At 70.7% G+C, this 57,671-nt stretch carries 48 protein-coding genes (2 of these 48 cut by a window edge); 25 read left to right on the top strand and 23 right to left on the bottom strand.

Annotation, left to right across the window (positions count from 1 at the left end; genetic code table 11):
- Positions 1-490, top strand: the 3' portion of a protein-coding gene (locus LV75_RS24175; protein ID WP_253889278.1) for a MerR family transcriptional regulator. The gene continues 182 nt to the left of window position 1, outside the view; the window shows 490 of its 672 coding nt (coding positions 183-672); its start codon lies beyond the left edge, outside the window; it ends in the stop codon at positions 488-490.
- Positions 491-586: 96 nt separating this feature from the next.
- Here LV75_RS24175 and LV75_RS24170 read toward each other — a convergent pair whose 3' ends face one another.
- Positions 587-2,260, bottom strand: coding sequence for a serine/threonine-protein kinase (locus tag LV75_RS24170; RefSeq protein ID WP_372504223.1), 1,674 nt, complete (start codon positions 2,258-2,260; stop codon positions 587-589).
- 129 nt (positions 2,261-2,389) lie between these two features.
- Between LV75_RS24170 and LV75_RS24165 the strand changes: the two genes are divergently transcribed.
- The 5 genes from LV75_RS24165 (at position 2,390) to LV75_RS24145 (ending at position 9,351) form a co-directional block, all read left to right on the top strand.
- Positions 2,390-4,237: a methylmalonyl-CoA mutase family protein gene (locus tag LV75_RS24165; protein WP_253889277.1), complete on the top strand. Its 1,848-nt coding sequence runs from the start codon at positions 2,390-2,392 to the stop codon at positions 4,235-4,237.
- Positions 4,234-6,426: a methylmalonyl-CoA mutase gene (gene scpA, locus LV75_RS24160; protein ID WP_253889276.1), complete on the top strand. Its 2,193-nt coding sequence runs from the start codon at positions 4,234-4,236 to the stop codon at positions 6,424-6,426. Before LV75_RS24165 ends, scpA begins: the two co-directional genes overlap by 4 nt.
- Entirely contained in the window at positions 6,419-7,417 is a 999-nt protein-coding gene (gene meaB, locus LV75_RS24155; RefSeq protein WP_253889275.1) for a methylmalonyl Co-A mutase-associated GTPase MeaB, read from the top strand. The genes scpA and meaB overlap by 8 nt, the downstream gene beginning before the upstream one ends.
- A 52-nt stretch (positions 7,418-7,469) precedes the next feature.
- The gene (locus LV75_RS24150) at positions 7,470-7,841 is read left to right on the top strand and encodes a hypothetical protein (RefSeq protein ID WP_253889274.1); all 372 of its coding nucleotides are present in this window, start codon (positions 7,470-7,472) and stop codon (positions 7,839-7,841) included.
- A 205-nt stretch (positions 7,842-8,046) separates the two neighbouring features.
- Positions 8,047-9,351 carry an amidohydrolase gene (locus LV75_RS24145; RefSeq protein ID WP_253889273.1) on the top strand — a complete coding sequence of 435 codons (1,305 nt, stop codon included), beginning with the start codon at positions 8,047-8,049 and terminating at the stop codon, positions 9,349-9,351.
- 955 nt (positions 9,352-10,306) lie between these two features.
- Here LV75_RS24145 and LV75_RS24140 read toward each other — a convergent pair.
- The 3 genes from LV75_RS24140 to LV75_RS24130 all read right to left on the bottom strand — a co-directional run bounded on the left by LV75_RS24140 (position 10,307) and on the right by LV75_RS24130 (position 14,466).
- On the bottom strand, positions 10,307-13,048 hold the full coding sequence (locus LV75_RS24140) for an AfsR/SARP family transcriptional regulator (RefSeq protein WP_253889272.1): 2,742 nt from the start codon (positions 13,046-13,048) through the stop codon (positions 10,307-10,309).
- A gap of 204 nt (positions 13,049-13,252) precedes the next feature.
- The gene (locus LV75_RS24135; RefSeq protein ID WP_253889271.1) at positions 13,253-13,801 is read right to left on the bottom strand and encodes an AMIN-like domain-containing (lipo)protein; all 549 of its coding nucleotides are present in this window, start codon (positions 13,799-13,801) and stop codon (positions 13,253-13,255) included.
- Between the two features lie 203 nt (positions 13,802-14,004).
- Positions 14,005-14,466, bottom strand: a complete 462-nt coding sequence (locus LV75_RS24130; RefSeq protein WP_253889438.1) for a gamma-glutamylcyclotransferase family protein — start codon at positions 14,464-14,466, stop codon at positions 14,005-14,007.
- Between the two features lie 139 nt (positions 14,467-14,605).
- Here LV75_RS24130 and LV75_RS24125 point away from each other — a divergent pair, with 139 nt between their 5' ends.
- Positions 14,606-16,006: an NAD(P)H-quinone dehydrogenase gene (locus tag LV75_RS24125; RefSeq protein WP_253889270.1), complete on the top strand. Its 1,401-nt coding sequence runs from the start codon at positions 14,606-14,608 to the stop codon at positions 16,004-16,006.
- A 523-nt stretch (positions 16,007-16,529) separates the two neighbouring features.
- A complete protein-coding gene (locus LV75_RS24120) occupies positions 16,530-16,958 on the top strand; it encodes a DUF4190 domain-containing protein (RefSeq protein ID WP_253889269.1) in 429 nt (142 codons plus the stop codon).
- A 56-nt stretch (positions 16,959-17,014) separates the two neighbouring features.
- Here the strand turns inward: LV75_RS24120 and glpK are convergent, their stop codons facing one another.
- Both glpK and LV75_RS24110 read right to left on the bottom strand, forming a co-directional pair.
- On the bottom strand, positions 17,015-18,538 hold the full coding sequence (gene glpK, locus LV75_RS24115; protein WP_253889268.1) for a glycerol kinase GlpK: 1,524 nt from the start codon (positions 18,536-18,538) through the stop codon (positions 17,015-17,017).
- A 27-nt stretch (positions 18,539-18,565) separates the two neighbouring features.
- A complete protein-coding gene (locus LV75_RS24110; protein WP_253889267.1) occupies positions 18,566-19,306 on the bottom strand; it encodes an MIP/aquaporin family protein in 741 nt (246 codons plus the stop codon).
- Positions 19,307-19,516: 210 nt separating this feature from the next.
- On the opposite strand from LV75_RS24110, the gene LV75_RS24105 reads away from it, so the two are divergent.
- Positions 19,517-21,283 carry a glycerol-3-phosphate dehydrogenase/oxidase gene (locus LV75_RS24105; protein WP_253889437.1) on the top strand — a complete coding sequence of 589 codons (1,767 nt, stop codon included), beginning with the start codon at positions 19,517-19,519 and terminating at the stop codon, positions 21,281-21,283.
- 1 nt (position 21,284) lies between these two features.
- Here the strand turns inward: LV75_RS24105 and LV75_RS24100 are convergent, their stop codons facing one another.
- The 6 genes from LV75_RS24100 to LV75_RS24075 all read right to left on the bottom strand — a co-directional run bounded on the left by LV75_RS24100 (position 21,285) and on the right by LV75_RS24075 (position 27,828).
- A complete protein-coding gene (locus LV75_RS24100) occupies positions 21,285-22,028 on the bottom strand; it encodes an ESX secretion-associated protein EspG (protein WP_253889266.1) in 744 nt (247 codons plus the stop codon).
- A gap of 3 nt (positions 22,029-22,031) precedes the next feature.
- On the bottom strand, positions 22,032-23,384 hold the full coding sequence (locus LV75_RS24095; RefSeq protein WP_253889265.1) for a hypothetical protein: 1,353 nt from the start codon (positions 23,382-23,384) through the stop codon (positions 22,032-22,034).
- A 14-nt stretch (positions 23,385-23,398) separates the two neighbouring features.
- Positions 23,399-23,800 (bottom strand): transcriptional regulator, encoded by a 402-nt coding sequence (locus LV75_RS24090; RefSeq protein ID WP_253889264.1) that lies wholly within the window; start codon positions 23,798-23,800, stop codon positions 23,399-23,401.
- A 149-nt stretch (positions 23,801-23,949) separates the two neighbouring features.
- Positions 23,950-24,549, bottom strand: coding sequence for a GNAT family N-acetyltransferase (locus LV75_RS24085; RefSeq protein ID WP_253889263.1), 600 nt, complete (start codon positions 24,547-24,549; stop codon positions 23,950-23,952).
- A gap of 947 nt (positions 24,550-25,496) precedes the next feature.
- Entirely contained in the window at positions 25,497-25,979 is a 483-nt protein-coding gene (locus LV75_RS24080; protein WP_253889262.1) for a DUF1707 SHOCT-like domain-containing protein, read from the bottom strand.
- Between the two features lie 64 nt (positions 25,980-26,043).
- Positions 26,044-27,828 carry an acetyl/propionyl/methylcrotonyl-CoA carboxylase subunit alpha gene (locus tag LV75_RS24075; protein WP_253889261.1) on the bottom strand — a complete coding sequence of 595 codons (1,785 nt, stop codon included), beginning with the start codon at positions 27,826-27,828 and terminating at the stop codon, positions 26,044-26,046.
- Positions 27,829-27,959: 131 nt separating this feature from the next.
- On the opposite strand from LV75_RS24075, the gene LV75_RS24070 reads away from it, so the two are divergent.
- Complete coding sequence (locus tag LV75_RS24070; protein WP_253889260.1) at positions 27,960-28,661, top strand: hypothetical protein; 702 nt, start codon at positions 27,960-27,962, stop codon at positions 28,659-28,661.
- 89 nt (positions 28,662-28,750) lie between these two features.
- Here the strand turns inward: LV75_RS24070 and LV75_RS24065 are convergent, their stop codons facing one another.
- The 8 genes from LV75_RS24065 to LV75_RS24035 form a co-directional block, all read right to left on the bottom strand.
- Positions 28,751-30,130: a dicarboxylate/amino acid:cation symporter gene (locus tag LV75_RS24065; RefSeq protein WP_253889259.1), complete on the bottom strand. Its 1,380-nt coding sequence runs from the start codon at positions 30,128-30,130 to the stop codon at positions 28,751-28,753.
- Positions 30,131-30,173: 43 nt separating this feature from the next.
- Positions 30,174-30,251: a putative leader peptide gene (locus LV75_RS35910; protein WP_372495334.1), complete on the bottom strand. Its 78-nt coding sequence runs from the start codon at positions 30,249-30,251 to the stop codon at positions 30,174-30,176.
- Between the two features lie 64 nt (positions 30,252-30,315).
- A complete protein-coding gene (locus LV75_RS24060) occupies positions 30,316-30,933 on the bottom strand; it encodes a Maf family protein (RefSeq protein ID WP_253889258.1) in 618 nt (205 codons plus the stop codon).
- A 1,748-nt stretch (positions 30,934-32,681) separates the two neighbouring features.
- On the bottom strand, positions 32,682-34,499 hold the full coding sequence (locus LV75_RS24055; protein ID WP_253889257.1) for a Xaa-Pro dipeptidyl-peptidase: 1,818 nt from the start codon (positions 34,497-34,499) through the stop codon (positions 32,682-32,684).
- 11 nt (positions 34,500-34,510) lie between these two features.
- Entirely contained in the window at positions 34,511-36,115 is a 1,605-nt protein-coding gene (locus tag LV75_RS24050; RefSeq protein ID WP_253889256.1) for an MFS transporter, read from the bottom strand.
- A 43-nt stretch (positions 36,116-36,158) separates the two neighbouring features.
- Complete coding sequence (locus LV75_RS24045; RefSeq protein WP_253889255.1) at positions 36,159-37,067, bottom strand: NsdA family TPR-like regulatory protein; 909 nt, start codon at positions 37,065-37,067, stop codon at positions 36,159-36,161.
- A 104-nt stretch (positions 37,068-37,171) separates the two neighbouring features.
- Complete coding sequence (locus LV75_RS24040; RefSeq protein WP_253889254.1) at positions 37,172-37,408, bottom strand: acyl-CoA carboxylase subunit epsilon; 237 nt, start codon at positions 37,406-37,408, stop codon at positions 37,172-37,174.
- On the bottom strand, positions 37,405-39,042 hold the full coding sequence (locus LV75_RS24035; protein ID WP_253889253.1) for an acyl-CoA carboxylase subunit beta: 1,638 nt from the start codon (positions 39,040-39,042) through the stop codon (positions 37,405-37,407). Before LV75_RS24035 ends, LV75_RS24040 begins: the two co-directional genes overlap by 4 nt.
- Positions 39,043-39,211: 169 nt before the next feature.
- Between LV75_RS24035 and LV75_RS24030 the strand changes: the two genes are divergently transcribed.
- The 7 genes from LV75_RS24030 (at position 39,212) to LV75_RS24000 (ending at position 45,406) form a co-directional block, all read left to right on the top strand.
- Positions 39,212-40,003 (top strand): biotin--[acetyl-CoA-carboxylase] ligase, encoded by a 792-nt coding sequence (locus LV75_RS24030; RefSeq protein ID WP_253889252.1) that lies wholly within the window; start codon positions 39,212-39,214, stop codon positions 40,001-40,003.
- Between the two features lie 85 nt (positions 40,004-40,088).
- On the top strand, positions 40,089-40,631 hold the full coding sequence (locus LV75_RS24025) for a PH domain-containing protein (RefSeq protein ID WP_253889251.1): 543 nt from the start codon (positions 40,089-40,091) through the stop codon (positions 40,629-40,631).
- Position 40,632: 1 nt separating this feature from the next.
- The gene (locus LV75_RS24020) at positions 40,633-41,574 is read left to right on the top strand and encodes a hydroxymethylglutaryl-CoA lyase (protein WP_253889250.1); all 942 of its coding nucleotides are present in this window, start codon (positions 40,633-40,635) and stop codon (positions 41,572-41,574) included.
- 358 nt (positions 41,575-41,932) lie between these two features.
- A complete protein-coding gene (locus LV75_RS24015) occupies positions 41,933-42,358 on the top strand; it encodes a YbaB/EbfC family nucleoid-associated protein (protein WP_253889249.1) in 426 nt (141 codons plus the stop codon).
- Positions 42,358-42,663 (top strand): WXG100 family type VII secretion target, encoded by a 306-nt coding sequence (locus LV75_RS24010; protein WP_253889248.1) that lies wholly within the window; start codon positions 42,358-42,360, stop codon positions 42,661-42,663. The genes LV75_RS24015 and LV75_RS24010 overlap by 1 nt, the downstream gene beginning before the upstream one ends.
- A gap of 11 nt (positions 42,664-42,674) precedes the next feature.
- Entirely contained in the window at positions 42,675-45,137 is a 2,463-nt protein-coding gene (locus LV75_RS24005) for a glycohydrolase toxin TNT-related protein (RefSeq protein ID WP_253889247.1), read from the top strand.
- Positions 45,134-45,406: a hypothetical protein gene (locus LV75_RS24000; protein ID WP_253889246.1), complete on the top strand. Its 273-nt coding sequence runs from the start codon at positions 45,134-45,136 to the stop codon at positions 45,404-45,406. The genes LV75_RS24005 and LV75_RS24000 overlap by 4 nt, the downstream gene beginning before the upstream one ends.
- On the opposite strand, the gene hisN is transcribed toward LV75_RS24000, so the two are convergent.
- Entirely contained in the window at positions 45,383-46,162 is a 780-nt protein-coding gene (gene hisN / locus LV75_RS23995; protein WP_308211032.1) for a histidinol-phosphatase, read from the bottom strand. The genes LV75_RS24000 and hisN overlap by 24 nt on opposite strands.
- A gap of 39 nt (positions 46,163-46,201) precedes the next feature.
- Between hisN and LV75_RS23990 the strand changes: the two genes are divergently transcribed.
- Both LV75_RS23990 and LV75_RS23985 read left to right on the top strand, forming a co-directional pair.
- Positions 46,202-46,870, top strand: coding sequence for a response regulator transcription factor (locus LV75_RS23990; RefSeq protein ID WP_092778371.1), 669 nt, complete (start codon positions 46,202-46,204; stop codon positions 46,868-46,870).
- A 2-nt stretch (positions 46,871-46,872) separates the two neighbouring features.
- Positions 46,873-48,162, top strand: a complete 1,290-nt coding sequence (locus LV75_RS23985; RefSeq protein WP_253889245.1) for a sensor histidine kinase — start codon at positions 46,873-46,875, stop codon at positions 48,160-48,162.
- Here the strand turns inward: LV75_RS23985 and LV75_RS23980 are convergent.
- Together LV75_RS23980 and LV75_RS23975 are read right to left on the bottom strand one after the other, a co-directional pair.
- Positions 48,159-48,698 carry a GtrA family protein gene (locus tag LV75_RS23980; RefSeq protein WP_253889244.1) on the bottom strand — a complete coding sequence of 180 codons (540 nt, stop codon included), beginning with the start codon at positions 48,696-48,698 and terminating at the stop codon, positions 48,159-48,161. The two genes, LV75_RS23985 and LV75_RS23980, sit on opposite strands and share 4 nt — an antisense overlap.
- 71 nt (positions 48,699-48,769) lie before the next feature.
- Complete coding sequence (locus LV75_RS23975; protein WP_253889243.1) at positions 48,770-51,052, bottom strand: sigma-70 family RNA polymerase sigma factor; 2,283 nt, start codon at positions 51,050-51,052, stop codon at positions 48,770-48,772.
- Between the two features lie 183 nt (positions 51,053-51,235).
- Between LV75_RS23975 and LV75_RS23970 the strand changes: the two genes are divergently transcribed.
- From LV75_RS23970 to LV75_RS23945, 6 genes are all read left to right on the top strand, one after another.
- A complete protein-coding gene (locus LV75_RS23970; protein ID WP_253889242.1) occupies positions 51,236-52,063 on the top strand; it encodes a GGDEF domain-containing protein in 828 nt (275 codons plus the stop codon).
- A 1,196-nt stretch (positions 52,064-53,259) separates the two neighbouring features.
- Complete coding sequence (locus LV75_RS23965) at positions 53,260-54,390, top strand: glycosyltransferase 87 family protein (RefSeq protein WP_253889241.1); 1,131 nt, start codon at positions 53,260-53,262, stop codon at positions 54,388-54,390.
- 12 nt (positions 54,391-54,402) lie between these two features.
- Positions 54,403-55,587, top strand: a complete 1,185-nt coding sequence (locus LV75_RS23960; protein ID WP_253889240.1) for a 5-(carboxyamino)imidazole ribonucleotide synthase — start codon at positions 54,403-54,405, stop codon at positions 55,585-55,587.
- A 164-nt stretch (positions 55,588-55,751) separates the two neighbouring features.
- Entirely contained in the window at positions 55,752-56,222 is a 471-nt protein-coding gene (gene purE, locus LV75_RS23955) for a 5-(carboxyamino)imidazole ribonucleotide mutase (protein WP_253889433.1), read from the top strand.
- Positions 56,223-56,298: 76 nt separating this feature from the next.
- Positions 56,299-57,108, top strand: coding sequence for a hypothetical protein (locus LV75_RS23950; RefSeq protein ID WP_253889239.1), 810 nt, complete (start codon positions 56,299-56,301; stop codon positions 57,106-57,108).
- A gap of 40 nt (positions 57,109-57,148) precedes the next feature.
- Positions 57,149-57,671, top strand: partial view of a hypothetical protein gene (locus LV75_RS23945; protein ID WP_253889238.1) — the 5' portion only. The gene runs 287 nt beyond the window's last position; the window shows 523 of its 810 coding nt (coding positions 1-523); the start codon lies at positions 57,149-57,151; the stop codon falls past the right edge of the window.

Below are 57,671 nucleotides of genomic sequence, written 5' to 3'. Positions count from 1 at the left end.
CGACGTCGGCGGCCTGCCGGTCGCCACCGTCAAGGAGGTCCTGACCAGCGTCGACTCGCCCTCCGACGACATCGAGAAGCTGCTCGGCACGGTCCAGCACGCGCTGTTCCCCGGGCCGCCGCCCAGTTCGGCCGCGACGCAGGCCGCGGCCGAGGACGAGGTCCGCGCGCTGATCGGCGAACTCGGGTGGTACTGCCGCGACAACCACCCGGCGGTCAGCGCGTTGGCCACCGTGCTGGTGTCCGCGCGGGCCCTGGGCCACAGCGAGTTCCTGGACACCGTCCGCCGCTACGTGACCGTCGCCGAGCAGATCGGGGTGGTCGACCTGGACTACATCGTCGACCGGCTCGGGGTCGACGGCATGGTGGAGAGCGTCGTGGTCGGCACCGTCCTCGGTGACACCGCGCTGATCGCGCTGCGCCGGTTGGCCCAGGTGAGCGAGTCGGCCAAGCGCTTCCCGGACCGCCGCAGGCCCGCCGCCCCCGCGTAGGCGCTGTCCGGCAAGTCAGGCACGCGCTATCCGCGCCCGCGCACCCAGCGACCACGCGGATCACCGAACCCACGCACCAGACCTACCGGACAGCGCCTAGCCGCGGCCCAGGACGCGGAACTCCGGGGCGACCCGGGCGAACAGGCCGCGGCGACCGGTGTCCTCCTGGTCGATCGGGACCGTCACGCTGACCACCCAGAGGTCCTTGTCGATCGGCAGCACGTTGGCGATCGAGGCCCGGTTGACGTCGCTGCCGGTCGCACCGGCGGCCACCGCGTCGACGCTGCGGTAGGTCAGCTGGCTCGACGGTTCCGGGGTGCCGTTGTCCAGTTGGGTGTTGCCGACGACCCGGAAGCCGGGGGTGCGGCTGGACAGGACCCGCAGGTACTGCTCCACCGCGTACTTCGGGTAGAAGTTCGGGAACCGCTCCACCACGATCTCCGAGGTCCCGTCCGGCGACACCCAGTGCACCCGGGTGCTGTTGGGCAGCGTCCGCGCGCTGCGCTGCTCGACGAACTTCACCCAGTCGCCGGGGACCGGGACGCTGAAGCTGCCGCCCTGCTCACCGGCGAGGGTCGCCGCGTCGGCGGTGCGCACGGCGAGTTCGCGCAGCGGCGCGGCGGCCTGCTGGGAGGCGACCGGGGCGCTCACCGGCAGGACCGGCTGCCCGGCGACCGCCCTGGTCAGCGCGAACCCGCCGACCGCCGCGGTCGCGAACAGCGCCACCGACACCACCCCCAGCAGCACGGCCACCCCGCGACCGCGGCGGCCGCCGGTGCGCTCGAACGGCAGCGGCCCGGGGGTGGACGCCAGCGGGATGCCGGTCTCGGTCGGCCCGTCGAGCGGCACGGCGGGCCTGGTCACCACTGTCGGCGCTTCCTCTGGCGGGGTCGGGTCCAGCCGCAGGCTCTCGTAGACCGGGCTGCCCGGCGCGGGCATCAGCGGGTACAGCCGCTCGCGGACCTCGCGCAGCGACATCCGCGCCGCCGGGTCCTTGACCATCAGCCCCATGATCACCTCGCGCAGCGGCCCGTCGTGCTCCGGGCGCGGCACCTCGCCGTTGACCACCTGGCCGACGATCTCCATCGCCGGGGCGTCGGCGTCGTAGGGCGCGTGCCCCTCGACGGTGGCGAACAGCGTCGCGCCCAGGCCCCACAGGTCGGCGTTCGGGGTGACCGCGCCACCGGAGGCGATCTCCGGGGCGATGTAGCAGGGCGAGCCGAGCATGATCCCGGTGCTGGTCAGCGTCCGCTCGGACAGGTTGCGGGCGATGCCGAAGTCGGTGAGCTTCACCTGCCCGTCCGGGCTGACCAGCACGTTGCCCGGCTTCACGTCCCGGTGCACCACCCCGGCGCTGTGCGCCGCGGAGAGCGCGGCGGCCACCGCGTGCCCCACGATCGCCGCCTGCTCCACCTCGAGCGGCCCGTTCGCGGTGACCAGTTCCGCCAGGCTCGCCGCGACCAGGAACTCCATCACCACGAACGGCTCGTCGTCCTCGAGCGCCACGTCGTGCAGGGTGATCACGTTCGGGTGCGAGACCACCGCGATCGCCCGCGCCTCGCGCAGGGTCCGCTCGCGCAGCTCCTCGATCTCCTCGACCGGGGTGTCGTCGGCGGGCAGCCGCACCTGCTTCACCGCGACCGGGCGGCGCAGCAGTTCGTCGTGGGCCTCCCAGACGGTTCCCATCGACCCCTGGCCGAGCAGCTTGCGCAGTCGGTAACGCCCTGCGACCAGGCGTTGGGACGGTTCGGGGGCGGACACGGGCGACATTGTCACCCACCCGGCCGTGGGCCACGGGTGAAAGTCGAACGTAGCTCGTTCTTACCTGCGGGTAACCGCGATCAGGCTCACACACCGCCCACCTGGTGCGCACTGCGGGTTTCCGTAGCATCACTGGGCATGACGGCCCCCGAGTTGGTCTTGGCAGGTGAGTTCCCCGCCGCCGACCACGCGCGCTGGCAGAGCCTGGTCGAACGGGTCCTGCGCCGCGCCGACGCCGTGCCCGAGGGGCACGACCGGCCGGTGGAGGACCTGCTCGCGTCGAGGACCTACGACGGCATCGAGGTCAAGCCGCTCTACACCGCCGCGGACACCGCCCCCGCCACCGGCTACCCCGGTCTGCGCCCGTTCACCAGGGGCTCCCTGGCGGGCGGCCACATCGCCACCGGGTGGGACGTGCGGCAGCGCCACGCCGACCCGGCGACCACCGCGCGCGACGTCCTCGCCGACCTCGAGAACGGCGTCACCTCGCTCTGGCTGGTGGTCGGCGCCGCGGGCACCCCGATCGCCGACCTGGGCACCGTCCTGGCCGACGTCTACCTCGACCTGGCCCCCGTCACCCTCGACGCCGGGCCGGACTACCGCGCCGCGGGCACCGAACTGCTGTCCCTGTTCGCCGACCGCGGCGTCCCGCACGGCGACGTCGTGGGCAACCTCGGCGCCGACCCGCTCGGCTGGCAGGCCCGCACCGGCGACCCGGCGGACCTGGCCGAGTTGGCCGACTTCGCCGTCCAGGCCCAGCGCTACCCGCGGTTGCGCGCGATCACGGTCGACGGCCTGCCCTACCACCAGGCGGGCGGTTCGGATGCCCAGGAACTCGGCGCCGCCCTGGCCACCGCGCTGGCCTACCTGCGCGCGCTGACCACCGCGGGCGTCGACGTCGACACCGCCATCGGCCTGATCGAGTTCCGCTTCGCCGCGACCGCCGACCAGTTCCTCACCATCGCCAAGTTCCGCGCGGCGCGCAGGCTCTGGACCAGGGTCGTCGAGGTCGTCGGCGCCCGCCCGGTCGGCCAGCGCCAGCACGCGGTCACCTCCCCGGCGATGCTCACCGCGCGCGACCCGTGGGTGAACATGCTGCGCACCACCCTGGCCGCCTTCGGCGCGGGTGTCGGCGGCGCGGACGCGGTCACCGTGCTGCCGTTCGACTCGGCCATCGGCCTGCCGGACGCCTTCGCCCGCCGCATCGCCCGCAACACGCAGTCGGTGCTGCTGGAGGAGTCCCGGCTCGCGGGCGTGATCGACCCGGCGGGCGGCTCCTGGTACGTCGAGGCCCTCACCGAGGAACTGGCCAAAGCCGCGTGGGCCTGGTTCACCGAGGTCGAGCGCGCGGGCGGCCTGCCGAGCGCGCTGGCCAGCGGCCTGGTCGCCGACCGGCTCGCCGCCACCTGGGCCGAGCGCGAGCGCAACCTCGCCACCAGGGCCGACGCGATCACCGGGGTCAGCGAGTTCCCCAACCTCGCCGAACGCGCCCCGGTCCGCACCCCCGCGCCGCCCGCCCCGACCGGCGGCCTGCCGGTGCACCGCTACGCCGAGGCGTACGAGGACCTGCGCGACCGTTCCGATAGGACACTGGCCGAGACCGGCGCGCGGCCGCGGGTCTTCCTCGCCACCCTCGGCCCGGTCGCCGCGCACACCGCCCGCGCCACCTTCGCCGCCAACCTGTTCCAGGCGGGCGGTATCGAGACCCCCGACGGCGGCGTGATCACCGACGCGGAGACCGCTGCCGCGCGCTTCACCGGCAGCGGCGCCGCCGTGGCGGTCATCTGCGGGTCCGAGAAGTCCTACGCCGAACTGGCCGCACCGGTCGCCCAAGCGCTCAAGGCGGCCGGGGCCGTCCGGGTCTTGCTGGCGGGCAAGGAATCCGAGCAACACCGGCAGTCCGGAGTGGACGGATTCGTGTTCACCGGCTGCGACGCGCTCGCCGTACTGCGCGACACCCTGCGCACCCTGGGAGACCCGGCATGACCATCCCCGACTTCGGCGCCGTCGAGCTCGGCGAGCCGACCCCCACGACCACCGCCGAGGACTGGCGCGCCGCGCTGCGCGCCCAGGCCGACACCGACGTCGACGGGCTGACCTGGGAGACCCCGGAGGGCATCGCCGTCAAACCGGTCTACACCGCCGAGGACACCGCGGGCCTGGACTTCCTGCGCACCTACCCGGGGATCGCGCCCTACCTGCGCGGCCCCTACCCGACGATGTACGTCAACCAGCCGTGGACCATCCGCCAGTACGCCGGGTTCTCCACCGCCGAGGAGTCCAACGCCTTCTACCGCCGCAACCTCGCCGCCGGGCAGAAGGGCCTCTCGGTCGCCTTCGACCTGGCCACCCACCGCGGCTACGACTCCGACCACCCGCGCGTGGCGGGCGACGTCGGCATGGCGGGCGTGGCCATCGACTCCATCTACGACATGCGCCAACTCTTCGACGGCATCCCGCTGGACAAGATGAGCGTGTCGATGACCATGAACGGTGCCGTGCTGCCGGTCCTGGCGCTCTACGTCGTCGCCGCCGAGGAACAGGGCGTCGCGCCGCAGCAGCTCGCCGGGACCATCCAGAACGACATCCTCAAGGAGTTCATGGTCCGCAACACCTACATCTACCCGCCGGGCCCGTCGATGCGGATCATCTCCGACATCTTCGCGTTCACCTCGCGGAACATGCCCAAGTACAACTCGATCTCCATCTCCGGCTACCACATGCAGGAGGCCGGGGCGACCGCCGACCTGGAACTGGCCTACACCCTCGCCGACGGCGTCGAGTACATCCGCGCGGGCCGCGACGCCGGGCTGCCGGTCGACTCCTTCGCCCCCCGGCTGTCGTTCTTCTGGGCCATCGGGATGAACTTCTTCATGGAGGTCGCCAAGCTCCGCGCGGCCCGGCTGCTGTGGGCGCGGCTGGTCAAGGGCTTCGACCCGGCCGAGGACAAGTCGCTGAGCCTGCGCACGCACTGCCAGACCTCCGGCTGGTCGCTGACCGCGCAGGACGTCTACAACAACGTCGCCCGCACCTGCGTCGAGGCGATGGCCGCCACCCAGGGGCACACCCAGTCGCTGCACACCAACGCCCTCGACGAGGCGCTCGCGCTGCCGACCGACTTCTCCGCGCGCATCGCCCGCAACACGCAACTGCTGCTGCAGCAGGAGTCCGGCACCACCCGCGTGATCGACCCGTGGGGCGGCTCGGCGTTCGTCGAGCGGCTCACCTACGAGCTCGCCGCCAAGGCGTGGGGCCACATCAGCGAGGTCGAGGCCGCGGGCGGCATGGCCAAGGCGATCGACGCGGGCATCCCCAAGCTGCGCATCGAGGAGGCGGCCGCCCGCACCCAGGCGCGCATCGACTCCGGGCGGCAACCGGTCATCGGCGTCAACAAGTACCGGCTCACCGACGACGAGCAGATCGACGTGCTCAAGGTCGACAACGCCGGGGTGCGCGTCCAGCAGCTGGAGAAGCTGCGGCGACTGCGCGCGGAACGCGACAACGACGCCGTCACCGGCAAGCTCGACGCGCTCACCCGCGCCGCGACCGGCGAGGGCAACCTGCTCGAACTGGCCATCGACGCCGCCCGCGCCAAGGCCACCGTCGGCGAGATCTCCGAGGCCCTGGGCAAGGTCTGGGGCAGGCACGCCGCGCAGATCCGTACGATTTCCGGCGTGTACCGCGACGAGGTCGGCAAGTCCGGCGAGGACGACACCGTCGAGCGGACCCGCGCCGTCGTCGACGCCTTCGCCGAGGCCGAGGGGCGGCGGCCGCGCATCCTGGTCGCCAAGATGGGCCAGGACGGGCACGACCGCGGCCAGAAGGTCATCGCGACCGCGTTCGCCGACCTCGGCTTCGACGTCGACGTCGGCCCGCTGTTCTCCACCCCCGGCGAGGTCGCCCGCCAGGCCGTCGAGGCCGACGTGCACGTCGTCGGGGTCAACTCGCTCGCCGCTGGCCACCTCACCCTGGTGCCCGCGCTGCGCGGTGAGCTCGCCGAGCTCGGCCGCGACGACATCATGATCGTCGTCGGTGGCGTCATCCCGCCGCAGGACTTCGACGACCTGCGCGCCGCCGGTGCCGCCGCGATCTTCCCGCCCGGCACCGTCATCGCCACCGCGGCCGCGCAGCTGCTGCGCACCCTCGCCGAGCGGCACGGGCACGAGCTTGGCTAAACCGCTCGACCTCGACACCTACGCCGACGGCGTCCGCGCGGGCGACCGCGCCGTGCTGTCGCGGGCGATCACGCTGGTCGAGTCCCGCCGCGCCGACCACCGCGCCCTGGCGCAACAGCTGCTGGTCCGGCTGCTGCCGCACGCGGGCGGCGCGCACCGGGTCGGCATCACCGGGGTGCCCGGCGTCGGCAAGTCGACCTTCATCGACGCGCTGGGCACCAACCTGACCGCCGCGGGCCGCACGGTCGCCGTGCTCGCCGTCGACCCGTCGTCCACCCGCACCGGCGGCAGCATCCTCGGCGACAAGACCAGGATGTCGCGGCTCGCGGTCGACCCGGCCGCGTTCATCCGCCCGTCCCCGACCTCGGGCACCCTCGGCGGCGTCGCCAGGGCCACCCGGGAGACGATCGTGCTGATGGAGGCCGCCGGGTACGACACGGTGCTGGTCGAGACCGTCGGCGTCGGGCAGTCCGAGACCGCCGTGGCCAACATGGTGGACTGCTTCCTGTTCCTCACCCTCGCCAGGACCGGCGACCAGCTGCAGGGCATCAAGAAGGGCGTCCTGGAGCTCGCCGACGTCATCGCGGTCAACAAGGCCGACGGGGACCACACCACCGAGGCGGGCAAGGCCGCCAGGGAACTGGCCAGCGCGCTGCGGCTGCTGCGCAACCCGGCCGCCACCTGGACCCCGCCGGTGCTGACCTGCAGCGGCCAGGAGAACCGCGGGCTCGACGAGCTGTGGGAGCGGGTCGAGCAGCACCACACCGCGCTCTCGGCCACCGGCGAGCTCGCCGAGAAGCGCAGGCAGCAGCAGGTGGACTGGACCTGGTCGATGGTCCGCGACACCCTGCTCGCCCGGCTGCACGACCACCCGGCCGTCCGCGCGCTGACCCCCGGGGTGGAGCAGGACGTGCGCGCCGGTCGGCTCACCGCGACGCTGGCCGCCGAGATGATCCTTTCGGCCTTCGCGGACAGTGACCGCGCCGACTAACCTGGTGACCGACTCTCTCCCCGACCTGGAGGGCCGGCCTTTGTCCGTCCGCGTGTCTCGGCTGCTGTCCGCGGTGCTCCTCGGCGTCCTGCTCGCACTGGGGACCGCCGTGGGCACCGCCTCCGCCCACCCCGTCCCCGGGTCCACCGCGCTCGCCGGGTCCACCGCGCTCGCCGGGTCCACCGCGCTCGCCGGGTCCACCGTGCCAGCCGGGTCGACCGTGCTTGCCGGGTCCACTGTGCTTGCCGGGTCCACCGTGCTGGCCCGGCAAACCACCGCCCCCGGCGTCGACATCCCGTCCGCGCCCACCGAGTCCGACGCCGACAAGGCGAAGAACAAGCTGGTCGTGGGGGTTGTCGCGGTCGTCCTGCTCGGCCTGGTGATCTACGGCAACCGGGTGCGGGCCAAGCGCAAGAAGGGCTGACGCCCGGCGTTCACCCCGGTACGCGCACCGGTCGTCTTGATCAACTACCAGTGCGGCCGAACCCGACCCGACCGTTGGTCGCAGCCGCGCTACCGCGGGCCGTACAGCGCCCGGAACCGGCCTGGGTGACGCCCGCCATAGGGCAGGATCGAAGACAAATGGAGACCGCAACAACGACCGAGAAGACCATCGCCGGAGGGGTCGCGTGACTGTGTTGGATTCGCGGCCCGACCTGCCGTTCGAAGGTGGCCGGGGTACCCGGGTGGCCAAGTCGGGCCCGGAGTCCGCCGTGCTGATCACCCCCAGTGGGGTCACTATGCCCCCTGTGGAAGATCTCGGTGCGGGGCGCGGGCCCGCGTGGCTGGACCAGTGGCTCGCCGCCAACGCCGCCGACGTGCTGGCCTGGTTCCGGCACATCCACGCCCACCCCGAGCTGTCCCGGCAGGAGTTCGCCACCACCGAGCTGGTCGCTGGCCTGCTCAAGTCGTTCGGCCTGCAGCCGGAGCTGCTGCCCGGGGGTACCGGCCTGATCTGCGACATCGGCACCGGTGAGCGCTGCGTGGCGCTGCGCGCGGACATGGACGCCCTGCCGATGACCGAGGCCACCGACCTGCCCTACGCCGCGACCGCCCCCGGTGCCGCGCACGCCTGCGGCCACGACGCGCACACCACGATCCTGCTGGCCACCGGCATCGCGCTGGCCTCGGCCCCGTCGCTGCCCGGCCGCGTCCGGCTGATCTTCCAGCCCGCCGAGGAGGTCATGCCCGGCGGCGCCCTGGAGGTCATCGACGCGGGCGGCCTCGACGGCGTGGAGCGCATCTTCGGCCTGCACTGCGACCCGCGCACCGAGGTCGGCCGGGTGGGCACCCGGGTCGGCGCGATCACCTCGGCCACCGACCTGCTCGAACTGCGCCTCACCTCCCCGGGCGGGCACACCTCCCGCCCGCACCTGACCGCGGACCTGGTGCACGCCCTCGGCACCGTCATCACCGGCCTCCCGGCCCTGCTGTCGCGCCGGGTCGACCCCCGCTCCGGCACCGTCCTCGTCTGGGGCGCCGTGCACGCGGGCGACGCCCCCAACGCCGTCCCCCAGGACGGCTTCCTCCGCGGCACCCTCCGCACCGGCGACCACGACGTCTGGGCCGACCTCGAGCCCCTGGTGGAGGGCCTGGTCCAATCCCTACTCGCCCCCACCGGCGTCGGCTACGAACTCCAACACCGCCGCGGCGTACCTCCGGTGATCAACGAGCGCGAGAGCACCCAGTACCTGCGCACGGCAATCGAATCGGCGCTCGGCGAGGACGCACTGGCAGGCACGAAGCAGTCAGCGGGCGGCGAGGACTTCGGCTGGTACCTGGAACACATCCCCGGCTCCTTCATGCGCCTCGGCGTCTGGCCGGGCGAAGGCCCCATGCGCGACCTGCACCAGCCGACGTTCCAACTCGATGAACGCGCCCTTCTGGCGGGAATTCGAGTGATGACGCACACGGCACTTGCCGCCTTGAGTTGACGGCGGGTTGGACTCCCCGGGGGCTCACGTGCAGAACGTGGGCTCCCGGGTTTTTCTTTGCGGGCCTGTGCTTCACAGTTGGCGCTGTCGTCGATGATGCTGCAGCCCCGCAGTCGAGCCGACCATGACGGTTCCGGTTGTCCACAACGCCCGTTGTTGTCCACAGGCTGATGCTTGCTGCTGCCGTTGTGCCGGTGCCCGCCGATAGGCTGTGCATTGGGGGTTTCTTGGTTAGTTGATCTTCAGGTTGTAGCGGTTGCCTGCATTGGCCGCCGCAGCGAGCTTCTTGTTTGTCCACAACGTCTGCGGTTGTCCACAGGCTGTGGCTGCTGCTGTCGTTTTGTCGGGCTCTCTCGGTAGGCTGTATATCGGGGGCTTTTGATTCAGTTGATCTTGGCGCATGCCCGGGTTGGGAGTGCGGGGCAAGGGATTCGGGCCTCCGCCTTCGGCTCCGGTGGACGCCTCGTCGCCTGGCGGCAACATCGGCGGGAAACGCGATAATGCGTTCAGCTCGATGGGGCGAACTTGTTTTGCGCGGGGCCCCTACAACACCCGTGGCAGGACCGCAAAGCAGGGGCCGAAAAGCATGGCCCTGCCGCGAACGACGCTACGGGTGTTGTCCCCCACGCAAAACAAGTCCGCCCCATCGAGCCGGCTTGGCACCAGCGAGTCCGACTGTCCAGGTGCTGGGTTGGCAGGGCCGACGAGGGCGGGCTGGGCTGGCACCGCCAGGTCCGAGTGTCCAGTGGCTGAGCAGGCGGGCTGGGGCAGACCTGACGGAAGCTGGGCTGCTGTCGGCGATTCCGGGTGGTAAGGGCTTGGGTTGTCGGAGTGGGGCAGGTTCAGGTGTGGGCAACTGCGGTGGAGTGGTGGTGGCGCAGCCTGCCAGCACAAGCAGGACCGTCCACAAGGGAGACCTCGTCAGAGAAGTGAAGGTGCGGCGGGGTTTTGCCGGTCATGTGGGGGAGAGCAGGTCGTCGATCTGGTGCTGGAAGTGGTCTGCGTCGCGGCCCTGTGCTCGGCATAAGTCCACCGCCTCCTGCCAAGCCGTGGCCGCATGCTCCTGTTGGCCAACAGCGCGATGGGCATGGCCAAGGCGGTCGAGGATTTCTATTGGGCCTGCGGTGTCGCCTAGTTCGCGGAGCAGGGTCAGGGCGGCGCTGTAGTGGCTGATGGACCGGTGGTGGTTGCCGGTTTGGTGCTCGATGTAGCCGAGGCTGTCGAGGGTGTTGGCTTCGCCGTGCGGTTGGCTGATCTGGCGGAAGAGGGCGAGTGCGGCTTCGCAGTGGTCGCGCGCGGTGTCGTAGTCCTCGGTGCGGGCGGCGTACCAGCCCACCGCGTTGAGGGCCTCGGCTTCCCAGGCCGGGTTCTCCTGGAGCCGGAACAGGCGGAGCGCATGCACAGCGTGTTCCAGTGCCCGGTGGTCGTCGCGTTGTTCCCACGCCAAGGCCAAAGCGTGGTGTGTGGCCGCCTGGTGGTAGTCGAGGTTGGAGTTCTCGGCGGCGGTGAGGGATCGGTGCAGGTGTTCGACCGCTTGGTCGTGCCGACCGGACGTGGCGTGGCTGTGGCCGAGGAATCGGTGGGCGATGGCGATGGTGGCCGGGTCGGGGAGGTGTTCGGCGGCGGCAGCGGCGGCTTGCCACACGGTCAGTTCGTCGTCGCGGTGCCCTCTCCACCGGTGGAAGGCGGTCAGCGCGTGGGCCACGTGGTAGACGGTCTGGTGGCGGTGGTCCGAGGCGGCGGTGCGTTGTGCGCTCAGCAGGTGGGGGTGGTGCGCGTCCAGCCACGCCAACGCGGCGGGGAGGTCGGCCACCAAGAGCGGCCCGGCGTAGACCTCGACGCTCGCCGGGTCGAGGAAGCGGTCGGCCGCTTGGGCGGTGTGGAGGTAGAAGTCCACGACCCGCTCCAAGGCGGACCGTCGAACCTGTTCCGAGAGGTGCTGGTGTGCGCTGGTTGTCGCGTAAGCGCGGATCAGGTCGTGCATGGTGTAGCGGCCGTTCGGTCGGCGGTCGAGCAGCGCGTGGTCCTCGAGGACCCGCAGGGTCGCGGCCGCGGAAGCCTTGGGCACACCGCTCAGGGCCGTGGCCGCCGGGAGGTCGATGTCCGGGCCGGGGGCGACACCGAGCAGGGCGAACACCTGGCGCTGTTGTTCGGTGAGGTGCCGCAGGGACCAGGACAGCACCGAGGGCAGGCTGGCCGCGGGGTCGGTGTCGTGGGCGAGTGCCGCCAGCCCGAGTTGGCCGAGCTCGTCAGCGAGCTCCGCCAACCGGATCGACGGGCGGGTGGCGGCATCGCGGGCGGCGATCGCCAGGGCCAGCGGGTGCCGCCCGCACAGGTCGATCAGCTGGTCCGCCGCGTCGGGTTCCGCCGCCACCCGGTGCTCGCCGAGCCGCGCGGTCAGCAGGTCGGCCGCCTCGGCCCGCGGCAAGACGTCCAGGCGGAGGTGGTGGGCGCCGTGCCGGTCGATCAACGACGGCAGGACGGCGCGGCCGGTGACCAGGACAGTGCAAGTCGGGCTGCCGGGCAGCAGCGGGATGACCTGCTCGGCGGTGGCGGCGTTGTCCAGCAGGACCAGCATCCGGCGCCCGAAGGTCAGACTGCGGTACAGCGCCACCCGCGCGTCCGGGTCCGCGGGCAGCCGGTCGGGGTCGACCCCCAGCGCGGTGAGGAAACCGAGCAGCGCGTCGTCCTGCGCGGTCGGGCGGCGGACCGGGCTGAACCCGTGCAGGTCGACGAAGAGCTGCCCGTCCGGGAACCGGTGCAGGTTGTGGTGCGCCCACGCCAGGGCGAGCGTGGTCTTGCCGATGCCGCCAGCGCCGCCGATGACCGAGATCGCGACCGCGTGCTCGTGCCCGAGCGCGCGGCTCAAGTCGGCCAGTTCACGGACCCGCCCGGTGAACGACCTCGGCGCGCCGGGCAGCTGACGCGGTACCACCGGTGGCCTTTCCGCGGACGACGCGACAAGCGCGCTGTCGGCCGACAGGATGCGCTGGTGCAGCGCCTGCACGTCCGGTCCGGGATCCGTGCCCAACTCCTCGGCCAGCTGGGTGCGCAACTCCTGGTACCGGTGCAGGGCCTCGGCTTGGCGGCCACTGCGGTACAGCGCGAGCATCAACTGTCCCGCGAGTCGTTCGTCCCACGGGTACCGGGCGGCCAACGACGTCAGGTCGTCCACCAGTTCCGTGTGCCTGCCCGCGCTGAGTCGCAGGTCGGCGTGGTCGAGCTCCGCGGCCAACCGCTGCCGGTCCAGCCCGGCGCGCACCGACCGGACCCACGGTGTGTCCAGGCCCGCGCACAACTCCCCGCGCCACAACGCCGACGCCTCGCCGAACAACGCCACCGCGGCGGTGCTGTCGGCATTGCCCGCCTCGGCCACCAGCCGCCGGAACCGGTGCAAATCCACCGCGTCGCGGTCGACGAGCAACTCGTACCCGCCCGTCCCGCGCACGAGGTCGGCCGTCCCGGTGGGTCGCAGGACCCGGCGCAGGTGGGACAGGTAGCTGTAGAGGGTGTCCCGTCCGCTGGACGGGACCTGCTCGCCCCACACGCGGTCGAGGAGCTGGTCCACCGACAGCCGCTGGCCGATCTCGATCAGCAGCGCCGCGAGCACGTACCGCTGCCGGGCGTGGCCCACCTCGACGGGGCGGCCGTCGACGAACACCTCGACCGGGCCCAGCACGCGGAAGTCCCCTGCCATCGCCGGTATCCCCCCACCCTCAGCCGCCGCACCGCGGTCGAGCACCGGCCGCGGTGGATGATCACGATCGGCAACGTAAAGGAAGCCTTGGGCATAGCGGGCGCTGGGGTGCCCGAACCCCGGTTCGCGGACCCGGCGCACGCGATCCGGACCAACCGTCCACAAAGGAACGGCCGCGCCCCCGGGGGAGCGCGGCCGCGTCGATCACCAGAAGTGGGCCACGTCAACCACGATCCGGGTCCCGCCCCCGTCGCGCGGCAGGGCGAACGCCCGGAACGGCAAGCGAGCCCGCACGCCGAGGCCGATCGTCGACTGGCCTTCGAAGTCCCCCGCCGCGACGACCTGGCGGAAGGTCTGCCAGCCCGCCACGTTCACGAGTTCGCGGGGGTTCGCGGGCCAGTAGGTGATCGTCCCATCATCCTCGTGGGACGCGCCGAACACCGACACCTGCAACTTCCCCGCGCCGCGGGTGGGGATCAGCACGCCGGACGGGTCCTGGATGATCTCGTCCACATAGGTCACGTGGAAGCCGTGCGGGCCCGGGCCCGCGAGGTCGATCACCAGGCGGTCGTAGCAGTCCTGTTGGCCCGCGCGGACGTTCACCAAGCGGCCGAGCTCGTGGGTGCCCGCGGTCTTGGTGCCGGAGCCCCAGGTGATGCCGCAGTACGGGGCGGCGGTGGCCGCGGCAGGCGCGACCACCGCGATCGATAGGGCCATCACCGCGGCGGCGATGACCGAGACGACGCGTTTCATCGAAGCAACTCCCCTCTCACCACCGCCGTCCGCCAGGTGCCCACCCCGCAGACGGCGATGTCATACGGATGGGTGACCTGTCAGGTGCACCAGCGGGTGATGAGTGGCCATGCCGGTCTCCTCGCTCCGGCCGACGGGCGGTCGGTGAGCGGTAGGCCGGGGTCGGCCACACCTAGGAGACGCGCGACACAGCTGAGCGTTGTTCAGCTCGCGGCGGCTGGCCCGATCCCGCTACACGGTCTCGTGCGCAGGTCCTCCACGTAGTCCGCGGGCGCCCCCGCCGCCTCCGCCGCGTCCGCCACGACACCCAGGTAGCGGGCCGAGGGGAGGCCCCCCTCGTAGGCGTCGAGGACGTAGAGCCAGGAGAGCACCGAGCCCTCCAGGGTCTGCACCCGCAGCCGGATCTTGGAGTGCAACCCCAGCTCGGAGCCCTCCCACCGGTCCAGGTTCTTCTCGTCGTCGGTGACGTCGTAGAGCACGACGAACACCTGCGAGTCCGGGTCCTCGACGATGGTCGCCAACGCACCTTCCCAGCCGAGGTCTTCACCCCCGAAGGTCAGCCGCCAGCCGACGAGCCACCCCGTCCCGGCCATCGGCGAATGCGGGGCTCGCTGCAACATCTGGCCTGGATCCATGTTCGACCCGTAAGCGGCATAGAGCGGCACGCCGGACAGCCTAGCCACACCGTGCGGTGTCAGCAGGCAGCCGCGCGCAGGGATCACCTTTTCGCGGCCACCCCCGACCCGGTTGAGCCGCCCCGGCTACCGTGTTCGCGGGTACACGCGCGGGTGAACGGAGGACCAGGTGACCCGGATCGTGATCATGGGCGGCGGGCCTGCCGGGTACGAGGCCGCCCTGGTGGCCGCCCAGCACGGCGCCGAGGTGACCGTGGTCGAGCGGGACGGTCTCGGTGGCGCCTGCGTGCTCTACGACTGCGTCCCGTCCAAGACCTTCATCGCCTCCGCTGGCGCGCGGGTCGCCTTCCGCGACGCCGATGAGCTGGGGATCGGCACCGACGACGTCGACTCGACGGTGCACCTGCCGGTGGTCAGGGGCCGGGTGCGCGGGCTGGCGCTGGCGCAGTCCGCCGACATCCGCAACCGGGTGCAGCGCGAGGGCGTGCGGGTCGTCAGCGGCACCGCGCGGTTCTGCGACGACCGCACCGGCATGGCCGCGCACCGGGTCGCCGTGGAGTCCGGCGGCGTCACCGAGGTGCTGCCCGCCGACGTCGTGCTCATCGCCACGGGGGCCACCCCGCGGGTGATCCCCGGCGCCGAGCCGGACGGGGTGCGGGTGTTCGACTGGCGCCAGATCTACGACCTGCCCGAGCTGCCCGAGCACCTGGTCGTGGTCGGCTCCGGGGTCACCGGCGCCGAGTTCGCCTCCGCGTTCATCGAGATGGGCGTCAAGGTCACCGTCATCTCCAGCCGCGACCGGGTCCTGCCGCACGAGGACGCCGACGCCGCGGCCGTGCTGGAGGAGGTGTTCTCCGAGCGCGGCACGACCCTGGTCAAGCACGCCCGCGCGGAGAAGATCGAGCGCGACCGCACCGGGGTCACCGTGCACCTCAAGGGCGGCGAGGTGGTCCGGGCCAGTCACGCGCTGATGACCGTCGGCTCGGTGCCCAACACCGCCGACATCGGGCTCGAGAAGATCGGCGTCGAGCCCGGCCCCGGCGGGTTCATCACCGTCGACCGCGTCTCGCGCACCGGCATCCCCGGTGTGTACGCCGCGGGCGACTGCACCGGCGTGCTGATGCTCGCCTCGGTCGCGGCCATGCAGGGCCGGATCGCGATGTGGCACGCGCTCGGCGAGGGCGTCGCCCCGATCAAGCTCAAGACCGTCGCGGCGAACGTGTTCACCCACCCGGAAATCGCCACCGTCGGCATCAGCCAGCAGGCCATCGACAGCGGCGAGGTGCCCGCGCGCACGATCACGTTGCCGCTGGCCACCAACGCCAGGGCGAAGATGGAGGGCCTGCGCCGCGGGTTCGTGAAGCTGTTCTGCCGCCCGGCGACCGGCGTGGTCATCGGTGGGGTCATCGTGGCCCCCAGCGCCAGCGAGTTGATCCTGCCGATCGCCCTCGCGGTGCAGAACCAGTTGACCGTCGACGACCTCGCGCTCACCTTCTCGGTGTACCCCTCGCTGTCCGGTTCGATCACCGAGGCGGGCCGCCAGCTCATGCGGCACGACGACCTCGACTGAAATTCGCCCAGTTCGATGGTTTGTGCCCCAACTTCACACTTTCGTGCCTATTGTGGTGCGGTTCGCTGCCTTCTCAGTTACCAGATTTACACGAGAAAGAGTGAAACCCCGGCACCGCTCTTTCGATAGACCTACTGAGCCGGTACCCCTGGGGAACCCAACCGTTACGTACGGAGGCTGGCCATGCGTCGGACCGAGTGCCCGGAATGCCTGGGCTCAGGACTCGCCCCCAACCGCAAGGACTTCTGCCCGCGCTGCGGCGGGATCGGACAGATCCCGCGCCTGTGGATGGATTTCCTCGCACCGCGGACCCCGGGTAGAACCGGGGTCTGAGCGACGGGTCCACACCGTTCGGGTCACCCCTGGAGGCGGGGGTGGCCCGAACGGCGGTCCCGGCGCGATTCCGCGGACCGGCGGATTTCGCCCGTACACGTTACGGAACGGTCACGCGGGATAACGGGCCACCGACGCGCGGCGACCTTGGGTGCGAGTTCCCCCGCATCGAGAGGCAGGCATCCCAGCCATGTCACAACCAGACCCGTACGGTCAGGCGCCCGCGCAGCAGCCCGGTCACCCCGTCGACCCGAACAGCGGCCAGTTCCCCGTCGCGCCGCCGCCGCAGGCCTACGCCGGTCAGCAACCCTATGGCGCGCAGCAGTTCGCGCCGATGCCGCAGCAGGTCGTCGTCGCCCAGTACGGTCCCGCGCCGCAGAACGGCCCCGGCACCGGCGGTTTCGTCACCGGACTGCTCGGTCTCATCTTCGTCTGGGTGCCTTTCGTCGGGCTGATCCTGGCCATCATCGGCGTCGCGCTCTCCGGGGTCGGCATCGCCAAGGCGAACCGGGGCGAGGCCAACAACAAGGGCCTGGCCATCGCGGGCCTCACCTGCGGCGCCATCGCGCTGGCGACCTGGATCCTGCTGCTGATCGCGGTGTCCTCGGTGGTCGTCTGAGCCGAGCGGCACGCCGCGGCTAGGGGGCGGCGGCACCGCTTGAGTCTACTGTGGACTCATTCGGTGCCGGTGTCGTCGTCCACCCAGTCCAGCGTGCGGGTGACCGCCTTGCGCCACTGCCGGTAGAGCCGTTCCCGCTCGCCCGCGGGCATGTCCGGTGTCCACTCCTTGTCCTTGGCCCAGTTCGCGCGCACGTCCTCGAGACCGCCCCAGTAGCCGACGGCCAGCCCGGCGGCGTACGCGGCGCCGAGCGCGGTCGTCTCGGCCACCACCGGGCGGATCACCGGCACGTCGAGGAGATCGGCCTGGAACTGCATCAGCAGTTCGTTGCCCACCATCCCGCCGTCGACCTTGAGCGCGGTGAGCGGCACCCCGGAGTCGGCGTTCATCGCCTCGATGACCTCCCTGGTCTGGAACGCGGTCGCCTCCAGCACCGCGCGCGCCAGGTGCCCCTTGGTGATGAACCGGGTCAGGCCGACGATCGCCCCGCGCGCGTCGGAGCGCCAGTGCGGGGCGAACAGGCCGGAGAACGCGGGGACGAAGTAGCAGCCGCCGTTGTCCTCGACCGAGCGGGCGTGCTCCTCGATCTCCGCGGCCGAGCCGATCATGCCCAGGTTGTCGCGGATCCACTGCACCAGCGAACCGGTGACCGCGATCGAGCCCTCCAGCGCGTACACCGGCGCCTGGTCGCCGATCCGGTAGCAGACCGTGGTGAGCAGGCCGTTCTCGCTCATCACCGGCTCGGTCCCGGTGTTGAGCAGCACGAAGTTCCCGGTGCCGTAAGTGTTCTTGGCCTCGCCGGGGGACAGGCACGCCTGCCCGAAGGTCGCCGCCTGCTGGTCGCCGAGGATGCCCGTGATCGGCACACCAGCCAGCGCGCCGCGCTCGCGCACCTTGCCCAACTCGGCCGACGACGAGGCGATCCTGGGCAGCATCGACAGCGGGATGCCCATCTCCGCGGCGACGTCGGCGTCCCAGTCCAGAGTGGACAGATCCATGAGCAGCGTGCGGGACGCGTTGGTCGGGTCGGTGGCGTGCACCCCGCCGTCGACCCCGCCGGTCATGTTCCACAGCAGCCAGCTGTCCATGGTGCCGAACAGCAGGTCGCCCGCCTCGGCCCTGGCCCGCGCCCCGTCGACGTTGTCCAGGATCCAGCGGATCTTGGGGCCGGAGAAGTAGGTCGCCAGCGGCAGCCCGGTCTTGGCCCGGTACCGCTCCTGCCCGCCGCCGAGGTCGCCGAGCGCGGTCGCGATCTTGTCGGTCCTGGTGTCCTGCCAGACGATGGCGTTGTACACCGGTTGCCCGGTCTTGCGGTCCCACACCACGGCGGTCTCGCGCTGGTTGGTGATCCCGACCGCCGCGATGTCGGTGCTGTGCAGGTCGGCCTTGGCCAGCGCGCCCGCGACCACCGAGCGGGTGTTGTCCCAGACCTGCACCGGGTCGTGCTCCACCCAGCCCGCGCGCGGCAGCACCTGGGTGTGCTCGCGCTGGTCCACCGCCACCACCTCGCCCGCGTGGCTGAACACCATGCACCGGGTCGAGGTGGTGCCCTGGTCGACTGCGGCGACGTACTGGGTCATCAGGTCCTCTTTCTCAGGGCGGGTCGGTCACGCGGGTAGGACGCGGGCGAGCAGGCCCGCCAGGACGGCGCCGAGCAGCGGGCCGACGACCGGCACCCAGGCGTAGCCCCAGTCGGCGTCGCCCTTGCCGCGGATCGGCAGCACCGCGTAGGCCAGCCGGGGCGCCAGGTCGCGGGCGGGGTTGATCGCGTAGCCGGTTGGCCCGCCGAGCGAGGCGCCGATGCTGATCACCACGAACGCCACCGCCGCGTAGCCCAGCGCCGCGTTGCCGAACTGCGGCAACCCGCCGCTGCCCAGTTTCACACCCGGGCTAGTCAAGATCCAGAAGACCAGCACGAACGTGCCGATCACCTCGGTCACCAGGTTCCACGGCAGGTTCCGGTGCACCGGCGCGGTCGCGAAGACCCCCAGCGTGTTCTCCGGTTCGTCGTGCGCGTCGAACTGCAGCTTGTAGGTCAGCCAGCACAGCACGGCGCCGATGAACGCGCCGACGAACTGGCCGAGCAGGTACGCGGGCACCTGCGCCCACTCGAGTTTCCCCGCGCTGAGCAGGCCGATCGTGACGGCCGGGTTGAGGTGCGCCTGGCTGGGCGCGGCGATGCTGGCGCCCACGAACACCGCGAAACCCCAGCCGATGTTGACCAGCAGCCACCCGCCCCGGTGCCCGAGCGAGCCGCGCAGGACGGTGTTGGCGACCACGCCCGCGCCGAGCAGGATCAGCGCGGCGGTGCCCAGTAGTTCCCAGAGGACGATGTGCCAGAAGCTCATGGAGACTCCCTCGCACTGCCGGTGGCGAGGTAGGCGCGGCCGGTTCGGGGGACGGTCGGGGACGGGGACGTGGCGGCGGTGCCCACCCTGAGTGAGATCGGACGTTACCCCCGGTTCGCTCGACTGTCCACGGGTTGACTGCTCAACCGGCCCGGGGCGGGTAGCGTGGTGCAGGTCGAACGACCCCTCGGCCCGCGCTGGGAGGCGATCATGGCCAGCGGCAAGCCCACCGACCCGATCTCATCGTCCACTTCGGACAGCCGGACGCCCGGCGGCAGGCTCGGGCCAGCCGAGCGCGCGCTCGCCTGGCAGCGCCTGGGCGCCGAGGCGTTCGACGTCGTCGTGGTCGGCGGTGGCGTGGTCGGCGCGGGCGTCGCGCTCGACGCCGCGACCCGGGGCCTGCGGGTCGCCCTCGTCGAGGCGCGCGACCTCGCCTCCGGCACGTCCAGCCGCTCCAGCAAGCTGTTCCACGGCGGGCTGCGCTACCTGGAGCAGTTGGAGTTCGGCCTGGTCCGCGAGGCCCTGCGCGAGCGGGAGCTGATGCTCACCCGGTTGGCTCCGCACCTGGTGAAGCCGGTCAGCTTCCTCTACCCGCTCACCCGCAGGCTCTGGGAACGCCCGTACACCGCCGCCGGTCTGCTCCTCTACGACACCATGGGCGGCGCCCGCTCGGTCCCCGGCCAGAAGCACCTGACCCGCGCGGGCGCGCTGCGGATGGCCCCCGCCCTGCGCCGCGGCTCCCTCATCGGCGCGATCCGCTACTACGACGCCCAAGCCGACGACGCCCGCCACACCGCCACCGTCGCGCGCACCGCGGCCCACTACGGCGCGGTCGTGCGCACCTCGACCCAGGTGGTCGGCTTCCGCCGCGAGGCGGACCGGGTCAGCGGCGTGCGCGTGCGCGACGTCGAGGACGGCGCCGAACTCGACATCCGCGCCGACGTGGTCATCAACTGCACCGGCGTGTGGACCGACGAGCTCCAGCGCGCCTCCGGCAGCCGGGGCCGCTTCCGGGTCCGGGCCAGCAAGGGCGTGCACATCGTCGTCCCGCGCGACCGGATCGTCGCCGAGACCGGTCTGATCCTGCGCACGGAGAAGTCGGTGCTGTTCGTCATCCCGTGGCGCAACCACTGGATCATCGGCACCACCGACACCGACTGGAACCTCGACCTGGCCCACCCCGCCGCCACCGAGCACGACATCGACTACCTGCTCGAACACGTCAACTCGGTCCTGGCGACCCCGCTGACCCACGCCGACATCGAAGGCGTCTACGCCGGTCTGCGGCCGTTGTTGGCGGGCGAGAGTGAGGAAACCTCGAAACTCTCCCGCGAACACGCCGTCGCCCGTGTCGCCCCCGGTCTTGTCGCCATCGCCGGCGGCAAATACACGACTTATCGGGTAATGGCGGCGGACGCGGTAAACACAGCAGCGGTAGACCTTCCCGGCAGGCTGCAACCCTCCATTACCGACCAGGTCCCGCTATTGGGCGCCGACGGCTATCACGCCTTGGTCAACCAGGCAGATCTACTAGCCACCAAATGGTCCCTACACCCTTACCGGGTCCGCCACCTGCTCGACCGTTACGGCTCCCTCTTGCACGAAGTCCTCGCCTGCGCGGCAAACCGCCCGGAGCTCCTCAAACCCATCGACAACGCCGCCGACTACCTCCAGGTCGAGGTCGTTTACGCCGCGGCGGCGGAAGGGGCTCTGCACCTGGAAGACGTCCTCACCAGGCGCACCCGGATCGCCATCGAGTACCCCCACCGAGGGGTCGGCTGCGCCCGCCAGGTCGCCCGGTTGATGGCCCCGGTGCTCGGCTGGGACGAGGAGCAGGTCGACTGGGAGATCTCGGTCTACCAAGCCCGCGTCGACGCCGAGCGGGACTCGCAGACGAAACCGGACGACACCGCCGCCGACAGCGTCCGCGCCGGTGCCCCGGAACCCCGGCGCCACCTCGCGGAGCCGATCGCCTGAGTCAGCCGCTCGGCAGCAGAGCGGCGACGTGGTGGTGCAGGCGCCGGGTGTCGGTGGGGGAGATGGTGGTCCACGCCTCGCCGGTGTCGGTGGTGGTGCGGGTCTGCAGGTAGCGGCCGTGCGCGGTGTCGAAGTAGCTGACCACCCGGTCGGCCCGGTGCCGCCTGCCCCAGCGGTCGCGCACCGCGGCGCCGAACTGGCCGTGGGCGCGCAGCGGGGTGATCATCTCCGCCAGCGTGCTCGCGTCGTCCGCGCGCACCCCGCGCGCCCGCAGCCCGGAGGCGAGCGGATCCGGTGCGGCGGCCTCGAAGTCCACCGTCGGCACCGTGACCGACCGGCCGGGGCCGGGCGCGACCGGGGGCAGCACGGACAGCGCGTGCCGGGGCAGACCCGTGGCGTCCGCGGCGCACAGGGTGATCGTGTCCTCGGTCATCGTCGCCAGCACAGCGCGATCCGCGCGCGCCGCAGCCAGCACCCGCACCGGACCTTCTGTCCACAAGCGACCGTCGACCTCGCGCTCCGGCCGGTCGAGCAGCGACAGCAACGACTCCAGCAGCGGGTCGACCCGCCCGGGCCTGCCGAGTCCGCGCTCGGCCAACCCGCTCCAGGCCCGGTCCACCAGGTCAGCCCGCTCGGTGTCGGTGCGCCCCGGTGAGGGCACCTCCAGCACCAGCGGCACCGGCTCGACGCCCAAGTGCTCGGTGAGGACGTCGAACTCCAGCGCCGTGACCGTCACGGCGGTCACGGCTCAGCCGCCGATCACGCCGGGCGGGAGGTTGTGGTCCTCGCCGTAGAGGGTGACCGACTCGGTGACCGGCTCCTCCTCGCGCGCCAGGTCGCGCCTGCGGCCACCGAGGGTGCGGCTCGACGAGGACGACGAGGTGGTCGAGTTGTTGTTGGTGTTGGACTCGGTGTTGTCGAACCACTGGCTGGACCCCAGCGTCTCGGCGCCAAGCCTGCGCATCGCGAGCTTGTCGTTGCCGCCCATCGGGGCACCGCCACCCGCCGCGCCCGCGCCGGTCGGGGCCATCGGCGTCGCCGCCGCGTTCGCCCCCGAGGCCGCCAGCCCCTGCCCGGTCGCCCCGGAGGACGACCCGTCCGCGCCGATCGCGGTCCCCGACATCGGGCCGCTGAGGCCGTTCCCACCGCCACCCAGCAGCCGCGACGACGTCCCGCCCGCACCGCCGCGCGAGTTCACCCGCTCCTCGTCCGACCCTCCGGACCGACCGGACGAGCCGAGGCCGATGACCGAGCCCTCCGGCGCCATCGGGGCGGCACCGCTGAACATCCCCGGCGCCACGACCGGCCTGCGCACGATCTCCGGGGCGTCGCCCAGGGCGGCCGCCGAGACGCCGATGCCCTGACCGCCGCCGCTGCCACCCCAGCGGGGGTTGTCCGAATGGCCACCACCAGTGGGGCCGTGGGGAGCGTGGTAGTTGGGCGGCCGGTACTGCTCCTGCGCACCCGCGGGCGGCGCGGACACCGCACCCGCCAAAGAGGTCTGCGAGGACTGGCCGATGCCGTCACCGCGGTGGCGCTGGTCGTGCGAGTCGCTGCCCAGCAGGTCGGCCGGACGCGGGAAACCGCGCCGAGCGTCCAGGTTCGTCTTGGTGCTGAGCTCGTAGGCCGCCATGACCTCGAAGGCCTTCTGCGCGCCAGCCGAGCGGGCCGCCTCGACGGCCTCGGAGTCGTTCTGCACCGCGGCGATCTGCATCGCGGGCGCCAAAGCCGGATCCGGCGCCGCCGTCGACTCGCCCTCGGGTGCGGGCATCTCGGCGCGCGCGGTCGCGATGTAGTCGCCCTGGTTCTCCACGGCCACGCGCATCGCGGCTGACTCGTCCGCCGCGGTCCGCGCCCACGACACCAGCGCGCCCAACCGGTCCTTCGCCGCCCCGGCCGCCCGACCGGCCCACACCGCGGTCGACCCGTCCAGCCCCGCAGCCAGGTCGTGGCCGACCTCGTGCAGCGTGGCGGTCAACTCGGTCCACCGCCGCGACGGCTCGGCGGAGGCCTGCGCCCCGGGGCCGTCGTGCAGCATCAGGTACAGCTCCTTGTGGCTGTACCCGCGCCAGCGCCGCGCCGCGTTCGACTGATCGGTCATCGCTCGTCCCCTCCTCAGCCGCCGGTGCCCTGCTGCGTCACGGTCGCGGCGTTGTCCTCTTCGAGCAGCCGGTACTGCGCGGCCACGCGGTCGAGGGTGTGCACCGCGGTGTCGAGCTGGGCGCTGTAGGCGCGCAGGGCGTCCAACGCCGCGCGCTCGCTGTCGACGGTCAGCCGGTTGACCCCACCCGCGGCGTCGAGGCTCACCGGGTCCTTCGCCCACGAGTCGACCCGCAGGCCGGTCTCGCCCAGCTCCAGCTGCCGGTCCACCCGCGCCTTCGCGTCGGCGAAGGCCGAGCGCAGCGCGGGAACCGCCTCCGGGGTGATGTCCAGCAGGTCCGTCCGCTGGTCACGGCCGTGTCCCCCGCCGTGCCCGTGCCCGCTGCCCCCGTGCCCGCCGTGTCCTGGTGGCACCATCGCCTCCCACACCTGTTGCCGGATCCCCGTCACTACCTGTGGTGCACTAACTCTATCGAGCCGTCACGATCGGTTGCGACCATTCCCCTGTGCTTTCGTAGACGTGCACCGGATCGGCTGGGTTCCGTTCCCGGCGAGCTACCCACGGTCTATCCAACGACCGGCGCACCCGGGGCGTTACGCGCCACCAGGACGACCATGTCCGGGGGAAGGGCCAACCCGTGGTCACGCAGCGTGGAGAAGCCCAACTTCGCGGCCACCCGCCCGGAGGCTTCGTTGCCGCGGGAATGCTGGTAAGTGATCTCCTTGAGCCCCAACCCGCCGAACGCGAACCGCAGCACAGCCGCCAAAGCCTGCGTGGTCACCCCCTTACCCCGCGCGTCGGGATGGGCCCACACCCCGGCCTCGGCGGTACCCGCGTCGAGGTCGACCTCCTTGAGCAGGACCTCCCCGAGCATCACCCCGGTCACCGGGTCGGCCACCGCCCACGAGTACCGCCGATCGGCCAACCAATCGGCCTCCCGCCTGGCGATGTAGTCCCCGGCCCCCGCCAGGTCAACGACCCGGATGTGCGGCAACCACCGCACGAACTCCGGATCGGTGAACCCCTCCAAGATCCGCGGCCGATCATCGAACCGAGCATCGTTGCGCAGCGCCCGCAGGTAGTACCCACCCGCATTGATCTCCACCGGCTCCACGGCCAGCACGCTACCGCGCCGCCCCGCGCCCCACGGAACAACCGCCCCCACCCAGACACCCGTCGCGGGCCAACCGCAGCCCAGCCTTCCCCCTGCCGTTCCCTTTGGCCGCCCCCGCGCCCCCCGCACCCCCACCGAAAGCGCCAGTTGCCGCACCCCGCAGAGAATCGCCAAACCCTTGCCGCCCACCACGTCTCCGCTAAACCCGCCCCACAGATCGACGCCCCGATCCCCCTGCGGCACAACCCCCATCCCCAAGCTGCGCTCCCCCAGCCGGTCGGCCCCAGGTCGCGAACCTCCACCCCGGTGGCCCAAGAACCCCGTGCGTAGTCCCTGCCGACCGCACCGGGCGGCGCATCCTCCGCCTACCGCTCCGGTGGCTAAGACCCCACCCGTTGCCCTCGCGCGTGGTTCCTGTCGACCGCTGCGGCGGGGCATTCTCCGCCTACCGCTGCGGTGGCCCAAGACTCCACACAACTCCGCTGCCCCCGCGCACGGTCTGCCGATCCGCTCCGGCGGCGCATCCTCTGCTTACCGCTCCGGTGGCCTAAGACCCCGTCTCACCCCGGTGCCCCCGCGTGCGGGTCGGGGGCGCAGCCCCCACCCTCTCCGGGGGGCGGCCCCAGGGCCAGTCTACTAGGCCCCACTGACAGTGGATCTTGGAAGCGGGGCCCCGAAGATCCACATGTGGATAACTTCTGTCGCCCAGGAGGGTGAAGTGTTCGGTGGGGGCGTCGGGTGGAGCACCCTGTCCGCCGAACTCAGCGCTGGCGGCGAGGGGCAACGCTGGGTCGTGGGATCAAGCGCTCACCTGCGGAGTCCAGAGCCACCCGCGGAGTCCAACGCCAGTTGCAGGGTCCAGCCGCCACTGCGGAGTTCAGCGCGACTTGCCGCCGCGCGGTCAGCCGCCACCGCGCCACCCAACACAGAGTTCAGCGCTACCCGGTCACCCGCAAGATCCAGCGCCACCCGCCACCGCTACCCGTCACAGCGACAGTTCAGCGCCACCCACGGCCGTAATGGCGCCGGTAGCCAGGGCCGAACGAGCGGTGACCTCGTGCCCGCTTCCAGTCGTCGCCGAACAGGGCGCCGCCGATGGCGGTTACCACGACCGGGAGCAGCAGCACGGGCCAGAAGTGCAGCACGAACAGGAACAGCACCACCCCCGCCACCCCCGACACCGGTACCAGGGCGGCGAACAGGCGCTGGTTGAGCGGCCGGTCGGCCCAGGTCAGCGGTTGGGCGGGCGGAGGGGGCATGGGCGGCGGCGCGGGCATCCGCACGCCGGGCTTCGGGCCGGGCAGGTCGGCGAACAGGGCGGTCAGCTCGCCCGCCGTGCGCGCGGTGGTGATCTTCGCGCTGCGGTCGCCGTACTCGTCGATGGTCAGGCGGCCCGCGCTCATGTGCTCGCCGAGCGCGCGCAGCGCGTCCTCCCGCTCGGCGTCGCCGATGCGCAACTCGGTCGGGGGGATCTCGTCCACACCACGATGCTACGGAACGAGGGGCCCGGTGGGGCTGAGACAAACCTCAGCCCCAGCAAAACCGTCAGTCCTTGATCTCGCAGATGACCGATCCGGTGGTGACCGTCTCACCCGCGGTGACGCCGAGGCTGGTGACCGTGCCCGACTTGTGCGCGGTGACCGGGTTCTCCATCTTCATCGCCTCGAGCACCACGATCAGCTCGCCCTGCGCGACGGTCTGCCCGTCTTCCACGGCGATCTTCACGATCGTGCCCTGCATCGGCGCGGCCACCGCGTCACCGGACACCGCGGCGCCCGCCTTGCCACCGGCCCGCTTGCGCGGCTTGGCCTTCGCCGCCGCTGCACCGCCACCACCACCACCACCGAGGGCGAACCCGGCGGGCAGCGACACCTCCAGCCGACGGCCACCGACCTCGACGACGACGTTCTGCCGCTCCTCGGCCTCGGCGGCGTCCGCGCCACCGGCGAACGGCTCGATCCGGTTGTCGAACTCGGTCTCGATCCACCGCGTGTGCACGCTGAAGCCCGAGCCGTCACCGATGAACGCCGGGTCGCGCACGATCGCGCGGTGGAACGGCACGACCGTCGCCATGCCCTCGACCACCAGCTCGTCGAGCGCGCGCCGCGACCTGGCCAGCGCCTCGTCGCGGTCCGCGCCGGTCACGATGACCTTGGCCAGCATCGAGTCGAACTGCCCGCCGATCACCGTGCCGGACTCCACGCCGGAGTCGACCCGCACGCCGGGGCCGTCCGGCGCGCGCCACGTGGTCACCGTGCCCGGCGCGGGCAGGAAGCCCCGCCCCGCGTCCTCGCCGTTGATCCGGAACTCGATCGAGTGGCCGCGCGGCGTCGGGTCCTCGGTGAACCGCAGCGCCTCACCGGCGGCGATCCGGAACTGCTCGCGCACCAGGTCCAGCCCGGTGGTCTCCTCCGAGACCGGGTGCTCGACCTGCAGCCGGGTGTTGACCTCGAGGAACGAGATCGTGCCGTCGGTGCCGACCAGGTACTCCACCGTGCCAGCGCCGCTGTACTTCGCCTCGCGGCAGATGGCCTTCGCCGAGGCGTGGATCTCCGCGCGCTGCGCGTCGGTGAGGAACGGCGCGGGCGCCTCCTCGACCAGCTTCTGGTGGCGCCGCTGCAGCGAGCAGTCCCGGGTGCCGACCACGATGACGTTGCCGTGCTTGTCGGCCAGCACCTGCGCCTCGACGTGGCGCGGCTTGTCCAGGTAGCGCTCTACGAAGCACTCGCCCCGGCCGAACGCCGAGACCGCCTCGCGCACCGCCGAGTCGAACAGCTCCGGGATCTCCTCCAGCGTGCGGGCGACCTTCAGGCCACGCCCACCACCGCCGAACGCGGCCTTGATCGCCACCGGCAGCCCGTACTCGGAGGCGAAGGCGATGATCTCCTCGGCGCCGGACACCGGCTCCTTGGTGCCGGGCACCAGCGGCGCGCCCGCGCGCAACGCGATGTGCCGGGCGGTGACCTTGTCGCCCAGGTCGCGGATGGCCTGCGGGTCCGGCCCGATCCAGGTCAGCCCGGCGTCGATGACGGCCTGGGCGAACTCGGCGTTCTCGGACAGGAAGCCGTACCCCGGGTGCACCGCGTCCGCGCCAGAGCGCTTCGCCGCGTCCAGCACCTTCTCGATCACCAGGTAGCTCTCGCCGGGGGTGGAGCCGCCGAGCGCGAACGCCTCGTCCGCGAGCCGCGTGAACGGCAGGTCGCGATCGGGGTCGGCGTACACGGCGACACTGCCCAGGCCCGCGTCCCGGCAGGCCCGGATCACCCGGACCGCGATCTCGCCCCGGTTGGCCACGAGAACCTTGCTCAGCGCCTTGGCCGACTCGGACACGCCGGTTCCTCCTTGGTTGGTCGCCGCTCGGGAGGAGTTTACGGATACCCGTTGGCCGGGAACCGAGAGCAACCCCACACTTGCCCGCTACCCTCCCCCTGACGTCGCTGTCGGTCCAGGGGAGGTGCGTTGTGGCTGGTCGGCGCGCCCCGACCGCGGTGGTGCTCGCGATGGTGATCTGCGGGCTCGTGCTCACCGCCTCGCTCACCGGCGCCGCGGTCATGCGGGTCCGCTCCGCGCCTGCCAACACCGCGCCCGGTCCGACCACCGACCCCACCACCTCGGCCAGCGCCGTGGAGTGCAGGCGGGTGCCGTGCCGGACGCTGGGCACGGCGTCGGTCGGCGGCACCGTGGTCACCCTCAAGGGCGATTCCGGGCTGGTCTCCGGCCGGTTGTTCATCGAGAGCCCCAGCGGGCAGCAGGTCGTCGAGATGGCCGTCGGCGACCTGGGCGTCTACCTGGACGACCAGTCGCTGCAGTGCGCGCCGGGGGCGGTGTCGGCGTGCCTGGTGAGCGGCTCGGGCGACAAGGGCACCGCCGGTCAGGTCGTCGCCGGGCGCTCGGACAAGTGGAGCGCGCTGGGGCGGGCGTTCTTCTCCGAGGCCAACTACCTGAGCCTGGCCAACGTCGACGGCGACACCTCGCCGGAGGTCATCGCGGTGCAGCAGGACTGCGCGTCGGGCGCCGATTGCGCGCGGCGACCGGTGTACGCGCAGGTGTTCGGCCTCGGTGGGCAGGAACTGGGCTGCACGCGGCTCTACTCGCGGATCGACCAGCTGCCCGGGTACCCGACCGTCCAGTTGACCGCCGCGATGCTGCGCGACTGCCCGTGATGCCGCGCGGCCTATAGGCACTGCGCGGGTAGGACGAACGGCCGCCCCCTGGTCGGGAGCGGCCGTTCGGTTGGCACCACTGGAGCCGGTCAGGCCGGGACGAGGTCCTCGCGCTTGGTCGGCTTCTCGTCGGTCGGCCCGTCGTCGGAGCTGCCATCGGTGCTGTCGTCGAGCAGCGGCGGACCGCTCGGGGCGGCCAGTACCTCGTCGTCGAGCAGCTCCTCGCCGCGGGCCACCAGCACCGGGACGGTGATCTGCCCGGCGACGTTGGTCGCGGTGCGGATCATGTCCAGGATCGGGTCGACCCCGTAGACGATCGCCACGCCGGTCGCCACGACCTCCGCGGGCAGCCCGATCGTGCTCAGCGTCAGGGTCAGCATGGTGAACCAGCCGGTGGTGCCCGCGGTGGCGAACGAGCCGAACACCGCGACCAGCACGATGCCCGCGTACTGCCAGGGGCTGAGGTGCACGCCGAACAGGTTCGCGATGAAGATCGTCGCGATGGCCGGGTACAGCGCCGCGCAGCCGTCCATCTTGGTGGTGGTGCCCAGCGGGACCGCGAACCCGGCGTACCCGGGCTGCACGCCCAGGTTCACCGCGGTCTGCCTGCTCAACGGCAGCGTGGCGCCGGAGGAGCGGGAGACGAAGGCGAACTGCAGCGCGGTCCACGCCTTGGCGAAGAAGATCCGCGGGCTGACCTTGCCGACGAAGCGCAGCAGGATCGGGTAGACCACGAACAGCACCAGCAGCGCGGCGACGTACACGGCGGCGATCAGCGACAGCAGCGGCTTGAAGAACTGGTTGCCGTAGGTGGCGACCGCGGTGCCGATCAGGCCGAGCACGCCGATGGGGGCCAACCGGATGATCCAGCCGAGGACCTTCTGGATGACGTCGAACGCCGCCTGGTTGAACGCGACGAACGGCCTGGCCCGTTCGCCGAGCGCGTAGGTCGCGATCCCGACCAGCGCGGCGACGAACACGACCTGCAGCACCTCGCCGTTGGCGAAGGCGGAGAACAGGTTCTCCGGCACCAGGCCGTTGATGACGGTCAGCCAGTCGCCCTGCGCGCGGTCGGCCAACCGCTGCACGGTCGCCTCGCTCGGCGTGACGGTGACCCCCTTGCCGACGCCGGACACCAGCCCGACGACGATGCCGATCAGCACCGCGATGAGCGAGGTGATCCCGAACCACAGCAGCGTCTTGCCGCCGAGCCGGGCCGCGGTGCGCCCGCCGCCGAGGCCGCGCAGGCTGTTGACGCCGACCACGATGGCGGTGAACACCAGCGGGATCACGGTGAACTGCAACAGGTTGGTGAAGATCGAGCCGATCGTCTTGAGCGTCGTGGTCAGCCAGGCGGTGCCGGTCTGCTTGGCCACGAAGCCGAGCAGCGCGCCGATGACCAGGCCCGCGAGCACGGTGAGTCCGAAGTAGAGGGTGCGCCGACTGGTCGGGTGGGCGGCTGTGGACATGGGGACTCCAGTGGGGATGGGGAGGGAGGTGTTGGGTCGACTCCTAACCTCGACACAGCGCACTGGCCTGCCGCCGCAAGTCGACGTGCAGGCGCTCGGTCAGCGCTGGTGAGTACCTCATCACCGCGATCCAACCAGCCGGTTGGTGGAAAACTTCCCGTCTCACCCGGAGAGCGGAATCACTCTCACCTGGTGGAACGCCACAGCCGGGCGACGCTGATCCCGAGCTCCCCCAACAGCCGCCGGGTCAACGGCAAGCTGATCCCGATGACACTCGACGGATCCCCCTCGATCCGGTCCACGAACCACCCGCCCAGCCCGTCGAGCGTGAACCCCCCGGCCACCCCCAACGGCTCCCCGCTGGCGATGTAGGCGTCGATCTCGTCCGCACCGGGCACCCCGAAGTGAATGGTCGTCCCCTCAACCCCCCGCGCGACGGCGACAACCTCCCCGCCCACGACCCGCAGCACCGCGTGCCCGGTCAGCAACACCCCCGTGCCACCAACCATCTTCGCCCAACGCTCCCGCGCGACCTCAGCGGTCCCCGGCTTCCCCACCAACTCCCCGCCGAAGTGCAACATCGAATCGCACCCCACCACCACAGCGTCGTGGTCCTGGCCCCCCACGACCGTCCGAGCCTTGGCCTCAGCCAACGCCCCCACAACCCGCTCCGGCGTCGGATCCACCACCCCCGCCGCCACAAGATCCTCGTCCACGCCGGACACCCGAACAACCGGATCGATCCCAGCGGCCTTCAAAACACCAAGCCGAGCGGGGGACTGGGACGCGAGGATGAACTCCATACCCCGCAGGCTATCTGCCACCCCCTCGCCACTCCTCCGCCCGCCACCCCGCAGCACCCCTACCGCTGCTGCACCTCTATCCCCGCCACCCGCTCTTACCGCCACAGCGCCTCTATCCCGCTAACCCCGCCGCCCGTCCCCGCAGCGCCCCTCACCACCACGGCACCTCTTGCCCTCACCTCACTCCCCGCGGCTGCTCTTACCGCCACAGCACACCTTCGCCCCCGCCCACCCGCCCTTACCGCCACAGCGCTTCGCCCCACCTGCCCACTCCCCACAGGCGCCTCTACCGCTGCGGCACCCTCCGTCCCCACCCACCTGCCTGATCCCCGCAGGCGCCTCTTACCGCTACGTCTCGCCCCCACCAGCCCGCTCCCCGTGGAGACCCCTTACCGGATACCGCACCCCTCGCCCACACCCGCCAACCCGCCCCCACGGTGCCCCTTACCGCCATGCCCCCCTTGCTCAACCCGCTTCCCCACGCACCCGCCCCGCTGCCCCCGCGCGCGGTCCCGACTCCAGCCCGGCCCCCACCCTCTCCGGGGGGCGACCCCGGTGCCAGTCTACTGGCCCCCACCGACAGTGGATCTTGGAAAAGGGTGCTGGAGATCCACATGTGGATAACTTTTGTCGCTGAGCCGGGTGAACATCGACGCAGGCCAATTGCTGTGACCTGGGAGAACTTCTGACAAGGTCGCCTGCGGAAGCCCTCACGAACCAAGTCGCCCCCAGCTGATCAACAGCGGCCGCACACCAGCGAAATCAACCCTCCGCAGAGCGCTCGCTTCCCCAAATCGGCCCACAGCAACGAAAACAGCAACCCGCCTCGACCACCTACGCCACGACGGCTCAACCGGTACTCACCACAAGGCCCCGTCTCTGCCCCCGCAGCTGCCCAACCTCAACCCGGCGCTCGCAAACAACCCCGCCCCGGCCCAGCCCACACACCGCTCAAGCGTCAACGCCCTAAAGCCCCACCCCGCCCGCGCGGTCCCCTGGCGGCACAACGTCCGCCTACCGCTCCGGTGGCCCGAGGCCCCACCAAACCCACTGTCGCGCGCGTGGTTCCCCTGTCGACCGTCGCGGCGGCGCACCCTCCCCTCTATCGCTGCGGCGGCCCTGCCCCCACCCCCGGTGCGCCCGCGCATGGTTCCCCTGCCGACCGTTCCGGCGGCGCATTCTCCGCCTATCGCTGCGGTGGCCCAGCCCCCAACCCGCTGCCCCCGCGCGCGGTTCCCCCTGCCGACTGCCCCCGGTGGCACAACCTCCGCCTACCGCTCCGGTGGCCCAGATTCCACCGCTGCTCCCGCGCGTGGTTTCTGTCGACCGCTGCGGCGGGGCATTCTCCGCCTATCGCTGCGGTGGGCCCAGACCCACTCCCAGTGCCCCGCGCGCAGTTCCCCCTGTCGACCGCCCCTGGTGGCACAACCTCTGCCTACCGCTGCGGCGGCCTAAGACCCCACCCCATCCGCTGCTCCCGCGCGTGGTCCCTGCCGACTGCCGCGGCGGCGCATCCTCTGCTTACCGCTGCGGTGGCCTAAGACCCCGCCTGACCCCGGTGCCCCCGCGTGCGGGTCGGGGGCGCAGCCCCCACCCTCTCCGGGGGGCGGCCCCAGGGCCAGTCTACTAGGCCCCACTGACAGTGGATCTTGAAAGCAGTGCGCCGAAGATCCACATGTGGATAACTTCTGTCACCCGGCCGAGGGAACTTCCAGCGGCCGGCAGCAGAAGAAAACCGAGGCCAGCCGTCAGATGGATCCGACCAGCGGGATGCGCACCGACGTCTTCGCGAGGTCGATTGTCAGGCGCGGGTTGGTGCCTGCGGAGCTGATGAACGAGCTGTCCGTGCTCCCGATGACCAGTGCCAAGCGGTGGCCGGCGGGGATGAGTTGGTCGGTCGAGGCCAGGTTGAAGGTGATCGTGTACGGGGTCCCGGCCGTCAGGGTGCGGCGGGTGTCGAGGCCCGCGTAGTGGCCGAGGTCGGCCCAGCCGCGGGCGATGATGTTCTGGCTGACGGTCGTGTTGTTTGCCGCGGTGTCGAGGTAGCAGGCGCTGTCGCCGGTGGTGCTTTCGCCCCAGCAGGAGCGGGTGGTCAGGGTGCGGATGCCCTCGCCGCTGGTGCGGTAGTTGCGGATTGTCGACGAGCCGTAGTCGACCAGGACCGCGGACACGCGGGCCGCGCTCTGCGAGGGCGTCACGGTCACGGTGATCTGCGAGGTGCCGGACACCCGCACGTCGGCGCCGAGCGCCTCGGTCCGGTAGACGACCCGGGCCGACGACGTGGTGGTCGGGTTGTTGATCCAGTCGTACGAGCTGGTGCGGTTGTCGGTGAGGCTCGCAACGGTGCCCGCGGGCGGCGCGGTTGTGCCCAGCGTGCCCACGCCCGCGGTCGAACCCGGCCGCAAGCGCAACGTTGTCGGCGAGGTGGCCAGCGGCCAGGACGGGTCGTCCTTCCAGACGTCCGGTCGTTGCTCCACAGTGGACGCGGGCTCGCGCTCGACGCCGTTGTCGATGCCCAGCAGGTAGTGGTCGAACCACCGGTGCAGCGTGTCGACCCACACCGAGCGCCGGTAGTCGAACGGGTCGACGTGACCGGTCTGGGAGAGCCAGATCTTGCGCTCGACGGTCGCGGGCAGCGCGTTCCACCACTGGCCGAAGTTGATCGTCTTCACGTTGAGGTCGTTGAGCCCGTGGACCACGAACACGCTCGCCTTCACCTTCGAGGCGTTGAGCACGTAGTCCCGCTCGCGGTACAGGGCGGTGTAGTCACCGCTGGAAGGTGAGCCGTTCGTCAGCGTTGTCTTAACCGAGCCGCAGTTAGACGCACCTGCCGAGTTCTCCACTACCTGCGCCAAACCAGCCGGGCTCCCACTGGTGAACGTGGCGCCGGACGCGCGGTAGTAGTCGTACCAGGAGCTGATGGCGCCAATCGGCACGATCGTCTTAAGGCCGTCGACGCCGGTCGCAGCGACACCGTTCGCGATAGTGCCGTCCCACGACTTGCCGATCATCCCGACAGCGCCCGTGGACCAGCTGGCTGTCGCGGTAGTGCTACCGGTCGCGGACGTGTAGCCGGTCGCGCGGCCGTTGAGCCAGTCGATGACCGACTTCGCCGACGCGATCTCCGAGCGTCCACCGATGTCGACGCATCCGTTCGAGCGAGCCGTGCCGGAAAGGTCGACGAGTGCGACGGCGTAACCGCGCGGCACGAAGTAGTTGTCGTAGTGCAGCGGGAACTGAACGGGCTTGCCCGCGCTGTCGTAGACCTTCTTCTGGCTCTCGTTACCCCGCCCGAGCGTGGTGTAGTAGGGGCTCGCGTCCATGATTACCGGGACGCGGCCAGTGGCCTCACGCGGGCGAATGATGTCAGTGGCGACCCGAACTCGCGAACCGTTCGGCGCGGTAAGACCCGTGTCGACCCACACCGTCTCACGCACGGCGTTCGCGTAAGAGTAGATGGGGTCGCTGCGCAGCGCGGTAGGCGCGGCTGATGCCGGGACGGCTAGCGCCCCAAGACTTGCGACAACAGCAACAGCCATGGTGAGCAGGGATCGCCGTATAGCCATGTGTGCAGACGCTACGGTCCGACCGGTTCCCTCGACAGTCCTGAATTATTCGCGTTACCAGTTGGCCGCGGTCGAATACCGGCCGCGCACACCATCCCCAGAACGAGGACGACAACCGGCAACACAAGTGTCGCTTTCGCCGCGTTGGTGAACCCGAGGTGGAACGCGTCGGTGGCCAACTCGCGCACCTTCTCCGCCACCGTTGGTGACCAGTCCGACGGCACCTCCGGGCCTTCGCCGCCGAACTGGCTGGCCGTCTGCGCGGCCGAGGTGATCCGCTCGACGAACTCGTCGGCGTAGCGCGGCGGCAGGAACTTGGCGTACTCCCTGGCCGCCTCCGGCACCGCGAATCCCAGGCCGACCTGCAGCAGCAGTCCGGTCGTCGCGCTGCCGAGCACCCCGCCGACCTGCCGCGAGGTGTTGAACACCCCCGAGGCGGCCCCGACCAGGTGGGTCGGCATCCCGAAGGTCGCCGAGGCGGTCAGCGGGGAGAAGACGAGGCCGATCCCGGTACCGGCCACCACCAGGCCCGGCACGAGCAGCAGCGGGTCCGTGTCCGGTTCGGCGAGCAGCGCCAGCACGATCGTCCCGGCAGCCAATCCGCCAAGCCCGGTCATGATCATGGTCCGGCCCTCGACCCGCGACCGGCCTGCCACCCAGGCCGCGCCGCCCGCTGCCACCGCCATCGGCGCGCACAGCAGACTCGACGCGACCGGGTCCAGCCCGAGCACCGACTGCACGTAGATCACCAGCGGTAGGAACATCCCGGTCGTCGCGAAGCCCAGCGCCGCGTGGGTCAGGTTGGCGTAACTGAAGACGGGGTTGGCGAACAAGCCTCTAGGGAGAAGAGGGTCACGTGCGCGTCGCTGGTAGATCGTGAACCCGCCGAGCAACAGCAAGCCGATCCCGATCACCGGGAGAACGCCTATAGGACCAACGATCTGGCCCCAGTGGTAGTGCTGCCCGTTCTGCAAGCCGAAGACCAACAGCCCGAGCCCGGCGGAGGCCAACAACGCCCCGGTCACGTCAAGCCGCACCCGCCCAGCGGGCCGCCAGTCCGGTAGCAACACCAGGCCGAGCACCAACCCGACCGCGCCGATCGGCAGGTTCAACAGGAAGATCCACTGCCAGCCCACGTGCTGCACCAGCAACCCGCCCACCACCGGCCCGGTGATCGTCGCGACCCCCGCGACAGCCCCCCACACCGCGATCGGCGCCCCGCGCCGCTCCGGCGGGAACAACCCGGTGATGAACGACAACGTCTGCGGCGTCATCGCGGCGGCGCCCAGCCCCTGCACCGCCCGCGCCGCGATCAGCGACCCCGCCGAGGTGGACAGTCCACACCAGAGCGACGCGCCGAGGAACAGGACCAGCCCGACCACCAGGACCCGCTTGGGCCCGAACCGGTCGCCGAGCCTGCCGGTCAGCAGCAGCGGGACGGTGTTGGCGAGCAGGTAGACGCTGTTGACCCAGATGACCTGGTTCAACGTGGCGTCGAGGCCCTCCAGCATCGCCGGGATCGCCACGGTGACGATGGTGGAGTCGAGCATGACCATGAAGAAGCACGCGCACAGCGCCGCAAGCGCCACCCACGGGCCGCGCACCCCACCACTCATCACCACTCCAGCCGGACCCCGCCGCCGGGTCACCGGCCAAAGCCTAAGGCCCGGTTTCCCGCACCAACTCCGCCAGGTACCCACCCCCGTCGAACCCGGCATCCCTCACCGCGCCCCGCAACAACGCCACAGTCCGCCGAGACCCCACCTCACCGACCCGCGCAGCGACATCCGGCACTAAGCGCTCGGCTTCCCTTAGATCCCCAGCACGCACCAGACAGTCCAAGAGGTACACAGACCGACTGAACGCCCCACGAACCCGATGTGCCGGTGTACTCGCCAAGGCTCCCGCGAACACCTCCGCAGCCTGGTCGAAATCCCCACGCTCCATCCCGAGCATGCCCTCGAACCAGGCGAACTGCCTCTCATCGACCCAATACGCCCATGTAGGCCCGTCGTCCTCAACAACGGCCCGTGCTTCCACCAGCGTCCGCGCCGCCTCGCTGTGCTGCCCACGCTTGGCAAGCGCATGCGCCCGTCGACCGAGGAACAGCCCCCGCACCCGCCCAGGTAGCGGCCCGTCCAGCACGGCCTCGCAGATCTGCAGTGCCTCGCCGCTGCGCCCTAGGTACTCAGCCTGCATAGACAGGTTCTGCAGCGTCAGTAGCTCGAGCTCGCGATCGCCAGCCAGCCGCAGGTAGTGCAAGGCCTCCAGGCTTAGCCTTCGGCTGGCGTCTTGCTGATCGGCGTCATAAAGCAGCCACCCAGCGACTTCAGCCAACTCACCCACGACCCGCATAAGGTCTCGCCACAGTGGCTGCGGGCACGAATCGACCCCTATGCGGCGCACCGCACTACGCAACAGCCGCACAGCTTGACCGCTGGCCTCGTTGCCGCCGAACTGGGCATCGAGCAAGAGCAGCTGCCGGACGTGGTCTCGCAACCAGCCGACATACGCCTCAGTGATCGGCCCTTCGTCTCCTACAGGCTGTAGTGACTTGCGACCGTCCACAGACTGCCTCCCAGTGTGCGACCTGCGTGTGGTTCACGCTAGGTCGCTCTGGTCGACACATCCAGCAACTGCGCGCGGCGACCAGCTACCACCGGGACACAGGGTCAGCGTGGGAAGCCTGAAGCTCGCCAGGCTCCCGGCCCTGGGGTTAGCGGACGGCGGGCTAGAGCTGAGCGGTCGGCCCAGGCGCTGGGGGTGGCGGTAGGGGGCTCTGCCGGGGTGTTGGCGGCGGCCGCTACTACGACCGTCAGGGCGGCGAGTTCTGCCGCGTCCGGGTTGCCCCGGACCACGCGCAGAAGAGGGCGGTTCTCCTCGGTGGTCACGCGCTCCTCCAAGCTCACAGGGGGATGTTGCCGTGCTTCTTCGGGGGTAGGGACTCGCGCTTGTCGGCCAGCATTCGCAGGGCTCGGGCCACATAGCCTCGAGTGTGCGACGGCGGGATCACCGAGTCGACGTAACCGCGTTCAGCAGCTACGTAGGGGTTTAGGAGGGTGTCTTCGTACTCCCGGTCTAGCTTCGCTCGCAGGGCGTCCACGTCCTCGCCCGCGTCTAGCGCCGCCTTTAACGTCTTACGGTGCAGGATGTTGGACGCACCTGAGGCGCCCATCACCGCGATCTGGGCGGTAGGCCAAGCCAGGTTGATGTCGGCACCCAGGTGCTTAGAGCCCATCACGTCGTAGGCGCCGCCGTAGGCCTTGCGGGTGATGACGGTTACCAGCGGGACCGTGGCCTCGGCGTACGCGTAGATGAGCTTGGCGCCGCGGCGGATGATGCCGTCGAACTCCTGGTCGGTGCCGGGGAGGAAGCCGGGGACGTCAACGAAGGTCAGGACCGGGATGTTGAAGGCGTCGCACGTGCGCACAAAGCGGGCGGCCTTCTCGGAGGCGTCGATGTCGAGGCAGCCCGCGAACTGGGTGGGCTGGTTGGCGACCACACCGACGCTGCGGCCCTCGACCCTGCCAAAGCCGACGACGATGTTGGGGGCGAACAGCGGGTGCACCTCGAGGAACTCCCCGTCGTCCACGACGCGGTTGATTACCTCGTGGATGTCGTAGGGCTGGTTCGCCGAGTCCGGGATAAGGGTGTCGAGCTCGCGGTCGCTGTCGCTGAGGTCTTCGACTACCGAGCCGTCGGTGACGAAACCGGGGAAGACGGGGGGCTCGGACAGGTTGTTCGACGGCAGGAACGACAGCAGTTCCTTGACGTAAGCGATCGCGTCGTCCTCGTCGGAGCCCATGTAGTGGGCCACGCCGGACTTGGTGTTGTGGGTGCGCGCGCCACCCAGCTCCTCTAGCGTCACCTCTTCGCCGGTGACCGTCTTGACCACGTCGGGGCCGGTGATGAACATCTGCGAGGTCTGGTCGACCATCACGATGAAGTCGGTCAGCGCGGGCGAGTACACGTGCCCACCGGCGTTGGCACCCATGATCAGTGAGATCTGCGGGATGACCCCGGACGCCAGGGTGTTGCGGCGGAAGATCTCGCCGTAGAGGCCGAGGGAGACCACGCCCTCCTGGATGCGCGCGCCGCCGCCCTCGTTGATGCCGACGATCGGGCGGCCCGTCTTGATCGCCAGGTCCATCACCTTGACGATCTTCTCCCCGTACACCTGCCCGAGTGACCCCCCGAAGACGGTCACGTCCTGGCTGAACACACACACCGGGCGACCGTCGACCGTGCCGTAGCCGGTGACCACGCCGTCGCCGTAGGGGCGGTTCTTCTCCAGACCGAAGTTGGTCGACCGGTGCCGGGCGAGCTCGTCGAGCTCGACGAAGCTACCGGGGTCGAGCAGCATGTCGATCCGCTCGCGAGCGGTCTTCTTACCCTTGGCGTGCTGCTTCTCGACCGCGCGCGCGGAGCCCGCGTGTACGGCCTCGTCGTAGCGCCGATAGAGGTCGGCCAGCTTGCCCGCCGTGGTGTGGATGTCCGGCTCGCCTTCGCTGGGCACGCCCGTCGGCTCCGTCGCGCTGCTCATGGCCCGGCAGCCTAGCGACCGACGGGTGCTTGCAGGGGCGAGGCGTAGGGCACACCACAAGCTCTTGACCTCCAGCGCGGTAGAGATCGCACAGTTGACCTCGCCGCCCCCGCCGGGCTGTTCCTGCTCCGACCAGCCGGGTCAGGGGGTCGGCTCTACCCTTGGGCGCATGGCAGCACTCGACGTTGAGGCCCTGCGCGCGGCCTTGGGTTCTTACGCCGCGGTGGACGTAGTCGACTCGACCGGCTCAACAAATGCCGACTTGGTGGCCGCTGCCGATAGCGCTGCCGATCGGACGGTGCTCATCGCCGAGCAGCAGACCGCGGGGCGCGGTAGGCGTGCCCGCGACTGGGTGTCTCCGCCTGCCTCTGGCATCTACCTCAGCGTCTTGCTCCGGCCGACCGGTGTCCCAGTCGCCCGATACGGCTCTCTTTCACTGGTCGCGGGTGTCGCTCTTATCCGGACCGCTCGCCACGCAGGTGTTATCGCTTCACTCAAGTGGCCTAACGACCTCCTCGCGGGTGCGGGCCTGGCCAAGTGCGCAGGAGTCCTCGCGGAGGTCAGCGGCCAAGCGGTGGTCCTCGGCATCGGACTCAACGTGGCCCCGCTCCACGATGACGTCCCCGTCGGTCCCGGTGGGCTCCCCGCGACCTCGCTAGCCCAAGAAGGCGGTACCGCTGACCGCACCGCGGTGGCGATCGCCCTGCTCCGAGCGTTTGACGAGGCCGAGCGGTCTTGGCGCGGAGCTCAAGGGGACCTGCTGACGTCCGGTTTGCTCGCCGAGTACCGGGCTAGCTGCGCGACCTTGGGCCAACGGGTCCGGGTAGAGCTACCGGACGGGACGAGTTTGCAGGCCCTGGCTACCGATATCGACGGTGACGGACGCCTAGTCGTGGACGTCGGCGGCACTGCCCGCACGCTGTCCGCGGGGGACGTTGTCCACGTGCGTCCGGGGGCCTGATTCCCGAGTTCACCACTCCGTGACGCCCACGAGGTCCCCTGCCGAGTACGGTAGCGCCGTCACCAGTGATGATCGGGAGGACACCTTGGCATACCCCGATGACGTGCTCAGCGAAGGCGAGCAGGTCGTGCTCCACCGGCACCCGCACTGGAAGATGCTGCTGCTGCCGTACCTGCTGCTCCTCGTCACCCTCGCGGGCGGCATCTGGCTGGCCATCCTGGCCCAGGAGCTGTCCTGGGCGACGATCGCCTGGATCATCATCGGCGCGGTCGCCCTGGTGGTCATCGTCTGGGGCTTCCTCGCCCCGTTCGTGCGGTGGCGCACCACCCACTTCATCGTCACCACCGACCGGGTGATGTTCCGCATGGGCGTCATCAAGCGCACCGGCATCGACATCCCGCTTGCCCGGATCAGCAGCGTGCGGTTCGAGCACGGGCTGGTCGACCGGATCGTCGGCTGCGGCACCTTGATCATCGAGTCCAGCTCGCAGGAGCCGCTCGAGTTCGACGACATCCCGAACGTGGAGAAGGTGCACACGCTCCTCTACCGCGAGGTCAACGACAACCCGTACGACGACTTCGGTCGCGCCCCGCGCGAAGGGGACCACCCCGAGCCGGGACGGCGCTGAGGTGGGGGCACGCGAGGTAGGCCTGCCCGCCACGGTTAGAGCTGACGGACTGCCGGAGCGGGTCACCATCTGGGAGGTTGGCGCGCGCGACGGGCTGCAGAACGAAGCCACCGTCGTCCCCGTCGACGTCAAGCTGGAGTTCTTGGCTCGATTGGCTGAGGCGGGCCTGGGTGTGTTGGAAGCGACCAGCTTCGTGCACCCCAAGTGGGTCCCTCAGCTAGCCGATGCAGAAGACCTCCTCGCTGGACTCACCAAGGTCGATGGCGTCAGCTATCCCGTTCTAGTGCCCAATGAGCGCGGCCTCGATCGGGCGCTCGCTGCGGGCGTCCAGCACATAGCGATCTTCGGTAGCGCCACCGAGACGTTCGCCAAGCGCAACCTCAACCGCACACTGGACGAGCAGTTCGCCATGTTCGAGCCGGTCGTCACTCGTGCACGTGCTGAGGGCCTAGATGTGCGCGCGTACGTCTCTATGTGCTTCGGCGATCCCTGGGAAGGGCCTGTAGCCGCCGACCAGGTGGCAGCGGTCGGCAAACGGCTGATGGACATGGGCTGCGGGCAGCTGTCCCTCGGCGACACGATCGGCGTGGCTACCCCCGGCCAGGTAGAGGCTGTCATCGCGGCTGCATCCGGTGCGGGTGTGCCTATAGGCGACATCGCGGTCCACTTCCACGACACCTACGGCCAAGCCCTGTCCAACACGCTGGCAGCGCTACGCCTCGGCGTGACCACAGTCGACTCCTCTGCAGGCGGACTCGGCGGTTGCCCCTACGCCGAGTCGGCCACCGGCAACCTCGCCACCGAGGACCTCGTCTGGATGCTCGACGGCCTGGGCATCAAGACCGGCGTCGACCTCGACAAGCTCGCCGACACCAGTGCGTGGATGGCAGGCCAGCTCGGTCGTCCGGCGCCGTCGCGGGTGGTTCAAGCCCTACGCGGCTGACCTAGCGCCTGTCGCCGATCAGTAGCCGCGTAGGACAACCAGCCCCGCAGGACAACCAGCCGCGTAGGACAGCTAGCCGCGTAGGACAACCAGCCGCGTAGGACTGCTAGCCGCGTAGGACAACTGGGCGCAGTTGGGCTAACACGACCACAGCGCGCTTATCGACCGCTACGGTGCGGAGGGTTGCCCCAACCGGCTGATCGTCGTGTGCCGCGCGACGGTTGGTCCGCAACGGTGCGACCGGTGGTGGCGACTACCCCGATGGGTTGGCGTGATCACCGAGTCGAGTGGGAACCTGGCCCGGGGGCGTCGCGTCCAACGCGAGCCCGGTGACTGCCGATGACGCGGAGGAGGTCGTGTGACCGACCACCGAGCCCAGGTCGAGGATCTCCTCGCTGAGTACCGACGCGGGCGTGACCAGCTCGCCGAGGTGCACCGGGCGCTGGCGGGGATCAGGGAGACCGCGACGAGCGACTGCGGGGTGGTCACCGCGACCGTGTCCGCGCAGGGCGCTCTCACCGCACTCGACCTACGCGAAGACGCGTACCGCAGGTACCGGCCCGCTGAGTTGGCCGCCGTGATCGTGCGCACCACCGCCGCTGCGGACGCTCTTGCCGCAAGCGCGGCCGGGCACGCGGTAGCACCCGTGTTGCCTGCCGGAACCGACCCGGAGGCCCTGTTGCGGGGAACTGCCGACCTGCGCCGTGACGAGATCACGCCGCCGGTAGTCGAAGAGAGCTACGAGAACGTGGCCTGGCTGGAGCCGGACGCGGGGAGGCCGTGATGGACAGGTTCGAGGCAGACAGCGAGCGCCTCGCCCACCGGGCTGGGCAGTTCGACGGCCTGGCCGCGCGGGCGGGCTCGATCCACCGCGAGTTGGCCGACCTGGTCAGCGCCACGGGGGCGTGCTGGGGCGGTGACGCCGTCGGGTTGAGGTTCGCCGCGTCGCACGCCGGACCCGCGCACCAGACCCTCAAGGCCCTCGGCGCCCTGCCGGGGAAGCTGGACGACGTCGGTGACCGCTTCCGCGACACCGCCCGCGCCTACCGGCGCACCGAGGACCACAACACCGGCGTGCTCGACGCTTAAGGGGACTTCTCATGGGGATGCAGTTGCCCGCCGAGTTGGCGAGCGTTGCCGCTGCCGCGGGGGTTCGGTGGCCGCAGGGCGATGAAACCAAGATGCGGGAGACGGCGAAAGCCTGGGAGCTCGCGGGGACCCGGGTCGCCGCGTTAGCGGGCGACGCCGATAGCGCTGCCCACGCGGCCTTGTCTGCCTTCGACGGCGACGCTGCCGACGCCGCAGCGCGCTACTGGTCTCGCTTCGTCCGGGGCGACAGTGGCCACTTCAACGCCACCGCCAAGGGCTGCCGCGAAGCCGCGGAACGCTTGAACCACGCCGCCAACGAGATCGCCGCCGCGAAGGCGAAGATCGTCGAGAAGCTGGTGGCACTGGCTAAGAACATGGATGCCGCCGAGACCGCCGCTGCTGCGGGCAACGAGAACGCGCTGCTGAACCTGTCGTGGCTCATTAAGGGCACCGCGGCCAACATCGCGCACATCCAGAACTCGCTGCTTAACACCGTGCAGGCGATCGGCTCCAGCGTCACCTTCACGAACGACCTCGTAAGCGCCAACCCCGGCCAACTCGGGTCTGTTGTCACCAAGCTACTTGGCACCGCGGTTGCGACCGCCACTCAGGTGGTGGGCGACCTTCCCGGCGCGGTGGGCCACGGCATACGCGACATCGTCGCTCCAGCGATCCAAACCGTCACCAAGCCCTTGAAGGTCGTTGGCAACCAGGCTGGCGGCATAATCACCAACAACCCCGTCCTTGATCCGGGGCTTACGCCCGGCGCCACCAAGCCCCCCTTGCTGGCGGTCCCGCCGCCGGTGGCTGGCTCGGTCATCCAGACGCCGCCGATTTCGCACACCCAGCCGGTGACGCCGCCGGTCGGGGGTCCTTCGGTACAGCTACCGGAGATCCCGACCAACGTGCCGCCGCCGATGCCCGTGCCGAGCCAGCCGCCGCACATCGGCGGGCCTATCGACGCTGTCCAGGCCGCCTCTGCGGCCGTCATCGATGCCCCCAGTCAGACATCAGCGCCCGTTGGTCAGCCGTCGACCGGCTCCCCAGGGGGAGGGTCGACTGTCGGTGGCGTGCAACCCGGCGGCACTACGGCAGCGCCGCCTTCGGGAAACCCGCTCGGCGGCAGGCTTACCGGCGTCAACTTGGGTGGCCCGCCAGTTGTCGGGAACATCCCGAGCGCGTCGACGCCGTCGGCCAGTCCGCGTCCGGGTACTCCGGGGATGCTCGGCGTGCCCGCGCAGACCCCGGGCGGTGGCAAGCAGTTGGCTCCGCCGCCGCAACAGCCGAAGGCTCAGCAGCCGGTCCGCACCGAGCCCGGTGCGCGCGCCGCCGAGCAGGCCGCGAAGACCGGAGAATCGACGCGGTCGCAGCCCGGCGCTAAAGCCGCCAACACCGCTGCCCGCATTGGTGACTCGACCAGCCGTCCGCTGGCTGACCAGGGTGGCAAAGCGGCCGAGGCACCGAAGTCCGCGCCGAGGTCGGGCGAGCCCACCGCGAAGCCGCAGGTTGGCGCGAAACTGGCCGACCTGACCGCCAAGACCGTCGAGTCCCAGCCCAACCGGATCGCCGAAGCGCTGCAGACCGGCAAGTCCAGCGACGCCGCCAAGCCCGGCGACCTGGCGAAGGGCGGCGACCCTGCCGCGAAGCCGGGCGAGTCCGGCAAGGGCAACCAACTCGGCCAAGGCAAACTCACCGCCGCCGCACCGCAGCCAGATCAGCCGGTCGCCACACCGGACCAGGCCGATAAGAGCGCCGAGAAGCGCGACCAAAGCGGCGGGTTCGCCGTCGTGCCGTTGGTCGTAGGCCCGCTCAACGGCCGGGCGGACAAACGTGCGCAGAGCCTGATGCAGTCGCAGATGTTCCCTGTCGGGCACATGCCGGTTGTCTCGCTCGCCCCTGTGCGGCAGCTAGCGCCCCCGCACAAGGATGTCGACTTCGCCGCCGGGCTGCGGTTCCCGCCCGGTGACCACCCCAGGTCCGAACTGGCTGATAGCGCTACCGCGGTCAAGCACTCCCCGCCCACCCGTGGCCGGACCGCCCCTGACTTGCTGCACGCCCATGACCCGCAGGGTGGGATGCACGAACGCGACTGGGACCGCCGCTTCCTGGTCCGCCCCTTCGACCCCAACTCGCAACGCCCCACTGAGTACGCCTGGCCCACCAGTGAGCTCTATCCCGAAGGCGGCGCCGCGCCCGGCGAGGCCGTCGTTCTTCCTGTTGGCACCGTGCTCGACCGGTTCGGTACCTCTAACGGCCGCGTCTTCAGTGCTGACGGCACTAGGTTCGCCCGTCGGTCACTGCCACCCGCTCACGCGAGTGCGGGCTACCGCCGCTACCGGGTTGTGCAGCCGTTGCCGGTGTGGCGGGCGATGTCGGCACCGTGGTTCGGGCAGCCCGGTGGCGGTGAGCGCTACCGCGCGACCCACTCCGCCGCCGAGTTGGTCGCTCTTGGTCTGTTGGAGGAAACCCCGTGAACACCGAGTCGTTCGTCGGCCTGCTCGCCGCGATAGGCATACCGGCTGATGTCGTGTCGATCGGGGAAGAGGCCGACAACACTTGGTGCCTGCTGCACCACCCCGACCAGGGCAGCTGGGAAGTGTTCTGGCGCGAACAGGGCAACAGGTACGACTGGGCCAGCTTCAACAACGAACAGGTGGCCTGCCACTACCTGTTCGGCAGGCTCACCTGGTCGCAGGTCGTGCGGGGCGCCGTAGGCGTTCTACCGGTCACTGAGAAGGCCTAGCGCCCCCTCGTGCAGGTGGCCGTTAGAGGTCAGAACTGAGCCGCCGTCGTACCGGGCTGCCCCGGTCAGATCGGTGAACCGGCCACCGGCCTCTTCGACGAGCACCTGCAACGGCGCCACGTCCCACGGGTTCACGATGGCCTCTGCCGCGAGGTCGATAGCGCCCTCAGCGACCAGGCAGTGCTGCCAGAAGTCACCGAACGCCCGGCTCTCCCAGCACGCGTCCACAAGAGCCAGGTAGCGCTCACGCGAGTGGTACTCCACCCACGACCCCAGGTGCGTGGTGGACAGGTAGGCGTCTTCCAGCGACCGCACGCTTGACACCGAGATCCGCTCCGGCTCGCCACCCCCGCGGCTCACCCAGGCTCCCTCGCCCCGCGCCGCCCACCACCTGCGGCCGAGTGCGGGCGCGCTGACCACACCCACCTGCGGCACCCCGTCGACGACCAGCGCGATCAGCGTCGCCCACGCGGGCACCCCGCGCAGGAAGTTCTTCGTCCCATCGATCGGGTCCAGCACCCAGGTCCGCCCCGCGACGACGTCCCCGCCCCGCTCCTCGCCCGCGACCGCGTCCCCCGGGCGCGACCCGGCCAGCAGGGCCCGCACCGCGTCCTCGACGGCCGTGTCGGCGTCGGTCACCGGCGTGCGGTCCGGCTTGCGCTCCACGACCAGGTCAACGGCCTGGAAGCGGGCCCGGGTGATCGCGTCGGCCGTGTCGGCCAACCGGATGGCAAAAGTCAGGTCGTCGCTTGACACGGGCGCGATCGTGTCACGCCTACCCTGGAGCACGTGAGCGTGGTGTTGTTGGCCGAGGACGACGCGGCTATCGCGGACCCCCTGTCGCGTGCATTGCACCGAGAGGGCTATGAGGTGCGGGTTGTCGGAGACGGCCACGCCGCGCTGGAGGTGGCCTCCACCGGCCACCCCGACCTGCTTGTCCTCGACCTCGGGCTGCCCGGGATCGATGGGCTCGACGTGTGCAGGCGGTTACGCGCGGCAGGCCGGGGCATCCCGGTGCTGATGCTGACCGCCCGGGCCGACGAGGTGGACTTCGTCGTCGGCCTGGACGCGGGCGCCGACGACTACGTCGCCAAGCCGTTCCGGCTCGCCGAGCTGCTGGCCCGCATCCGGGCGCTGCTGCGCAGGCAGGCCCCGGGCGCCATCGACGTCAACGGGGTGCGGATGGACCTCGCCGCGCGCGTGGTGACCGTCGACGGCACCGAGATCACCCTCGCCAACAAGGAGTTCGAGCTGCTGCGCGTGCTGATCCAGCGCGCGGGCCAGGTCGTGACCCGCGAGGAGATCCTCACCGAGGTGTGGAGCGACCCGGAGCTCAAGACCAGCAAGACCCTGGACATGCACATGTCGTGGCTGCGCCGCAAGCTCGGTGAGGGCGGCCCCCGCTCCACTGAGCGTCGTATTGCGACCGTGCGCGGGGTCGGCTTCCGTTTCAACGCCGAGTAGCCGTGCGCCGCCGCATCCTCTTGGCCATCCTGCTCGCGGTTACCGTCACCGCGTGCGCCTTGGGCATCCCGCTCGGTTACACCGCCTTGCAGGTCGTCGAGAGCTTGACCAGGGAAGACCTCGCTGTGCGTGCGCAGCAGATCGCGGCGACCCTCGACGATGAGATCGCCAACGGCAGGCCCGTAGACCTGGACACAGTGCGGTTGGCGGTACCGACCGGCGGCAGGCTAACCGTGAGCCTCCCCAGTGAAGGCGAGCGGACGCTAGGGCCGTGGCCGGTCGAGGACGTGGTCGCCGAACAGGTGCCCATGTCACGGCAGGGCACCGTTCGGCTGGAGATCGACGCAGCCCCCATGCGTACGCGACAGACACAGGTAGCGGCGCTGGTGGCACTAGTGGTGGTGCTGACGGTCGCTGTTGGCACCGTGGTCGCCATCGTCACCGCGCGTCGGTTGGCTCGCCCCCTGCGGCACGTCGCGGACCGTGCCACCCGCCTCGGCGCTGGCGACTTCCGGCTCGACCGCGCCCGCTACGACCTACATGAGCTCGACCTGGTCGCTGAGGCCCTGGACGCGTCAGCGACCGCGCTTGCCCAGCTCGTCCAACGAGAACGCGACCTGGTGGGCGACGTGTCCCACCAGCTGCGCAGCAGGCTCACAGCGCTCCAGCTGCGCCTAGAGGCCCTGACGATGGTGCCTGACCAAGATGCCGCCGCCGAGGCCCGTGAGGCCCTCGATCAAGCCGAACGGCTTGCTGACGTCCTCGACGAGCTCTTGGCCGCCGCTCGTGAGGCACGCGCGGTCGACGCCGAACCAGTTGACCTTGCCCGCGAGCTCACGGCCATCGCCAACGAATGGCGCGAGATGCTGCGCTCTGAAGGTCGGACGCTGCGCATGCGCATCACCCCGGGACTAATGGCACGGGTCACCCCTGCCCGGCTCCGGGAGGCCATCGGCGTCCTCCTCGACAACGCCCTGCGCCATGGCGGTGGCACGGTGACGCTGTCTGCCCGTTCAGGGGAGTCTGTGGGTGGCGAGACTGTCGTCATCGACGTCACCGACGCGGGTAATGGCGTGCCCGACGAGTTGGCCCCGCACATCTTCGACCGGGGGGTGTCCGGCGGCGGCTCTACCGGCTTGGGGCTGGCGCTAGCTCGTGCCCTTGTCGAGTCCGACGGCGGCAGGCTTGAGCTGTCCACGGCGCGCCCACCGACGTTCACGGTGTTCCTGCCCGTGCCGAAGGCGGGCGACCTACCCGGCCTGAACTGGCCTACCGGGCGTTCCCCGCGCTAAGCGGCCTGCTCGTCCTTGCCGGTCGCGACCGTCCGGAGCGGGCGCACCCGCGCCTCGGCCTCCGGGAAGACCCACTTCTTGAACGCCCACCAGCGGAAGACCATCGCGACCAGGGTGCCGAGGATGATCCCGAAGCCGAAGTCGGCGATCTCCTGGGTCAGCAACGACACGTGCGGCACGGCGAGGTCGAACAGGTACCGCGAGACCCACAGCGGCAGCGCGTTCAGGCCGACGCCGATGCCGCTGATCAGGAAGAACAGCGCGGCCTCGTGCGGGCGCTCGCGGCCACCGCGGTGCCGGAAGGACCACTCCCGGTTGAGGATGTAGGACACGATCGTCGCGATGATGACCGCCACGATCAGCGCGGTCACCGGGTTGCGGTTGAGCACGGTCAGCTTCAGCGCGTAGTTGATCGCGTTGGTGACGATGAAGCACACGCCGCCGACGACCGCGAACTTGAGCAGCTCGCGGTGCTTGATGAGCAGCGACCGCACCGGCTTGGGCAAGCGGGTCAGCAGCGTGTCCACGAAGGCCATGGCGGCGGAGTCTATCGGCCCTGATCTGCGGACACTCGGCAGCCGGGCCGCTAAGTCGGCTGCGTCACTGATCAGCAGTCCAAGTTCAACCCCTTCAAGCTCTTAAGTCCGATTTCCAAGCAGAGGCTGATGAGGGGCTTGTGCTGTGAGTGCGTAGTCGCCGGGGGCTGTGGTTTCGGAGTTGGGCCGGTCGTCACTGTCGGTGGTTTTGTCGTCGTGGTGACAGTCGGCCCTGTCGTCGGTTTCGTGGGGGTCGTCGTCGGCGCCGTGGTGGGCTTAGTTGTCGTAGTGGTCGGCGGTGCCGTGGTGGTTGTGGTTGTGGGGGGCCGCGGGTCGTTGTGCTCGCAGCAGATCGGGTGCCATGGGAGCTTGACCGTCGTGCTGTCGGTAGCCGTACCGAGAGCCGCTGACACGGTCACAGTTCGCTTGCCGCGCTCATCCTTGTGGTGCACTTGGATCCCCGCGACGATCTTCAACTGCTCACCGGGGCGCAGCGAGGTAGCGCTAACGCAGTTCAGGAAGTCCTCTCCAGCGGTGCAGATGACCTCGCGATCCGACGAGAGGTAGCGGGCCCTGCGGTCGAGGGTGATGGCAACGGCCTTGGTGCTCTGGCCCGTGTTGGTCGCCCACGCTGCTACGCGCACCTCACGACCCCACGGCAGGAGCCGCTCAACGAGCCCTTGATCGTCTATAGCCGCCGTGAGCTGCACGCCGTCCGGTAGAGGTGTGACCTCGATACCGATCGTGAACGGGACCTCGATCTGCATCCCAGCGGTGAGGGTGCCGGAGATCTGTGCGGTGAGTTGCGCATCGTCAGCGATCAGGCGGTAGACCAAGGTGACCGTCTCGCCCGGCTGGAGGCCTCGCTCGGAACTGCAGGTGACCCTGCCGGTGCCGCCTGGGCAGCCGATGGTGATGGCTTCGGCGTTCAACCGCAGCAAGGGGCGCCCGGTGAGCCTGTCGGGGCCAGGTACCGCTCGGACCCCGCCTGGGAGCGGTAGGACTGCCACGACCGGCTCAGAGACACCGTCGCCGGAGTTGGTGACCGTGATGGGGATGTCGGTCGGGGCGCCTGGCGTAAGAGCCACCGCGCTACCTGGTCCGGATGCAGTCAGATTGGGGCGCGTCACCGGGGGAGGCTGAGTGGTCGTCGTCGTGGGGGGTGTCGTCGTTGTTGGTGGCGCCGTCGTGGTCGTTGGCGCCGTCGTGGTCGTAGTGGGCGGCGGCGGTGTCGTAGTGGTGGTGGGCTCGGGCGTCGTGGTCGGTTCCGGCGTCGTGGCTGGCGCTGGCGGAACTGTTGGCGGTACCTGCGGAGCTGGGCTGGTGGGTCGCGGGGCCGTCTTGGTCGGCGAGTTCGTCGCCACTACGGCTGCTGGGACCTGCTCTTGGCTGGGCGTAGCGGCCAGCCCGACCACGACGGCGGCTACTAGAGCTGCACCCGACACCGCGACCGTCATGGCCTGCCGGGGAGCGCTGGTGATCGCGCTCAGGATGCCGCCCCCACTGGCTCCGGTAGCCACACCGGCGGTGACGACCGCGGCCGCCTTCGTGGCCCCCAGGTATCCGGCGACCGCCATCGGACCGAGCACCAGCGGCGCGATGAAGAGGCGTAGGCCGCTGTTGACGTCTGCCAGCTCGGCGGCCAGGGCACGGCACCGGTCGCACTCGTCCAAGTGCCCCTCGACCTGGGCCTTTTCCCGCTTCGACAGGCCACCGCGCACCCATGCGCCCAGCCGCTCGGCGGTGGCCCGGCAGCGCTGGTCGGAGGTTTCGGCGAGGTGGACCTGCAAATATGCCTGCTTGAGGCCCTCCCGTGCGCGATAGGCCAACGCGGAGACGCCATTGGGGCTCAGCCCGAGCAACGGTGCGACTTCAGCGGGGGACTGGCCCTCGATCTCGGTGTGCCACAGCACAGCTTGCCAGCGTTCCGGCAGCTTCTTGAACGCCCGGGCAGCCAAGGACCGCTCGAGACCGGCGACAGCGGTGTCGGAGAACGGCACGCTCACCGCGTCCAGGTTGATACCGCTCACCTGGGACACGTCGTCGCTGTACTCGATCTTACGGTCGCGCCGGGTCTTGTCGTAAGCGGTGTGCCTTAGCGCTGTCAGCAGGTACGCGCGGAACGCCGAATCGGGGCCACGGCCTTGCCGCAGCGTTTCCAAGACCTTCGCGAACGCCTCCGACACCAGGTCGTCCGCTTCAGCCTGCGAACGCCCCAGTTGCCGGGCAAGATTGCGCGCGGCACCCACGTGCCGCTGGTAGAGCGAACCGTAGGCCGCGGGGTTCCCGGCCCGCACAGCTTCGATCAGCTCGGCGTCACTCGGGCCGTCGATCTCGGCCGGAACCGTCGACACTGTGCTCCCCTCGACCTCTGCCACCCCCGCGTCGCGACCAAGTGTGACTGAAGCTCACCGTAACGTCACGCATCACTCAGGCGGGCGAGATTGTTTTTCGCACCATCGATTCACCCGTTTCGCGTCACAACCGCACCCGAACCACGTCACTTCCTTCGGGAACCGGCGAAGGGACTCAAAGCTGTGGCGGTACAAGAAGCGGGGTCGCGGTGGCGCCGCGACGATGCTCAAGGTACTGACTCCGCGCTGCCTGAGCTGCGCGCCCGGTGGCGCACGGCCAGCCTGCGCGCGGGCTGGCGCTTCCCGAGCGACTGGGGCGCCCCCGAGGTGGACGAGGTGTGCAACGCCGTCCTCACCGGTGGTGACCTCCTGGCCGCCCTCGGCGACCTGGCCCGCGCCCGGGCGTTCGCGGGCGCCGACCTCGACGAGACCCTCGCGGACCTCGCGGCGCTGCACGCCGTCCTGGAGTCCCCGACCGACGAGGTCGACCCGGACCCGGACACCACCCCGGCCGCCCTGCTCCGCTCCACCGCCCTCGCCTGGGCCGACGCGGCGCTGAGCCGGCTACACGCTGGCGACATAACCGACACCCTCTCGGGCCAGGCCAACGCCGACTACCTGCGCGTGCGCCTCGGTGAGATCTACGCCGAGTGCCGTCGGAAGGGCACCTGCCCGGCCGACCGGTACGTGCTGCTGGTCGCGACCCTGGACCTGTCGAAGGTCAGCGGCTGGTCCCGGCTGATGGCGATGGTCCTGGTCGGCGACGTGCTGCGCGCCGTGTTCGACGGCGGCGAGAGCGTGGCCGTCCTGGGCCCGTCGGTCGCCGTCGTGCTGACCGAGCGCGAGACCGGCCTGGCCGAACGCGCCGCCGACGCACGACTCCTGATCAAGGACCGGCTGGGGGTCGACCCGGACCTCGGCCCGGACGCGACGCCGGAGGTCCGCGTGCAGCGGCTGCCGGTGGGCGAGCCCGCGGCGGTGAGCCTGCTGCGGGAGATCAGCCGGGCTTGACCGGCGTTGGACGCGGCTCGCTGGTCTTCGTGCGCGGCTCACGGGTCTTCGGGGGTTGTCGCTCATGGCCTGCTTCGGGGTCGGTGTTCTTGGGTCTTCGTTGTGGGTGGGGCTGAGGTTTGCCCGCGCGGCCGTTTGGTGCGGTTGTGGGTGGGTGGGTCGAGGTCAGGCGCGCTTTCTGGTCGGCTTGGCGGCTTCTGATTCGCCCTTGTGGGTGACAGAAGTTATCCACATGTCGATCTTCGAGCCGGGTTTCCCAAGATCCACTGTCGGTGGGGCCTAGTAGACTGGCCCTGGGGCCGCCCCCCGGAGAGGGTGGGGGCTGCGCCCCGGACCCGCGCGCGGGGGGCGGTTGTGCGGGGGTGGGCTTGGCGGGCCGGGTGGGGTGGTCTGTCGGTGGCTCTGGGGTGTGGGTGGGCTGGTGGCGGCATGCCTTGGCGGGGGTGCGCCTGGCTGTCTTGCGGGCCGGTGAGTTGATCACTTGCGGGGGACTTTGGCTGGGCGGGCTCCGGGCGGGTGGGCGCTCGGGGGATTTGCCAGGTCGGGGCGTTGGTGGGTGGTGAGGTATTCACCCGTTTCAGCTACAGAAGTTATCCACATGTGGATCTTGGCGGAGCGCTTTCAAGATCAACCATGGGTCTGACCTGGTAAGATGGGTCTGGGGACGCCCCCCGGTGAGGGTGGGGGCTGCGCCCCCGACGTGCGCGGGCGCGAAGCGGGGGGCGGCGGGGCTGCCTGGCTGAAGCGGCGGGGTGCTGGAGCGGAGCGGTGGCGGAGCTGCCTGGCTGGAGTTGGCGGAGTGCGTGGGGCGCTGGAGCGGCCTGGTGGTCGAGCTGGCGGGGTGAAGCGGAGCCGGTGGCGGGGTGGCGGAGCCGGTGGAGCGGTGGAGTGGCGGTGGAGTGGGGCAGGGGTGCGGGTGTTCGGCGGCGGGCGGTGAAGGTGGGGCGGTCGAGGTGTCGGTGGTGCTGATGTTCGGGGCGGGCGGGTGGACGAGTTGGTCGGAGCGTGGGTCGGGGGGCGCGGAGAGGTGGCTGGCTGGGGTGGGCGGCGCGGAGGTCGCCGGTGGGGTGAAGGGGTGAGGCGAAGGGTGGGGTGAGCAGGGGAGAGGGTGGGGAGGGAGTGGCGCGGTAGGGGCGTGGTTGGCTGTGGGGGTGACCGGGTCTGTCGTGCGTGTTCGGCCATTTTTGGGTGCGTTCGTGGTGCCGCTGATCTGTGTGGTGGCCGGGGTCGTGGGGTGGCTGCTGGGGTGGCACCTCGGCGTTGACAACGCGGTTTATCGGTCTGGGGCGCTGGCGATGCTCCAGGGGGAGCCGCTGTATGACCGGATGTATTTGAGCGCCGAGCCGTCTTGGGCGCGGTTGCCGTTCACCTATCCGCCGACCGCTGCGCTCTTCTTCGTGCCGTTGGCGTTGGTGCCGACGCAGGTGGCTTGGGGGATTTTGGGGGCCGTGTCGGTCCTGCTCCTGGGGTACGTGATCAAGGTGTGCGTCGAGGCCGTGCCGGAGCGTCCACAGTGGATGGATCCGGTGCGGACGGCGGTGGTGCTGGGGGTTGTCCTGCTCGGCCTGGAGCCGGTGTGGCGGACCGTGTTCCTCGGGCAGATCAACATCGTGTTGATGGCCATGGTGGTGGTCGACGTCCTCGTGGTGGGGGCGCGGGGGAGTCGGTTCGGGGGTGTGCTGATCGGGGCCGCGGCGGCGGTGAAGTTGACGCCGTTGGTGTTCGTGGGGCATTTGCTGCTCAAGAAGCGGTGGGCGGACGCGGGGCGGGCGGTGGTGACGTTCGTGCTCCTGCAGGGGTTGGTGTTCCTGTTGATCCGGCACGACTTCACCCAGTTCTGGTGGCACGCCGTCCAGGACCCGCAGCGGATCGGGCCGATCTATTGGGCGGGCAACCAGTCGCTCAACGGGTTGGTGCTTAGGCTCACCGACAACGCCGACTGGTCCATGAAGGTCGTCGCGCCTATCGCGTTGCTCATCGCCGTGCCGTGTGCGTTGTGGATTCGTCGTCTTAGCCCGTTGCCCGCGCTGCTCGTCACGGCCTTCTTCGGTCTTCTTGTGAGCCCCGTCTCCTGGTCGCACCACTGGGTGTGGGCGGTCCCACTCGTGGTCTACCTGCTCTCACGCCTACCGGACCGGAATCCCAGCCGCGCGCAGTTGGCGCCAACTGTCGCAGTTGTCCTTGTCTTCGCCAGTTGCGTGCTTCTGGCCATGCGCAACGGAAAGGCCGTCGAGTTCGACTGGACGGTGGTCGAGTACTTGATCGGGAGCGCCTACCTGCTCGTCCCGGTGGTGGCCGGCGGGATTCTGCTGGCCAGGCGCCGGTAGAGTCCCCTGTTCGTGGACGCACGTACCGGTTTCCCCGTGGTCGGGATGGTCGGCGGTGGACAGCTGGCGCGCATGGCGCACCAGGCCGCCGTCGCGCTCGGCCAGTCGTTGCACGTGCTCGCGGTCGACCCCGCCGAGCCCGCGCCCCTGGTCTCGCCGAACATCACGCTCGGCCACCACACCGACCTGGCCGCCCTGCGCGAGTTCGCCAAGGGGGTCGACGTGCTCACCTTCGACCACGAGCACGTGCCGACCGAGCACCTGCGCGCCCTGGTCGCCGAGGGGGTCAAGGTCCACCCCGGGCCGGACGCGCTCGTGCACGCCCAGGACAAGCTCGTCATGCGCCGCAAGCTCGCCGAGCTCGGCCTCCCGATCCCGGCGTTCGCCGAGGTCAAGGCGGTCGAGGACGTCGTTGAGTTCGGCGACGCCGAGGGCTGGCCGTGTGTGCTCAAGGCCGCCCGCGGTGGCTACGACGGTCGCGGCGTGTGGATGCTCGACGACGCCGCGCAGGCCGCCGCGCTCGTCCCCGACCTGCTCGCCGCGGGCACGCCGCTGCTGGTCGAGCAGCGGGTCGTGATGCGCCGCGAGCTGGCCGCGCTGGTCGCCCGCTCCCCGTTCGGCCAGGGCGCCTGCTGGCCGGTGGTGGAGACCGTGCAGGTCGACGGCATCTGCGTCGAGGTGCTCGCGCCCGCCCCCGACCTGGCCCCCGCCCTCGCCGACCACGCCCAGGAGCTCGCGCTGCGGATCGCCAACGAACTCGGTGTCGTCGGCGTGCTGGCCGTCGAGCTGTTCGAGACCGAGACCGGCGTCGTTGTCAACGAGCTGGCCATGCGCCCGCACAACTCCGGGCACTGGACCATCGAGGGCGCGCTCACCTCCCAGTTCGAGCAGCACATCCGGGCCGTCCTGGACTACCCGCTCGGCGCGACCGACCCGGTCGCCCCCGCGGTCGTCATGGCCAACGTCCTCGGCGCCGCTGAGACCCCGGCGATGGGCGTCGACGAGCGGCTGCACCACCTGTTCGCCCGCTTCCGCGACGCGCGCGTGCACCTCTACGGCAAGCAGGAGCGCCCAGGCCGCAAGGTCGGCCACGTGACCTTCCTCGGCACCGACCTCGCCGCGACCCGCTCCCGCGCCGCGCTGGCCGCGCACTGGCTGTCCACCGCCGTCTGGCTCGACGGCCACCAGATCCACTAACCACCGGATCTACCGGCCGCAGGCACCCCGCAAGGCCACCAGACCCAGCCAGATCCCGCCAGAGGCCCGCCGGGCAACCGGAACCGCCGGGCAGAACCCGGGCCGCCAGGTCCACCGAGACAGGAGCAACCGAGGTGACCGACACCCCCGCAGTCGGCCTGATCATGGGCAGCGACTCGGACTGGCCGGTGATGCGGCTGGCCGCCGAGGCGCTGGCCGAGTTCGACGTGGCGCACGAGGTCAGCGTCGTCTCCGCGCACCGCACCCCGCAGCGCATGCTCGACTACGCCACCACCGCCGTCGACCGCGGCCTGAAGGTGATCATCGCGGGCGCGGGCGGCGCTGCCCACCTGCCCGGCATGGTCGCCTCGGCCACCGTGCTGCCCGTGATCGGCGTGCCGGTGCCGCTGAAGTACCTCGACGGCATGGACTCGCTGCTCTCGATCGTGCAGATGCCCGCGGGCGTGCCGGTCGCGACCGTGTCGGTCGGCGGGGCGCGCAACGCCGGTCTGCTCGCCGTGCGGATCTTGGCCGCGGCCGACGCGGACCTGCGGGAGCGGATGGCGGCGTTCCAGGAGTCGTTGCGGGACCTGGTGCTGGAGAAGGACGCGGCGTTGCGGGCGACGCTGAGCTGACCGGGTGAGCCGGGGTAACGCGGGGGTCGGCGCAGCGACACGGTGAGTGTCGAGCGAGGTCTCCCGGAGGAGCCCGATGTCCACGATCGCCCCGGTCGTCACGCCCAGGTTCGCCGTGCGGGCCGCCGTGCCCGGGGTGCTGCTCCTGCTGCTGGCGCTCGCCTACACCGCGCTCCTACCGCTGGCCCCGAGCCTGGCGGACCAGAGCGGCATCGCTGAGCTGGCGATCAACGGCGGCGAGCGGGGCCGGGTGGTCATCCCCGGTGAGGCGTTGGACTGCGCGGAGCAGACCGGGCGGACGGTGTGCTCCGTCGATGTGCTCGACCGCGAGTTGCGGGTCGTGATGACCCCCGGCGCGGGCGGGGGCGTGCAGTGCTCCGCCGACTACGCGGGCAGTTCGCGCGATTGCGTGATCACCTACTACAGCTACGCCTCCCCAGCCGGTGTTGCCCTCTCGGACGGCCTCGCGCTGACCCGGGAGGAGTTCGACCGGGTCGCGGCCGAGGCGATGCCGTGGTGGCGGTTCGACAACGGGATGCCGCTGGTGTTGCCGGTCGTGCTGCTCGTGTTCCCGCTCGCGGCCGCGCTGGTCGTCGGGTTCGGTGGCAGGCGGCGGGTCGAGCGGCCCGGTCTGCTGGTGGCGGGCATCGGCGTGGGCTGGTTCGCGCTGCACGTGGGTCTTCTCGCGCTGCTGGGCACCAACATGATCGAGTTGGTTCCGCCGGTGCTGGTGGTCGCCGCACTGGTGACGTTCTGGCAGTGGACGTTGACCAGGCCGGGGTGGCGGACCGGGTGGGGCCACGGGATCACGGCGTTCTTGGTGACGACCGTCGCCTGCTTCGTGTCGATGTTCGTGTTCCTGGTCGCCGGGCTCTTCGTCGACTAGCGCGCCCACTGTTCGCCGCGAGGTCTCCAGGAGGAGCCCGATGTCCGTGATCGCCCCGGTAACCCCGCCTCGGCTCACTGTGCGGGCGGCTCTACCTGGCGCTCTGCTGCTGGCGTTGTTCGGTGTCCTCGTATTGCTCACGATGGTCGCGCCTGGCCGCGGCGACGACGGGCAGCTCTATGGGATCGCCATCAACCAAGGCGAAGACCAGTGGGTGACCATCCCGCGTGCTGCGCTGTCATGCGAGATGGTGGGCGATACCTCTACCTGCACTGTGGAAGTGGCGGGTAGGCAGTTGCGGGCATCTATGACCTACACCGGTTCGAGCAGGCACCTCTCCTGCGTCGCCCAGTACGACGGCGATCCGGTGTCTTGCGGGGCGACCTACAACTACACGTCCACCGGTGTCGGCGCGATCGCTCTGATCGAAGACGGCCTCGGTGTCTCCGCCGTGGAACTCGCCGGACTCGCGCCCTGGTGGACGCAGATCGGCGACATCGCCGACTCCGGTCCGATCGTGGTCGCGGTGCTCGCCGTCGTGGCCGCCTTCGTCGCCGGGTTCG

The sequence above is a fragment of the Actinokineospora diospyrosa genome, assembly GCF_024171925.1.
Classification (GTDB): domain Bacteria; phylum Actinomycetota; class Actinomycetes; order Mycobacteriales; family Pseudonocardiaceae; genus Actinokineospora; species Actinokineospora diospyrosa.
The sequence above is the reverse complement of the archived record's forward strand: the minus strand, read 5'-3'. Positions and strand labels throughout refer to the sequence as shown.

Bases quoted from the DNA above. Each gene is read 5' to 3' on its own strand.
- LV75_RS24010 (WP_253889248.1), top strand. From the start codon at position 42,358: ATGGACAGGTTCGAGGCAGACAGCGAGCGCCTCGCCCACCGGGCTGGG.
- LV75_RS24030 (WP_253889252.1), top strand. From the start codon at position 39,212: ATGGCAGCACTCGACGTTGAGGCCCTGCGCGCGGCCTTGGGTTCTTAC.
- scpA (WP_253889276.1), top strand. From the start codon at position 4,234: ATGACCATCCCCGACTTCGGCGCCGTCGAGCTCGGCGAGCCGACCCCC.
- LV75_RS24110 (WP_253889267.1), bottom strand. From the start codon at position 19,306: ATGAGCTTCTGGCACATCGTCCTCTGGGAACTACTGGGCACCGCCGCG.
- LV75_RS24005 (WP_253889247.1), top strand. From the start codon at position 42,675: ATGGGGATGCAGTTGCCCGCCGAGTTGGCGAGCGTTGCCGCTGCCGCG.
- LV75_RS24095 (WP_253889265.1), bottom strand. From the start codon at position 23,384: ATGACCGATCAGTCGAACGCGGCGCGGCGCTGGCGCGGGTACAGCCAC.
- LV75_RS24165 (WP_253889277.1), top strand. From the start codon at position 2,390: ATGACGGCCCCCGAGTTGGTCTTGGCAGGTGAGTTCCCCGCCGCCGAC.
- LV75_RS23950 (WP_253889239.1), top strand. From the start codon at position 56,299: ATGTCCACGATCGCCCCGGTCGTCACGCCCAGGTTCGCCGTGCGGGCC.
- LV75_RS24090 (WP_253889264.1), bottom strand. From the start codon at position 23,800: ATGGTGCCACCAGGACACGGCGGGCACGGGGGCAGCGGGCACGGGCAC.
- LV75_RS23980 (WP_253889244.1), bottom strand. From the start codon at position 48,698: ATGGCCTTCGTGGACACGCTGCTGACCCGCTTGCCCAAGCCGGTGCGG.
- LV75_RS24135 (WP_253889271.1), bottom strand. From the start codon at position 13,801: ATGAAACGCGTCGTCTCGGTCATCGCCGCCGCGGTGATGGCCCTATCG.
- LV75_RS24170 (WP_372504223.1), bottom strand. From the start codon at position 2,260: ATGTCGCCCGTGTCCGCCCCCGAACCGTCCCAACGCCTGGTCGCAGGG.
- LV75_RS24050 (WP_253889256.1), bottom strand. From the start codon at position 36,115: ATGAGTGGTGGGGTGCGCGGCCCGTGGGTGGCGCTTGCGGCGCTGTGC.
- LV75_RS24035 (WP_253889253.1), bottom strand. From the start codon at position 39,042: ATGAGCAGCGCGACGGAGCCGACGGGCGTGCCCAGCGAAGGCGAGCCG.
- LV75_RS24060 (WP_253889258.1), bottom strand. From the start codon at position 30,933: ATGGAGTTCATCCTCGCGTCCCAGTCCCCCGCTCGGCTTGGTGTTTTG.
- LV75_RS24105 (WP_253889437.1), top strand. From the start codon at position 19,517: ATGGCCAGCGGCAAGCCCACCGACCCGATCTCATCGTCCACTTCGGAC.
- glpK (WP_253889268.1), bottom strand. From the start codon at position 18,538: ATGACCCAGTACGTCGCCGCAGTCGACCAGGGCACCACCTCGACCCGG.
- LV75_RS24140 (WP_253889272.1), bottom strand. From the start codon at position 13,048: ATGGCAGGGGACTTCCGCGTGCTGGGCCCGGTCGAGGTGTTCGTCGAC.
- LV75_RS24120 (WP_253889269.1), top strand. From the start codon at position 16,530: ATGTCACAACCAGACCCGTACGGTCAGGCGCCCGCGCAGCAGCCCGGT.
- purE (WP_253889433.1), top strand. From the start codon at position 55,752: ATGGGCAGCGACTCGGACTGGCCGGTGATGCGGCTGGCCGCCGAGGCG.
- LV75_RS35910 (WP_372495334.1), bottom strand. From the start codon at position 30,251: ATGAGGTACTCACCAGCGCTGACCGAGCGCCTGCACGTCGACTTGCGG.
- LV75_RS24065 (WP_253889259.1), bottom strand. From the start codon at position 30,130: ATGTCCACAGCCGCCCACCCGACCAGTCGGCGCACCCTCTACTTCGGA.
- LV75_RS24055 (WP_253889257.1), bottom strand. From the start codon at position 34,499: ATGGCTATACGGCGATCCCTGCTCACCATGGCTGTTGCTGTTGTCGCA.